This window comes from Azospirillum canadense (genome assembly GCF_025961225.1).
In the GTDB taxonomy this organism is placed as follows: domain Bacteria; phylum Pseudomonadota; class Alphaproteobacteria; order Azospirillales; family Azospirillaceae; genus Azospirillum; species Azospirillum canadense.
The window spans coordinates 217,672-273,161 of the sequence record NZ_JAOQNG010000009.1; the positions used below are offsets into that span (position 1 = coordinate 217,672).

Below are 55,490 nucleotides of genomic sequence, written 5' to 3' on the forward strand. Positions count from 1 at the left end.
CGTCCAGAACTCTTCCAGGTCGGCCCGTTGGGTACGTTCAACCTTGCCGTTGAGATGCGGCGAGCGCGGTTTGGTGGGGCGGAACTTGATGGCCCAATCCATGAGCTGGCGCTGGACCTTTTCCGCGAAGGACTCCAGTCCGCGGTCGGTTGGCAGGCGCTGAATGGCGAAGGGCATTTCCTCCACGACGCGCTCCAAAAAGGCCAGCGTGTACTTGGCGCTGCGGCGCGGGTAGACGGCAAGCACCTTGTAGCGGGAACCGTCGTCGATCGCGGTGTACTGCTAGACGCCCGGAGCAATCTTGCAGGTGTCCATCTGCACGCGATCGCCGGGGATCGGGCGGGTGTAGCGCTTGACGCCTTTGCGGGGCAGCTTGCGGCGTTGCAAGTGCTGCGCGCCGTGGCGCACCAGCACCCGGTGGAGCGTATCGAGGGACAAGGTCAGCCCGTGCTGCCGGATCAGTTCATGGCGCAGTTGCTTGATGCCGAGCTGGCGTGTGCGGCGCAGGTCGAGGATCAACGCCTCCTGCTCCGCAAAGACCTTCTGGCTCACTTGCCGCCGGGGACGGCGGCTCTCGTCCTCCAGCCCCGCGAGCCCAGCGGCCTGATAGCGGCGCCACCATTTGCGCAGGGTCGGCCGGGAGATGCCGCAGCGCCGACAGACGAGCCCGGCATCGCCAAGCTGCTCGTACAATCGGACCCACCCGAGCCGGGTTTTGACGTCCATCCGTCGCCTCCGCGAGATCGGTCTTCACGGCCGCCGGAGGGTGGCTTGGACGCGGTCGTCGCCGTCAAGCCCTGCGCCTGCGGCGCACCGCTGCGCGGCTATGGGGCTTGACCGCGCCGCCGCTCCAAGCCGGGGCTCAGCAGCCGCGAATGCCTTTTTGAGTGTTTCACGCCCAACGCGACAGGACTTCTGTCGGCTTACTCCGCGCGTCGGTTGTCGCCGCAACCATCGGACGAGCGGCGTTGATAACGTGGTCGGTTGCTCACGCCGGAAAGTGAATGGATGTCACCGAACTCCACAGAATTCCTGACAGACCCGATTCCGACGCCCTCTCCGCCGACACCGCCAAGCTCCTCTATCGCGCCATCCTCATCGCCGACCGCCGCGAAGCCCTCCGCGCCCAGGCCTTCGCCGCCGCGATCGACGCCGGCCCCCTGCCCGACGACGAGCACCTCCGCACCCTCGCCGATGACCCGACCTGGGGCCTCACCGACCCCATGACCGAGTGGACACTCGCCATCACCCCGGCCCACGACCATGGCCTGTCCTGTTTCATGACGGTTGATCCATTCGTGTCGAACCCGACACCACGCACTCGCGCACCCGCTCGCGCCGGCCGCGCTATTCTCTCAACGGCGGAATCGTCCCATCCTACCCATCCGGCGGCCCTCGCAGGACACCATCGTCCGCCACATCCCCATAGTGCCGCCGCTCCATAATCCGATCCCAGACGGGCCTGCCGTCCAGCCCAGGCACCACAGCCGCACCGGATGTCCCCTCATCGCCCCGCGACGCCACCACCTCCACCACCACCCTCGCGCGAGGCTTAGGCTTCGGCCCCAACGTCAGCCCCCCGCCCACGCTCCCGCCAGCTCCCGCCCCCGCCGTTCCGACACCCATACCCCCCGGCGCGCGCGCCACCTCATCCCGCTTCGCCGTGACCACGCCGCCACCATCCGCCGCCCGCCCAGCGCCGCCCGCCACCCATCCGACGCCTCCCGTACCCCCAGGGGCTCCGCCCCCGCCCCAACACCATTCCCGTCCCCCGACGCGCACGCCCGCTTGATGGCGCGCCACGTCCCCCGCCCGGCCCGCTTGTCACGCTCGGTTTTATAGAGACACATGACGGTCTTCACGGACCAAGCCGCTCCACCGGACAGCGGCACCCGCGACTGCTTCAGAAGGGCGACGATGTGCTTCCACTTCCAGCCAGCGGCCCGCATCGTCGTGATCTCATCGTACAGGCGTTGTATCCAGCGCGCCGCCCCCATCCCATCGCGAGATGGCTTCTGCGGGCTGGCGGGAGGCGTGAACTGTCGCGCCAGTGCCACGAAGCGCTCAGTGACCACCTCCGCGGCTTTCTCCTCGTCCACTCGGCTCGGACCACCAGCCACGCAACCCCTCCGCGCCTTGCACGGGCGGCGCTCGATTGCTCCGCCACCCATTTTTCCCATAACCCACTCCCCTTCGGCCTCGCAGCACATTTCACGTCGCGTGGTCGCACTCTCCACTCGCCTGCGTGGTCGTGCGTGGTCGCTCCGTTGTCGCGCCTGTGGTCGCGCGTGGTCGCGCCCGTTGTCGCTCGCGTGGTCGCACCCGTTGTCGCTCGCGTGGTCGCCTGTGTCGCGCGTGGTCGCATCGTAGTCGGCACGTGGTCGGCGCACGGTCGCCACCGTAGTCGCATCGTTGTCGCGCTCCACAGGCGCCGCCTCAGTTGGCCTCCTCCACCACGTCCATCGCCACGCCGCGCCCCATCTCCGTCCGTACTTTCTCCACCAACGCGTGCATCAACCGCCCCCCCAGAATCGCCCGCGCGCGGCGCCTTCGGCGCCGCGTTTGGTCGCCCACGCCTCGCCTCCAGCCCAGCGCCAACTGCGCCACCTCCTCACGACGCCGCGTCACGCCACACCGCCGGTGCAAGCGCGTGGACAGCCACCACACGCATTTTCACCAAGATCAACGTCTTCGCCTGAATCGGCTCGACGTCATAACGCGCATCGCTTCAGCAACGGACGGCCTCAACCTGGCTCCATCACGCCACCAACGCGGCCGCTTCTCGCCTTCTCAGCGCGCTGATCAGCACGTCGCAACGGCACAGGCGTCAGCGTCTCCAGACCGTGTCAACACGTTGATCGGCCTGCATTTTCGCGACGTCGCAAGGTCGCAGGTTCACCATCTCCAGCACGACATCATCACAGCCAACCAGCACGATCGCGCAGTCACAGATCAGCGCATCAGGGCGCCATTTATGCATCTGCAGCGCAGGTCGCACGCGGCATCAGCGCCAGGTGGCGCTGTGTCAGGTCACGGCTCATGAAAAGCACGCCACGTCTGGGCAGGCACAGCGTCGGCACCGTTCAATCAAGCGACAGCGGCACAGGTCACGCATCGTCAACGCCAGCCTCGCTCGGTCAGGTCACGTCTCGCGGGCAGCGCGCCAGCTACTCGGAGTTGTGCGGAAGCGGCGAGGAGGCGGGAGGTGGCGGCCTACGGCATTGGTCATCACACCTGTGCATCAATTTGCACGGACTTTCCGGGTAAGTTCTCTTAAGATTCCAATAATTTCAAAGCATTAACGGATTTTTGGCAGGAGCTGCGATAGCCCAGGCGCTCTGGAACATGCAAAAAAAATGGTGCAGCGCTCTGCTTGAACAACTTGTACGTAGGAGCGAGCCAAGCTTTTGAGTTTATAGGGTTTTTTCTTTGTCAGGAAAACCCCTGCATATTGATGCACAGGTGTGACGATCAAGAAGAGGACACGACCTGCACCATAGACTGCTTCCATTGCGCACAAAGCCGCCCAGCGGTGATGCGCGCCCTGCCCTGCGTTGTCGCACCGTCGTCCACCCATGGCTGCCCGCTGTCGCGACTTGGTAGCGCGTTGTCAGCCCCGTTGTCCTATTGTCTGCCCCGCCTCCCACCCCATGCAGCTCTTCGCTCAAGCCCTATCACCATCCGCCACTTCCGTGACCCGGACGCGGGACTGCCAAGAGTTTGGGGGTGTTGTGCCGGGCAGGCTATGATCGGTCGGGTCTGTCACCGTCAAGGGATCGGGAATGGGGTGGGTGTTGTGCGGTAACGTCCAGCGGCGTGGTGGAAAAAGCGCTCATGAAGGATCGGGCTGGGGCCGGGCGAAGCCCTCCCATAGCGTAGCCCGGCCCCAGCCCGATCCTCCGCCCCGCAGGCGGTGTGTTCGGTGACAGGATGTGGTCATCGCGCATCTTCGGTAAGGTCAAGTTGCGACACGCGATCACAACCAAGGACACGACGATGACCGACGACAGAATGGCACTGATCGAGCAAATCCAGAAGAGCACGGACGGCGATTTCCTGCGCGCCGTCGCCGAGCACACGCTGCACCGGCTGATGGACTTCGAGGTCGAGGCGCTGATCGGCGCCGCCCGGCACGAGCGCAGCGACACGCGCACCACCTACCGCAACGGCTCGCGCCCGCGCCAGCTCGACACCCGGCTCGGCACGCTGGACCTGAAGATCCCCAAGCTGCGCCAGGGCAGCTATTTCCCGGCCTTTCTGGAGCCGCGCAAGACCGCGGAGAAGGCGCTCACCGCGGTCATCCAGGAAGCCTGGATTCAGGGCGTCTCCACGCGCAAGGTCGATGACCTGGTGCAAGCGCTGGGCATGACCGGCATCTCCAAGTCCCAGGTCTCGGCGCTGTGCCAGGACATCGACACCCGCGTGCAGTCCTTCCTGGAGCGCCCGCTGGAGGGCGAGTGGCCGTACCTCTGGCTGGATGCCACCTACCTGAAGGTCCGCCAGGACGGCCGCATCGTCTCGATCGCCGCGATAATCGCCACCGGCGTCAATCAGGATGGCCGCCGCGAAATCCTCGGCCTCGGGCTGGGGCAGTCGGAAGCGGCCATCTTCTGGATCGCGTTCCTGCGCTCGCTGGTGCGGCGCGGGCTGCAGGGCGTGAAGCTGGTGATCTCCGATGCCCATGAGGGGCTGAAGGCGGCGATCAGTCAGGTGCTGAGCGCCACCTGGCAGAGGTGCCGTGTTCACACGATCCGAACGCAATCCACCAATCGGCTCAGCTGTCGGGTCCCGGCCGGGTGGCGGGCTGTGCAGCGGGATGACATGGCGGATCTCCAAGCTGTCGTCATGGACGATGATGCGCTCGATGACGAGTTGCAAGATGGCCTGCTTGTCAGCAAGAGAGGCGTCGTCCAGCCGTTCCCGAACACGCGCGCAGAAGGCCGTCAGCTCGCCCACGACCTCTTGCGCCTTGGCGCGTTGGCCACGTAGAACGCGCTGTTGCTGCTGTTGGTGTTCCAGCGCGCGCCGTTGGTCGGCGACCTGCTGGCGCCGCTCGGTCAACTCCTCCAAGCTGATCACCGCCGCCTGATAGGCATCAAGCAGGCGTTGGTCGGCGCGGGCAAGCCCGCCAAGGCGCCCGGCGATCCGCTGCTCGGCCCGCTGCTCCTGGGCTGCATGGTGGTCGGCCTCGTCAGCAAACTGCTGGAATTGGGCCACCAGCTGATCGGGCGCTTCGAGCAGGCCGCGGACATGCTCCCAGACCGCGCGTTCGAGATCGTCGGCGTTCACGCAGGCGCGCGGACAGGGCTGTGCACGGGCGGTTTCCAACCAGTCCTTGCCGGCGCACCGGTAGTAGCGGCGCCCGCCGGGGCGGACGGTGCCGAACATGGTGAGGCCGCAGGCGCTACACGTCAGCAAGCAGCGCAGAAGGTAAGTGTGCTTGGTGTTGTTGCGGAACGACAGGATCGCGTCCCACCGCGTGGTGTCTGAGGCGTGAGGCTGGCCCGCCGGAGCGCTCCCCCATAGCTGGCGCAGGCGGGCCGGCCGTTCGGGAGCGGCGGTCACCGTGTTCTTCGGCTAAGTTGAGGTTGCTTAACGACCATCAACCAAGACGGAGACCACGATGACCGAGGACAGGATCGCTCTTCAGGAGCTGATTGGGAAGAGCGCCGATGCCGACTTTCTGCGCGAGATGGTCGGCTTCGCCGCCCAGCGCCTGATGGAGCTGGAGGTGGAGAGCCTGTGCGGCGCCGGGTATGGCGAACGCAGCGAGGACCGCCAGACCAAGCGCAACGGCTACCGGGAGCGGACCTGGGAGACGCGCGCCGGGGCCATCGACCTGCGCATCCCCAAGCTGCGGCGCGGCTCCTACTTCCCGGCCTTCCTGGAGCCGCGCCGCACCGCGGAGAAGGCGCTAATCGCGGTGATTCAGGAGGCCTACGTGCAGGGCATCTCGACGCGCAACGTCGATGATCTGGTCAAGGCGATGGGCATGACCGGCATCTCCAAGAGCCAGGTCAGCCGCCTGTGCCAGGACATCGACGAGCGCGTGCAGGCGTTCCTGAACCGGCCGCTGGAAGGCGACTGGCCCTTTGTGTGGCTGGATGCGACCTACGTGAAAGTGCGCCAGGACGGCCGCATCGTCTCGCTCGCCGCCATACTGGCCATCGGCGTCAACAGCGATGGCCGGCGCGAGGTGCTGGGGCTCGGCCTCGGGCTGTCGGAAGCCGAGACCTTCTGGACCGATTTCCTGCGCACCCTCACCCGCCGGGGCCTACGCGGCGTAAAGCTGGTGATCGCCGATGCGCATCTCGGGCTGAAGGCCGCCGCTTCCAAGGTGCTGGGCGCCACACTTCAACGCTGTCGTGTTCATTGCATGAGGAATCTCCTCGCCTGCGTCGGCAAGGCGCACCAGACGATGGTCGCGGCCACCATTCGCACCGCCTTTGCCCAGGAGACCGCTGAGGCGGCGCATGAGCAGTGGCGCCGGGTGGCCGACAGCCTGCGGCCGCGCTTTTCCAAGCTGGCGGCGCTGATGGACGAGGCGGAGTTCGACGTGCTGGCCTACATGAAGTACCCCAAGGACCTGCGCACCAAATTGCACAGCACGAATCCTCTGGAGCGGCTGAATGGCGAGATCAAGCGGCGCACCAACGTCGTCGGCATCTTCCCTGGCGAAGGGGCGGTTGTGCGCCTCGTCGGCGCCTTGCTGCTGGAGCAGCATGATGAATGGGCGGTGGCCCGGCGCTACATGACCATGGAAAGCCTGGCCGAGCTGTGCCACCCTCACACCCCTGATCCGCTGTCCATCGCAGCGGAGTAGACCGGCGGCCTCAACCCGCCGAAGAGCACAGAGGCCCCCTCAGACACCACGCCTCGGGGCACGATCAACGACAGCGTGGCATTGCGCGCCAACTGGGCTTGCGCCCGGTCCCAGGTCTCCTGGTCGATGAGGGCCGGCACGGCGATCGGAATCCACTCCTCCTTTGGCCGGAGCCGGCGGCACCCGACGCCTGAGTAACTGGGCTTGCGCGTGCGGGGTTTCGTGGCCGGCACGTACTCATAGCGGTTCGAGTAGGCGGTGCCCGTGTAGACCGGGTCGGACAGGATGTGATGAACGGTCGAGGGCGACCAGGGACGTCGGCCGCAGCGCGGAAACCAGGGACCGAAGTTCAGGCGCTTGAGGATCTGGCGCAGGCTCATCCGCTCCTCGGTCAGCCAGCCATAGAGCAGACGGACGAGGTCCGCTTCGGCGTCATCGATGACCAGACGCCCGGGCGCCCCCTCGTGCCGCGGCAGGTAGCGGTAGCCGTAGGGGGCACGGCCCCCGACGAATTGGCCAGCCCGCGCCTTCTGGAGCTTGCCGCGGCGGAACCGCTCGCCCAGCAGGGCGCGCTCATACTCGGCCACGGCGCCCTGGATCTGCAGGAGGAGCTGATCGCCGGGATCGTCGGAGATCGCATGGTTGAGAAAGGCCACCGCGCAGCCCGCCCGGCGGAACTCTTCCAGAAGCAGTGCCTGGTAGACATAGCGCCGGGCCAGACGATCCGGGGCCAGGACGGCCACGATCTCCACCTCGCCGTCGCGCACCGCATCGCGCAGAGCATCCAGCCCCGGCCGATCGAGGCGAGAGCCGCTGTAGCCTTCGTCGCGAAAGACGTGGCGGTCGCTCAAGTCATGATCGTTGGCGCCGGCCCAGGCGCGCAGGGCGGTGAGCTGGCTGTCGATGGTCTGCTGGCGTTCCTGACGCTCGGTGGAGACGCGGGCATAGATGGCGGCGCGCATGATGCTTCTCCCTCGGTCAAGCCGGCGGTCGCCGCTGGCCGTGATTCCGCAACGGGGACGAGAAGGCGGCGGTAGGTGTCGGCCAACCGATCCGGCCCGTCGCGGGTCCGGACGAAGACGGAGTGGATGGTCCAAATCGCTGGCGTCGGGGGCTGTCGATGATGCGGCATGGGCAGACATCTCCGTAGTGGAGGTGTCCGCCAAACAGTCGGCCCCGGTGGTCACTGGCGACGGTGTCGCGATTTGGCCAGGTGCGGCCAAGCAAACGCCAGCGTGACCGTGAAGTGGATTCGGTCGATTGCGTTCGGATCGTGCATTTCCTTCGCTCGCTGCTCTGTCACGTGCCCAAGGGGCAGCAGACCGTGGTGTCGGCCGCCGTGCGCCAAGTCTTCGTGCAGCCCGACCGCAAGAGCGCCGGGGAGGTCTGGCGCCATGTCGCCGATCAGCTGCGGGCGCGCTTTCCCAAGCTGGCAGCACTACTCGACGACGCTGAGCACGACGTCCTCGCTTACATGGACTATCCCGAGGCGCACCGCACCAAGCTACACTCGACGAATCCTCTTGAACGTCTCAACAAGGAAGTCAAACGCCGCACCGATGTTGTTGGTATATTCCCAAATGAGGAAAGCGTTCGAAGGCTGGTCGGTGCAATTCTGCTGGAACAGAACGATGACTGGCAGCTCCAGCACCGTTACCTGACACTCGAAACCATGGCGGGGATCGCCGCATCCGACGAGCCCGTCATCACACCGCTCCCCTCAACAAAGGCGGCCTGAGCGACGACGCACCTGACCACCTTCCAATTTCCACCACCTTGACGGACGTGACCGTTGTGGTTGTGTGCTGATAGAGAGCGGGGTCGATGGTCCGTCGCGCGGTGTTGAAGTGCTGGCGATCGAGCGCCCCGGTGATCTAAGCAATCTGGTGGACCTCGGCCTGACGCACGCCTAGGGCAAGCGGCTCCTGACCCGGGTTCAGCAGGCAATCGTCGCGGCGCAAAGCCGCGCCCATGCCACCCGCCGGCCGCCCTGCTGGAGGTGTGGAACGGCGTGCCGGGTCAAGGACTACGGGCCCCACCGGATCGCCACCTTGTTCGGCAAGATCACGGTCCGGCTGCCGCGCTTTCGCTGTGCTCGTTGCGGTGAGGCGCAAGCCGGTGTTGGTTGGCCAACGTATAGCCGCTCGACGCCGGGATGGACGTCGAGACCTTGCGCGCCCACACCTTGAAACTCGGCAACGAACTGGTCGACACCGCGGCGACCGCGCCGGCACCTTCAGCTGCGGCGATCACGCTCACCGGGATTCGACCTTCATCCGCAGCTGTGAGGATGACCAGCGGTATCTCGAAGTCCGCCTCGGCAATGCCGAAACCTCCGAGGGAACCCGACGGGTGTTCGCCGCAGTCGCCAAGACGGACACGGCGATCGAAACGCTGATCCGGTGCACTCTCACCGAGATCGGCTAAGGCGAGGACACTGAACTGACTGCCTTCACCGACGGCTGCCCGGGGCTGCGCGCCCTACTGGTCGAGGCCGGCGTCACGGCCCCGCCGTTGCTCGACTGGTTCCACGTCGGCATGCGCCTGCAGCATGCGGAAAAGGCCGCGGGCAGCTTGCTAGGCGACACCCCGGAACGGGAGCAGGCCAAGGAACTGATCATCACGGAAGTCGAGCGCCTGCACTGGCGGATTTGGCACGGCAAGGTGGCTGACGCCCAGCTCACCCTCGAGCACATCCAGGCCGTCCTGCCAGCTTTTTACGGCGAGCGCGGGCCTGGATCCAACCGTCCCGCGTCGCGCCGGCTGTGGACCGCGTTGCACGAGATCGACCGCTTTCTCACCAGCCAGAGCGCGTGGCTGACCAACTATGCCGAGCGCCATCGCGCCGGCCTGCGGGGTGGCACCGCGCTCACCGAAGGCGCCGCCAACTTTCTGGTCAACCGCCGCATGGCCAAATCGCAGCAGATGCGCTGGTCCCGCCGGGGAGCCGATCGTCTGCTCCAGGTCCGCTGTGCCGTCATCAACGGCAAGCTCGGCTCCGGGCTCGGCCACCTCTTCAAGGCCGAAGCCGATCTCGCGTCCGAGATGGCCGTGGCGGCCTGCCCCCAATTCCTCGGCAGTCCCCTTGGGCCTCATACGGAATCTATCTGCCAACCCATTTGAGCCCAGCGGCGCTCATCCGGTCCCAAAACGACCGCTTTTGCCGGTGCTTCGCCGCGAGATGCTGGCGGTACAGCTCCTGAGACGGATGCCCTATCCAGTCCTTGATGTTGGCCGCAAGGTGCTCGGCAGCAACCAGGTCCCGGACCGCATGCTCATAGTAGGTCGATTGCGCGCGGGCGAGGACGGCGTCCGTCATCCTCCGGTACAGCAGGATTGCCGCCACCGGATGACGGCCGGACAGGGCCTTCGCCACCGGACGGAGAGTCGTATACAGGTCGCCGTTAATCGACTCGATCCGTGTCAGCACCAGACCTGCGGCGGCATCTAAGTCGAGACCGGCCAGCAGGGACATGGCGGCGTAGAGCTCGGCATGGTCGGTTGCGATATCCACGGCCTTCCGCCGGGCCTGCCCGCGCTCCTCTTGGGGCAGCCGGGACAGGTAGGCGTCGAGCGTGGGTTTCGCCAGGGTGCGACGGAACGCCGCCCAACGTGCCGCCTGCGCCTCGTCCGCGCGCCCCAGAAGGTCGAGGACCTGCACACGGAGGTCCTCGAGCTCACGCAGCTTGTGCGCCGGAACCACCGCCCGCTCGAGCCGCCCCAGCGTCTCCTCCAGACGCCCGGCCGCGATCAGGCGCTCGCAGATGGCCGCGATGGCGGCGTCCTCGGTCCCGGCAACCCGCTGCGCGGCGATGAAGGCGTCGACGTCGCCGCGCGCATCGGCGATGTCCTTGAGGCCTCGCCCCAACGCCCAGTCCTTTGAGCCGTCATGAGCCTCCGCCCGGTGCGCCAGATCGCGCCGCAGCAGGCGCTCCAGCGCATCAAGGCCGACGGAGCCGAGGGCGTCCTTGAAGGCACGGATGATGCCGCCATGGACCCCGTAGCTGTCCTTCAGGAAGATCGCAGCCACCTCATGCGCCAGCTGCACCGGATCACGGTCAGGAACCGCCGCCCAGGCACGCCCGAAATCCCCAACGGCTTGCTGCATCACACCCCCGATCTGACCGTCGGAGTCGTCGGCGCGCTCAAACACATTCCGGTCCAAACGGATAAAGCGGTCGAGCAGGGATGCCGCCGCCTTCGGGTCCCGGGGCTGCACGTTGTGGACGATGGCGTCCCGAATGCGGTCCAACTCCGAGGCCAGCGTGCGGCTGGTTCGCCAATCGAAGAAGCGGTCATCGGACCGAATACGATCAATCTCCAGAGCGAGACTCTGGACCAGGCGGTCGCCGGTCGCCCGGGACGCGACCGCCAAGCGCAGAGTCTGCCGCAGACCGGCGTCCTGCCAGGAGTGCTCGACCAGGATCTCGGCCAGCCGCCGCGCGCCGAGGGCCTCGACGTCTTCGACCGAAACCTCCGGCTCAGGCACACTCGGCGTGCATCTTGTTCTGCGTCCCACGGCTCGTCATTTCCCTGTTTCCGGCTGCTGAACGGTTCTTCGGTGTCATCATCGATTGACCAACCGCGAATGCCCATGCTCGAGGAGGGAGGCCAAGGCCTGCCTCATGGGCTCTCTGCCGGGCGAGCACGGCCCCGCCGCCAGCGTTGCGGCCTGCTCCCTGGCCCAGCCTTCGGCGCCGATCCGGGACGCCGCCACCAGGAGGTGATCGTAGGCGGCGTTCACCTCGGCGGCGCTCGGGTCGTAGCCAGCGCCGTTGAGCAGCCCCCAGAGGGCGTGCAGTGCTACCTGGGCGGCAAAGGTCGGGTCCTTCTCCCCGAAGTCCCGTGCGGCGCGGACCAGCGTGGCGGGCTCGGCATCCAACGCACCCGCGCAGTCCAGGGCGATGTCGAAAAAGCTCGCGTCCTTGGCGGCGGCAAACCACTTCCCCTTCTCGCCGCGCGCCGCGATCAGGTCGAGCAGAACCTGGCGCGGCTCCTTTCCCGGATACCGGCGAAGGGTGTCACGGTAGGTGGCGAGGTAGGTCACCCCTGCGCCCGCCCGCAGGCCGAAGCGGCGGTAGGCCTCCTCCTCGCGCCCGGCCTTCAGCAGGACGCTTTCGCAGAACCGGTCAATCCGGCGTTCGTCGTAGCCACCCAACTTGGAGTCGCGGCACGCCTCGGCGTAGGCAAGCGCGGCCTCGTAAAGACCTTGGCGCGCCAGCGCCTCCGCACCATACCGATGGTCCGACCAGAACCTGTGATCTCGGAGCCTCAGCAGTTCGAGAAGGTCTCCGTAGCGGCCAACCTCCAGCAGACAGGAAAGGCAGATCGTGCCACCGACGACGTAGCCGCCGGGCACCTCCCCGGACCAGACCCGCCGCAACAGTGGCAGCAGCCGGTCGGCGTACTCGTTCATCAGTTCCGGATAGACCGCAATCTCGCCCCACCGCTCCTCGATCGGCCAGAGGTATTGCACGCCGTCGTCCTGGATCGCCTCGTACAGACGTTCCAACCATGCCGCCCGCATCTTCGGGCTGGTGGGTGCGGCGATCAAAATCGGGATGACGGCCTCGAGCGCGTCGTGGACGGCACGCCCGAGCGCCCCCGAGGAGGTGTCGATGTCCTGAAAGGCGGGCCAGACCCGTTCCGCGAGGACCACGGCCCCCTCCCCCGCCGTCAACGGATCGGACTTGGCGGCCGTCTTGATCTCCGACACAGCCTCCTTCAGCCGCGTGACGGCGGTTTTCGACCCGCGCCATCCGAAGCCGCTGGTCCGAAGTTTGGACCGGAACGCCCATTTGTGCCGGCTCGCCATTTTCAGTCGCCTCCGTCAGCCGACCTTCCGTGCGAGGCGTGCCGCAACCTCTCCCGAAACGCCTGGATAGATGGCGAGCTTTCGTCCGGCGGTCTGCCCGGCCTCGAAGGCATTCTTCGTCACCGACCGCCCGGACGAGCGAGATTTCCGGAGATTTAAGTTGAGCTTGGCCAGTTCCTCCTCGACGACGGCTGTCTTGACGACCACCAGGTCACGGCCGGTGGTGGCGTTCGCGGCGTCGCGCTGGCTCTTCATGTCCGCGAGTTTCTCCGCGACGGATGCCGCCATGCCGTGCAGGAACGCGGTGCGGACCGTGCGTCGGTCGTCGGGATGGTAGCGCAAATAGTCCTTGGTCCTCTTGAACCGCTCAACCTCGGTGTGCATGGCCGTCGACACCAGGTCCGTGATGTACTGCGCGACCGTGGCGTCCGGCGACAGGCCGAAGAAAACATAGCGGAACTCGCCACATCCATTTTTCTCGCGCCACACCCGGCAGTCGCAGAATACCGCGATGGCATTCACGCAGCCATCCAGCGGGACCCGCTGCTTGCGGTGGGTCTCGACGACGGCGCGCTCGCAGGCCTCCTCGCGGATTTCGATGTCGCTGAGCGACAGGTCGTGCTGGTCGAGCAGTTCGGCGACTTTCGCCGCGGCCGCCCACGCCTCCTGCTCGGTGCAGCCGTTCTCTACGGTTTTGGCACGCAAGGCCTGGGTGCGCGCCTTCAGACGGCCAAGGTCACCGGCGCGTGCTGAGATGTCGGTCATCACGGAGATCCGCTTCGGTCGGGTCCGACAGCTTCCACAGATTCCGTCCCGAAGCAAGGCAGCAATGGCTCCCCGAACATGCCGGTTGACGGCCGTGTTCAGCGGTCGGCATGGCTGCCGCTTTCTGCCCCATGGAATACCGCGGTTTTAGCAGGCGCGTCTCGTCACGCCTTCTTGTGGAGCTTGCACCATCTTGCCCTGCCCCGCCTCTCTACGCCACGCAGGGCGCCACACCGGTCGCCCGCTCCACCGGCGCCGCCGCGGCGGCGGCCGTTCCACCACCGCCCGAGCTGAATCCCTACACACCGTTGGGCGACACGCACGACGCCTGGCGCCAGCCGGTCGCCGCACCGGGCCAGGTCGCGCCGGGCGTGCGCCTGCTGCGCATGCGCGACAACATGGTGGGCGTCATTCACACCCGCGCCTTCAAGCAGACGCTGATCCGGTTGTCGCCGTGCGAGGAGATCACTCTGGCCAGCGTCGGGGAGTCGCGCGGCTTCACCGCGACGGTGGAAGCGATCAAGGCGGGCGGCGCGGCGCAAGCCAAGGCGCGCGGCATCCCGCTCAACGAGGCGGAGCTCTCGACCATCGTCGCGGGCTCCGACACCAGCCTGCACATCCGCACCCGCTCCGGCCGCCTCTACGCCTTCCAGGTGTTCGCCGAGACGCTCGACTACGACAAGGTCTCCGACCTCTCGGTGATCGTCGAGCACGACGCGGCCTGCCAGGCCGAGGCCGTGGTCACCTCCGCGGCCGCCCCTGGCGACTTCGTCCGCCGCATTCCCTTCGACGCGGCGAAGATGCGCTTCGACGCCTACCGGGCGTTCGGCGCCGACCCCTCGGTCGCCTGGCTGGCCCCCGACCACCTCGCCTTCGACGGGCTGTGGCTGTTCATCGACTACGGCCGCCGCGCCGACCAAATCGCCAAACCGATCGCGCTCAACGTCGTGGAGGGCGTGCCCTCGCCGGCGCAGCAGGAGTGGATCGGCCCGGACAGCGCCATGCTGGTGGTCAAGTCGCCGGCCGACACGGTGATGCTGCAGTCCGGCGGCACGTGGCTGTGCGTCCGGCGGGTAACCCCGGACGGCCCGCCGCCGCCACTCAGCGTCTTCGCCATCGACCCGGCGCTCGGCAAGCCGTGACGGAGCAATCATGCGTGTGACCGCGAAAGGCGCCTGGATCGGCGGCGGCGCCCTCATCCTGGTGGTGATCGCCGCCTCGGCCTTCTGGGACGACAAGGCGCCCCCTCCCCCGCCCCCTCCCCCGCCGATGCTGGCGACCGGGCCGGCGAGCGTGCCCGCGTTCCAGACAAGCGCGCCGCCCACGCCCTCCTCGCCCCCAGCGGCCACGCCGGCGCCGGCGGCCGAGCCCGGGCGTCTGCAGGTCGAGCCGCCGACACTGCGCCTGGAAGGCCTGGTGGGCGGGGCGACCCGCGCCACGGTGCGCGTGACCAACACCGGCGGCGCGCGCCTGGCGCTGACCGCCGGGCTCAACGGCGACGGCGCCTACGCGCTCGACGGCGGCTGCCCCGAGGCGCTCGACAGAGCCCAGAGCTGCCTGCTCGGCCTGGTGTTCCGGCCGCTCGTCGCGGGCGCCGCGGCCGGCCAGCTGCTGGTGCAGCCGGCGGTCGGCGATCCGCTCGCCGTGGCCCTCGACGGCGTGGCGGCGGCGCCCGCCGCCATCGCCACCGCGCCGCCGGCGCCCGACACCAGCCTGCGCGACCGGATGCGCGAGCAGCGCCTGGCCGGCGTTCCGCACCTCGGACCACCGCCGCCGCGCGACGCGCCACGCGCCGTGCAGGAGGAGTACCAGGCGCGCCAGCAGCAGGTGCGCGCCGTCAACGCGGCGCCGGAACCGGCGACGACGCAGCCGGACTACGGCGGCTATCCGTCCTACAAATCGAGCCTGCCCGTGGACAGCTGCCGCGTCGTCGGCGCCGACAGCGTCATCGAAGCGCACCTTCTGACCTACATCGACAGCGCGCAGTGCGGCGAGGTGCGCGCCATCGTCGACCGCCACGTCTACAACTCGGGCGGCGACGGCCGCTGCCGCACCGTGCTCATCCCGGCGGGCAGCTCGATCATCGGCGAGTGCACGGCGGTCGGCGGCAGCCAGGAGCGCGTCGACGTCCGGTGGCGGCGCATCATCCGCGCCGGCGACCGCGCACACATCCTCATCGAGGAAGCGGCGAGCGACGCGCTCGGCCGCAAGGGCCTGCCGGGCCACATCGACCGCGGCACCGACCGGGCGCTGCTGGCCACCGTCCTCGGCGCGGCGGTGAACGCGGCGACCGGCGGGCTGATCGGCGCCCTCGACCGCTCGACCATCACCTCGGCGATCGACATCACGACCGGGCTGGCGACGAGCACGCAGTCCAAGCGCAGCGCCGCCGGCGAGGCGGCGGTGGCCTTCGGGCGGACGATGGCCGACGGCGTCAACGGCCTGGTCGAGCGCGAGCTGGAGCGGTTGCGCGCGCAGAGCCAGGTGATCGTGCCGCCGGGCACCAAGGTGCTGATCGTGCCGACGACCGACCTGTGGATCCGCTCACCAGCGGAAGGGCCGATGGTGATGGGGGAAACCGGCCGCGGCGTCGGGGAGCGCCTCAACCCGCAATTCCAGCCGAACGTCCAGCCGAACGGGGCGTCGCGGACGCCGCCGTCCAACGTCGTCCCGACCTACCCGCCCTCCCCGTACCCATCGCCCGGCGGCGCGTCCTCCGGCTACGAACCGTCGCGCACGGGCACCGTGCAGCAAAGCGGCGCCGTGCTGGCGCCGGGCCAGAGCAGCACCTTCGGCTCGGCCAATTCCGGCGTGACGGTGCAGCGGGTCAAGCCGGGAGGGACGTGGTAAGTGGAACACTGGACGCTGGAGAACCACCCGTCGATCAAGGAGCTCGTGCGGCCGCTGACGCCGTATATCAAGGATCAGCGGATCACCGAGATCAGCATCAACGCGTTCGGCGAGGTCTGGATCGAGCGGGTCGGCCAGGGCTACCGCGCCGAGGCGGCGCCGTGGTGCACGCCCGAGTGGGCCTGGATGCTGTGCCTCGGGCTGGCCAACGTGTCGGGCCACGCCTTCCCGCGCACGCGGGAACACCTCAGCGCCAAGCCGATCCTGTCGCTCGTCCTGCCCGGCCGGCATCGCCTGCACGCCATCCTCGGCAACGCGGTGCCGAGCGGCGTTTCGCTGTCGATCCGCCTGTACCGCGTCGACGACACGCGCACCTTGCGCGACTTCGGGCTGAGCGACGCCGTCGCGGCGCGCCTGCGCACGACCATCGCGGACGGCGCCACCGTTCTGGTGTCGGGCGCGGTCGGTTCGGGCAAGTCGTCGCTGCTGCGCCTCCTGGCCCGCGACATCCGCATGGACCGCCGCCTCGTGGTGATCGGCGACCTCGACGAGCTCGACCTGCCCCACCGCAACCAGACCCGCCTGATGCGCAACCGCTTCGCCCAGGCGGCCACCGCGCTCGACTTCGGCGACCTGATCGACAGCGTGCTGCGGCTCAACGGCTCGGTCACCGTGCTCAACGAGCTGTCCTACGACAACGCCGTGCCGGCGTTGCGGCTGCTCAACACCGGGGCCCTCGGCGGCTTTCTCACCACCTTGCATTCGAACTCGCCGCTCGACGCCCTCGAGGCGTGGCGGCGCAACGTCGCCATGCGCGAGGGCAGCCAGGGCAGCGCGGAGATCGTCGCGTTCCTGGCACGGACCGTCGATGTGGTGGTGCACGTCGCCAAGACCGGGATCGACCGCCGCGAGGTGACCGGGATTGCCTGGAAGGATCCGGCGACCGGCGATCTGGACGTTCCGTGGCGCCGGATGATCAACGGAGCGCTCTGAGGGAGCCCGTGGGTCCGGTGGACCCGCGGGCCAAGCGGGAGGAACGGCGCGATGCGCGAATGGCTCGAGGACGAGCCCGGCCGACGGAAATGGCTGTGGTGGCAGATCGGGGCGCTGTGCGCCGGCCTCGCCGTCGGCGGCCTTCTCATGGTGCTGAGCTGGCCGGTGGCGCAGCTCTACGACCCGTGGATCGCCACGCCCCAGGGCTGGGTGCGCGACGGACGCTACTGGCCACCAGGGCTCGGAATCCGCTGGGTCGAGGCGACCGGCTCCTTCCTCGTCGGCGTGTGGGGGGCGCTCGACGGCTGGTGGCCGCACTTGGTCGAGCGCTTCTGGGAGCAGCCGCTGGAGGGGCGCGGCGCCTGGCCCTGGCTCTTCCATCGGTGGACGGGGGCGGTGTGGAGCGGTCCGGCGCCGGAGTGGCTGGTCAGCTGGACGGCCGCCCTGGTCACCTTCCTGGTGCTGGCGCGCGTCTGTCCGCACGATCCGCGCTACGTCTCCAAGGGCGCGGCGAAGTGGGCGACGCTGCGCGACCTGCGGCTCGACCGCCTGTTCTGCCGCACCGGTCTGGTGCTGACGCTGTACGCCGGCTCGCCGGTCAGCCCGACGATGCGCGGCGGCGCGGTCCGGAACTGGGAGTGGCTGTCCGCGCTTGTCGTGGCGCCGCCCGGAACGGGCAAGTCGGTGCTCCTCACGACGAACCTGCTGGCGGATTGGCCGGACGACGCCGAGCTGCCGGGACCGTCGATCGTCGTTAACGACCCCAAGGGCGAGCTGTTCGAAACCACCGGCGCCTGGCGCGCGCAGCTCGGCCCAGTGTTCCGCCTGGCCTGGGGCAACAACCAGGGCCACCGCTACAATTTCCTGTCGGTGCGCGCCATGCCCTTCGGCATGACCCTGGCGCGGCTGCGCCGGGAGCTGCTGACCGCGCTCGACCAGCACTATGAGGACGCGCGCACGGTGTTCAACCGCGTGCTGCGCGAGGTGGAGCGCGGCGTCGGTTGGCACGAGCGGCTCGTCGCCGAGCCGGAGCGCGTCGGCACCCTGCGCGAGAACGCCAAGGCGGACACCGGCCGGCTCTTCGCAACGCGGGCCGGCGACTTTGAAGAGGCGCAGGGCCTGGTCGGCAAGCTGGAGACCTTCGTCGACCGCACCTGCGCGACGCTGATTCCGGAGACGATCGAAGCGCACTGGCGCAACACCGGGCGGGCGGCGCTCGCCGGCTTCATTCTCTACGAGCTGCACCGCGCCGAGCTGGAGGCCCGTGAGGCGACCTTCTCCGACCTGCTGTTCTGGCTGGAGGGCGCCCTGGATGAGGGCAAGGACAGTTTCAGCGACTTGCAGGTTACGCGTCCGGTCACCGACGAGCAGGGCGTCCACCACCCGGGCACGGCGGCCCTGCCCGACATCATCGGGACGCAGCAGAACCCGACGGGCGGCGATGCCGCCGACGGCGACCGCACCGCCACGCTGCTGGAGGACGCCATCGCGTTCGGCAAGCGCAACGGCTTCAGCCCGCGCTGCCTGCAGGAGCCAACGGCCTGCTCATGAAGCCCGACCGCGAACGCGGGTCGGTGATCTCGACGGCCGGGTCGGCGATCGCGGTGTTCAAGAAAGCGGTGGTGCGCTCGCGCACCCGGACCTCGGATTTCGGGCTATCCGACCTGCGCGGCATGCTGCGCACGCGCTCGGACGCGCTCGGCAAGCCGATCACCGTCTACATCACGGTGTCCATCGAAGACGCCGAGTATTATGGCCGGCTGACCGGCCTGTTCTTCGATCAGGCCGCCGACTTCCTGCTGTCCACACCGGTCAAGGAGGTGAAGGAGCGGCGCCCGGTGCTGTTCCTTGCCGACGAGTTCTGGACGATGCCGCCGCTCGCCAGCCTGCCAAAGATTCCAGCATTCGGCCGCGGTCAGCGGGTCGCTTTGGTGCTGGTCGGGCAGAACACGGCGCAGATCGTCACCCGCTATGGCAACCAGGGGGAAAGCATCAAGCGCTCGCTGGTCGGGTCGATGTCCTATTTCGTGTGGTTCACGCAGACCGACCGCCAGGCCGCCGATGAGGTGCAGAAGTCAATCGGCGATACGACCTTCATCGAGAATTCCGGTTCGCAGCAGGTCGGCTTCGGGCAGGGCGTGAACCTGTTCTCCTACAACCAGCAGCGCAAGCTGGCGGGCAAACCGCTGTTCCGCGCCGACGACATCATGTCGATGCAGAAGCTCGACCCGCAGAAGAAGCGCTGGGGCCGCATGCTCATCCAGGTCTCGGGTGCGATGAACCGGCCGATTTACGGCCGGCCGCCCGTGTGGTTCCGGGACAGCAAGATGGAGAAGCGGGCGGGCATGGCCAAACACGTGAAGAACGTCCTGTATGTGCCCCGCCCGAAGGCCCCGGCGGCGCCCGCCCCTGCCCCGCGCCGCCGCTTTGTGGCGGCTCTTCGCGGGCGGTTTGCGGGCTTCCTGCGCCGGATAGGCTGAGAGGGTGAGAGCAACAAAGGGCGCCTCATTCAGCGCCAATGCACCGGCTTCATGATTCGAATCATGAAGCAGGACGAAGGGTTCCGCTACAGTCTTGGCCGTGGTGTGGGGCTGATCTGCGACCTATTGGAGCGCCGCCGACAGAGCCCTCACCGCACCTCCCACGCCACGCGATGCCATGGCTGGTGCAGCTCCAGACCCTCCGCCGGACACTAACTTAGTGTCAATGCCCACCAACGAACTTGGCGACACGGGCGAGAGAAGGAGGGAGCATGACAGCGACACGACGAACAGTCCTGAAAGGCGTTCTGGCGGCGGGTGTTGCGATGCCAACGATGCGCGCCTGGGCACAGCCCGGCGCGCCGACCGCCCGGCTTATTCCCTCCACCGGAGAGGCCATTCCTTCTGTGGGCCTGGGCACCTGGATCACCTTCAACGTCGGTGACGACGTTGAACTGCGCGAGGAATGCGCGGCGGTCATGCAGGCCTTTTTTCAGGCGGGGGGGCGGATGATCGACTCCTCGCCCATGTATGGTTCCTCTCAGGAGGTGATCGGGTACGGCCTCCGAAAATTTGGGCGCCCAACGGGTTTGTTCGCCGCGGACAAAGTCTGGATCTCCTCGGGCCCGCGCGGACCGTCGCAGATCGAACATTCCCGCAGCTTGTGGGGCGTCCCGCACTTCGATCTGCTGCAGGTGCACAACCTACTGTCCTGGGAGGAACATCTGAGGACGCTGCATGCGATGAAGGCCGCGGGGCAGCTGCGCTACGTCGGGATCACGACGTCGGAGGGGCGACGCCATGAGCAGTTCGAAGTGATCATGCGCCGGCAGCCACTCGATTTTGTTCAAGTCACCTACAACATCGTCGACCGCGAGGTGGAGAACCGCATTCTGCCTCTGGCGGCCGATCGCGGGATGGGGGTCATCATCAATCGCCCGTTTCAGCAAGGCGCACTGCTCCGCCGGCTGTCCGGTCGGCGCCTACCCGCCTGGGCCGGTGACATCGGCGCTTCCAGCTGGGCGCAGTTCATCCTGAAATTCATCATCTCCCATCCCGCGGTCATGGTGGCCATCCCGGCAACCAGCCAAGTCGCGCATGTGCGCGAGAATATGGCCTCAATGGCCACACCGTTGCCCGATGCCGCGATGCGGCAGCGCATGGCCGTGTATGTGAGGGACCTCTGATGTCGGAGTGGTGGACTTATTCGGCTGAGGATTTCCTGCTCTTCAGCCCCCGCACCTACTGGCGGATGATCGAACGGCACAATGAGGCGCTTTGGCCGGCACAACTCCTGACATTTCTGCTCGGCGCCGCAATTCTGCTGTGGCTGATCCGCCCCCGCCCATGGTCACATCGGGTGATCGCGGGGACCCTTGCCGTCCTGTGGGCTTGGCTGGCGTGGAGCTTCCTATGGGAACGCTACGCCACCATCAATTGGGCGGCCCCCTATGTGGCGCCGCTATTCGCGCTTCAGGCATTCCTGCTGTTGTTGATCGGAGGGCGGCTTCGCTGGGAGGTCGGGCGCGCGGGACAGGGACCGGTCGGGCTTACTCTGTTCCTCTCTGCGCTTGTCCTGCATCCACTCGTGGCGCCGCTCATGGGTCGGTCATTGCGGGGAGCGGAGACCTTCGGCATCACACCGGATCCGACCGCTATCGCAACCATCGGACTGGTCCTGATGGCGGCCGGGCGGCGGTCGTGGTTGTTGCTCGTTGTGCCGTTGGCGTGGTGCATCGGCAGTTGGGCAACACTGTATACCTTGGGAGCGCCGGAGAGTTGGTTGCTGTTGGTAGCGGTTCTGCTTGCCATCATTCCCGTCACACGTCGGCACGCGGACTGATTGACGCCGGGGCGCCGCGCCGTTTCGGGTGGTGTTGATCGCGTCGGCAACGCTCGATCGCCAGTGGGGTTCTACCAATTGAAAAGAGTCGCCCGCATCGTGCTCCTGGCAGCAGGCTCGTAAAGCGTCGGCATTTCGGTCCGCGAACCGAGTCGTAAAGCGCTCATCAGGGTAGGGTAGGGCCACATTATACGGATGTGAACATTGGCAAGACACTTACGACGTCGTAGGAAGCGCCCCGCGCCGGATGCCTGAGCTCAGCTCGGCGCCCCCAAGGCGGCATCTCGCAACGATGTGAGATGACTTACGACGTCGTAAGAAGCGCCCTCCACACTCCAATCATAGCGTTGATGCGGTCCCGCACGGCGCGTAGATGTGACCGATGATCGTCGCTAAATGCCCCTAACAATACCTACGCCTTTAAAACAGTGTCCCCATAATTGAGGTTCTTGCGCCTGATCAGAAAGTCTCTTTAGGAGCAGTTGCCGGCATCTCTGGCCGGGTCCATCCTGGGCGTACAGTCCAATGAGCGGCCGCCCCTCAATGGAGGAACATCATGAACCACCTTGGCACGATCACTTTGGCCGCCATGGCACTTCCGTTCCTGGGGATTACGCTGCCCTCGGGCGACGCGCTCGGCCAGGAAAAGAGCCATAAAGAGCAACTCGTTGGGTCGTGGGAGTACGTCTCGATTGACACCATCCGCCCGGACGGCACCCGAGTACCGAGTTACGGTCCCAACCCACGGGGCTTGGCGACCTTTGGCAGCGACGGTCGTTACGTGCTGCTGATCGCACGGGCTGACCTGCCCAAGTTCGCATCCGGCAAGCGCATCGAGGGCACGCCGGAGGAGTACAAAGCGGTCGTGCAAGGTTCGAACGCCCACTTCGGCCGCTACACGGTGGACGAGGCAGGCAAGACCCTCACCTTCCACATCGACACCAGCACCTTCCCGAATTGGAACGGGATTGAGCAGAATCGCCCCTTTACCCTTGCCGGAGATGAAATGCGGTGGTCGAACCCAGCATCATCCGGCACGGGCAGTCCGTCCGAGGTTGTCTTGAGGCGAGCTAAGACGCCCTAACAGAACCTCTGGAGGAATCGGAAGCAGAGCTGCGCGCAGGCGAGCGTGAGAAATCCGAAATTGATGTCGGGGCGGTGCTCATACCGGACAACGAGTCGGCGACGGCTGCGGGATTGGAAGGCGTCCCAAACCCCGGCCCTCTGCCAATCCCGCAGCCGTCGCAAGCAGGTCATGCCCGAGCCGCAGCCCAGCTCCTGCGGCGCATCTCCCAAGGGGTGCCGCTCGTCAGCATATACCTGCATCCATCGCACTTACGACGTCGTAAGTGCAATGCCCAAGACGGCACCAACTTACGACGTCGTAAGCGGCTTCATTATTCGCCGAGAAGAGCGTTGATGCGGTCCCGCACGGCGCGCAGATGTGACCGATGGTCCTCGCCCAACAAGGCACGCCCTTGGTCCAGCCGGTCGATCTCCCCAACGATCTTCGTCACGCTTTGACCCAAGGCGCGCACGGTGACTGGGCGAGTACGGGCCGCAGTGGCGGTCTTCCCTGCGGCCTGAGCCTGCTTCTTCTCGGCCCGCAGATCACGCACGGTCAGACCGGCTTTGGCCCGATCCCACAAGGCACGCACCAGATCCGGATCGTCCAGGGTCGCGAGTTCGACCAGGACGGAACGGCTGACCGCGGAAGGGTCCGCTCGGTACTCGGCCACGATAGCGTCCGGCAGGCGCAGCACCGACAGGCGACGTGAGACTTCCGCTTCAGCGCAGCCAAGCATCGCGCCGACATCGCTCATGCGGTAGCCATGCTGTTCCATCAAACGCTCCAGCCCGCGCGCCAGATCGATGGCATCAAGGTCCACGCGCTGCAGGTTTTCAATGAGCGCGATTTCCTCGGAGCGGCCTTGCGTGATGATCGCCGCGATCGTCGGGCGGCCAAGCAGTATGTGCGCTCGCCAACGCCGCTCACCGGCGACGAGGGTGTAGTGGCCCGGCGTGCCGGTCGTTTTGACAAGGATGGGCTGCTGCAGGCCGTGCTTATCGATGGAGTCTGCAAGCGAACGCAACGCATCATCATCGAACACGGTCCGCGGCTGGTCGGGGTTCGGGACGATCCGTTCGACGTCCGCCTCGATGAGGCGGGGCAGGGTACCGGACAGGCCGAACAGCTTATTTGTCTCGGCAGCATCCTCCCCTTCACGGGCAGCGGCCCCAGCCGTGATCTGCGCGCGCGTGGCGCGCTGGAACTTAGGCGCCATGCGTCACCTCCGGTGCCGGAGAGGTCTGTGCGAGTTGACCACCGCTCTGCATGAGGCTGCGGGCGATTTCCACGAACGTTTCGACGCCAGGAGCTCCAGGATCGCCGGCCAGCGTGATGGAGTTTGCGGCCGCTGCTTGGCTGTAGACGGTCGAGCGAGGTATTGGCTCGAACATGCGCGCCTGCTGCCCCCAGAGTGCTTGCAGATCATCGAGTGAAGCCCGGTCTTGCGACTGCCGCGCGGAATACATCGTTGGCACGATGCCGAGGATTTGCAGATCCGGATTGGAGCGTCGCCGGATCTTCGCGATTGTCTCGGAAAGATGTTCCAGACCAAGGATGGCGTGGGCCTCGGTTTGGCAGGGAATCAGCAGGTATTGGGCCGCGACGAGCGCATTCGACGTGATCATGCCAAGCGTTGGTGCGCAATCGATGATGATGAAGTCGTAAACCTCCCTCATCGGTGCCAGCATATCGGCCATTGCGTTGATCCCCGTCGGCTCGTGATAGAGCTCCGCTTCGGCAGCGGCTAGGGCAATGCTCGCCGGAATGAGGTCAAGGCTTGGCACATCAGTCGACAGAATGACGTCGGCGAGGGGCGACTTGCCAACCAATGCATGGTAATGCGTCTTGCCCTGTTTTGAGAGCTCGACAACGCGCGTCTGAGGAATGCCGACGTGGACAGTGGCGTTGCCCTGTGAATCCGCATCAACGAGCAGGACACGGTTGCCGGCTCGCGCCAGAACATAGCACAGATTGATGGCAGTGGCCGTTTTCGCCGTGCCACCCTTCTGCAAAGCGACGGCGACGGTTATGCCAAGGCCTCGACGCGGGGAACGATCAACACCGAGGGCGGCGACCGACAGGGCTCCGAGAACCTCACGCGGCAGGCGTTCACGGTCGGTTTCCCACCGTGAAATCTTCTGCTTATCGTAACGACGCCCCATCAGCTCGTTGAGCCAAGTGGCGAACTCGAGCTGTGTCATGTGCAGGCGTTCACGCAGTGCGCGAAGATCTTCCCCCGTCACCGATGCCTCCTATTTGGTAGCGTTGCCTCAAGCTATACAGTAGATTCGACACCGTCAAGAGGGTCTACCGGCCAAGCGCTATCAACCCGTCCTCCTGCGTCTCCCAAGAGGCAATGTGACGGGAACCTCAGGGCATTGACTTCTGGAATGCCATGTTAGGAATAGGGCGCCCCAATCGCCTGTCCGCATGGCCCTCTTACGACGTCGTAAGTCGCGTCGTTATCCCTTAGCCCGGCGTCGACTTACGACATCGTAAGTCGGCATTCCACGTCCCGACCGTACAGCCCACCGGACGACTGAGCGCGGATCGGGGATGTTGATGGAGCCAACGATCCGGCGACTGTTGGAAATTACAAAGAATAAATGAGGAAGCCAGCCTCACAAAATCTATCAAGGATCTGTGCCGTCGAAAGGCACGTTCCACCCACTTGAGCATCTTCTCTTCCGCACACTGGCGGGCTACACCTCGGCGCCACTTTGGCCATTCCGTGAGACGCGATGATCGACACACCCGAGTTTTTGCCCAAGGAGCGCGATCTGATCCGGCGCGAGTTCATGGTCCGGTTCAGCAGCGCCCGTTCCATCCATGATGGCATCCTCGTGAAGCGCTGGGCGACCGGCCCGCACAAGGGTCAGCCGAAGCCGGCGGCCGCGGTGCAGAGCATGATCGAGCGTGGCCTGTTGTCTCTGGTGGACGACGGCGCGCACTGGTTGAAGGCGACTTTCACGCCGGCGGGCATCCAGGCGCTCCGCCGTATGGCCGCCGACCAGCGGGCGCTGCCGCCCAGCCAGTACCAGCAGCTGCTCGATGAGCTCGCCGGGCTGCCATGAGGGGAGGGGAGATGGCTCGCACTTCGGTACAGGACTCCCCACCGGTTTGCAAGCGGATTTATTGAGTGAATAGCGGCCCCATCAGCCAGTTTGGATTATTCCCGTCGGGAAGGGCCGCGTCAAGCCCGCCACAGGCGGTGGCGGGCTTGACCCGCCCCTTCCCGACGGGCGGGAGCTCCACCATTGGCTTGATGGGCGGGTGTCGCTGTTCATGCCGTGGCGGCCCGAGCCGGGTCAAAGGGCTGCCGGTGGGTCAGCATGGCGCAGGCCACCGCGAGCAGGCGGTCGGCCACCGAGCGGAGAGCGCGGGCATGACCATGACCACGGTGACGTAAGGCGGAGTATTTCGCCCGGCTCTTGGGATCGGGCTGCACGGCGACCCGAGCCCAATGGTAGACGGCATTGGCCAGACGGTTATGGGCCGCCTGCCTCCTCCGGACGATCGTCGACTTCCCCGAACGTTTGGTCACCGGCGCGACGCCACACAGGCAGCGCAGAGCATGGTAATCTCACCGTTGCAGGGCATTCCAGGCTTCTGCCAGCAGCGTGGCGAGGACGATCCTGCCGACTCCCGGCAAGGATCTCAGGATCGTCACGTCACGCTGCCCCGGGCTCGGCCCCAACGCGTCGGTCTCCTGTCCGGCGGCGGGTTCGGCCAGGCGCTCGGTCAGCCGATCGAGCTGGTGTTCAGCCTCGGCAATTTGCCGGTTCACCAAGTCAAGCCGTTTGGAGACCGCTTTCACGTGGGCAACGGCTGCTTCGGTGGTGCCGGGCGCCACCCGGATCGCCGGCTGCCGCAAGCGATCAAGAACCTGGGCCGCGTCAAGGCGGCGGATCCGGTGCCGTTTCAGGAAACGGGCCAGCGTGTCTTCGCGGACCCGCCGCGCTTTGTCGGGCGTCGGAGCCAAGTTCCAAAGGTCCAGGAACCAATCAGCCGCGACATCCTCGGTCAGTTCGAGGATCTGTGGATAGTAGCGCCAGAGCTGGTCTCGGATACGATTGCTCAGCCGGTTCCGTTCGTCGCGCAGATCTTCGGCAATTCGCGACCATTCCCGAAGTTCAACGACCGTTGGATCAAGCGGTGCCAGCGGGCGGAAGCACCGCGGATCGGTCCGCAGCGCGTCGGCCAGGGCCTCGGCATCGCGGCTGTCGTCCTTAGCGCCAGCGGGCGAGAAGCGGTCGCGGAAGCGATCAAGCTGCTTCGGGTTGATGGAATGGACACGGAAGCCGCGTTCCATCAGGCTCTCGACAACGGGACCATGCGGGACCTCGATCGCGACAAAGACTTGGTCGGCCGAGGTTCTCGTCAGCGCCAAAATCCACGCCGCCATGTCGGCCAGGCCGGCGCCACCGTGCGGAAACGTCTTCTCACCGACGGTCCGGCCCTTGGCATCCGACACGCGAACCTGATGCGCTTCGGATGCCCAGTCGATACCGACGAACCAGTGTCGTTCTTCCTCGTCCATGCGCGTCATCTCCTTCCTGCCGGAGCCACCGCGATGCAAACCGGTCCCTGTACTGGTGCTCGAAGGCACGGACTCCCCACGGGGCTTCCATCACGGCGACCAGCCGGGGCACGTGTCCCCCCCAGGTGCTCGAAGCACAAGGGGCGCTTGGTGGCTCCCGGCTGGCTGGCCCAATCCGAAGAACCCGGCCAAGGCCACTTCGGACCACCGTGAAGGGTACAGGGGGCGGGGCGGCCCAGGATCTGACCGCCGCCGGCTTCGGCCTGCCGGCCATCCAGCAGGCGGGGCGCTGGAAAAGTCCCAACATGCCGGCCCGCTACGCCGAAAGGATCGTCCCCAAGCAAGGTGCCATGGCCCAACTCGGCTGCAAGCAGGGCAGGGGACGACGCGGCCGACCTCGACCGAAGGCCCCCCTCCTTATTAACCGCAATCCGCTGCAGTGCGCTTGGAGCTCAGCCAAGCAACAGGGAGCCCTGGCGCGGCGCGGCGATTTCACGCTCGGGAATCGGCGGCTTCGACGGATACAGAACCACACCCTGGTCGTCGATGGTGACCTGAGCGTCCGGATAGACGACCATGGCCATCTTCAGAACATCGGGGAACTTGTACTTGAACTGGGCGCGGGTGCGATAGGCCGCCCCGAATTGCGCGTGCAGCGCTGCCCAGCTGACTGGCGTCGGGCCGGTCAGGACGTGCAGTCGGTAGGCGAGCCACACATAGACGTCGATCGCCATGGACTGGTTGATGATGTGGCGCAGAGCCGGTTCCCAGATCGGGACCGGATGTTCGCGTAGTGCCTTGTAAAAGCTCGGCGACAGACGGACCTTGTCGGTCCACAGCCGCGGCTGGCTCGGGTCATCGGTGTGCAGCTGGATGCCGCCGCCCTTGATGATGCTGTCCTTCTCGAACTCGCCGCGGCCGCCGGCGTTGTTCCACATGAAGGTCAGGTTGCAGGCCGATAGGCGGTTGGCCTGCTCACGAACGTCTTTGTAGGCTTGGCCGCCATTGCTGAGGCCCATTCGGTCCAGCCAATCGTTCATCGAGCGGCCCAGTTCCACCTCGGGCGAGTTGTTCTGCACGGCTTGGGTCTGCAGGTAAAGGAGGATAAGGCGTGCCCGGCTGCCGTATGGCACACCAAATTGTTTGCGTCCGCCGTTGCCGTCGGGCAGCCAGCCCGGTTGGACCACGAGCGTGACGTTGTGCCCCTTGCGCTCCCATTCCTGTTCGTCTGGCAGCTTCTTGTGGGGCAGGGCGGTCAGGCAGAAGCCGGAGTAGGTGATGCCGAGTGCGGTCGACTCCTCGGCCAGCACTGCCGCGGCGATGTCCACAAGGTTGCGATCCTTCACGTCGACCAGACGGCGAGCTTCGTCACGGCCGTGGGTTCGCACAAGCTGGTGGATCGAAGCCATGATCATCCTTCCTGAACAGCACTGTCCGAAGGGTGGCCTGATTGCGGCGTCCTGTCCATTCGCGGTCTGGTGATGGGAGCTACTTGGAAGGCTAGTAGGATCTTCTAGTTGCTTAGTATCACCAGACAGCGGAGGAAAAGCCGAGTCGCGCCGATTCGTTCATCACAAGACCGCGAAGACGCATCACCAGACCGCGAGGGAAAAAGTGCTAGCGCGTGGGAGCCATTCACCGCCTGCGTCCGACTCGGGAATGCCATCACCAGACCGCGAACATGCCCATCACCAGACAGCGATCCCGCCTTGAACAGGTCCAAGACCCCTGATTGGTGGTCCTTTTGATCGTCCACACACCACATCGGCATCACCAGACCGCGATCCAACCCATCACCAGACCGCGACTATCACCAGACCGCGAACACGCTGATCACCAGACAGCGATCTCGACGATCACCAGACAGCGATCTCGACGATCACCAGACAGCGAGTCTGTGGCGCGATGCATGTTGAGCAGAATGCCCCTACCGACAGGGACTCAGTGCTGACCATTTACATCAACGTCTCGTTCACAGCACCAACCAGCGATGGCCGTCCGACCTCCGCGATGCGGCTCTGCTGGCGGTCGGGCTAGAAATCCCGAAACGTGAGATTGGCGGCACTCTCCACGCAAACCTTTCGCATGATTCCCGGTCGGTCTTCTGTCAGCGGGCAAACTGTGAAATTACCGAAGGCAGCCTTGGAGCAGGGCGGCATCACGGAAATCCCGCGGTCGAGCCGGTCCGGAAGGAGGTGCTCGCCAGCAGGATCGCCTTCGGGATTTACGACCCCCAGAATGCGTTTCGTACCGATTATCCAGATTCTGACGCTGGGCACGGCCGTGCATGATGTCATCCTCCCATGAACGGTGAAGCACTCTCCGACGCGCAGGGAACTTGCCGCACATGTGAGTAGATGATCGTCTGCCTCAACGTGCGAAGCAAAGAGAACCAGTCCGGTGAGGGCCGCGACGGTGAATCGTCTCATCAGTCTTTCTCACGACGGTGTCGGGGCGGTTGAGGAAACCTCCCTTCCGCGACAGCTTCTTCACCGGCCGGTTACAGGGCCTGTTCCAGTATTGCCCTCGCGGGCGCGTATTTCTCAGCGACCATCCGAGGCCCTGCGGCGATTGCCGCGACACGGGCTGGATCGCTGTTGTCCAAGTTGTCGGCCAGCTTGACCCGGATTGCCGTGGTGTTGCCGCTGACGGCGATCCGGGCAATCCAATCCAGGTAACTCCCTTCCGGACTCAGGTTCCGACTCACGAGTTGGATGGCGGCGATGGCTTCCTCTTCGATACCCAGCTCCCGGAGCTGGTCGGGTGTCACGCCAGCGTCTTCAATGGCATCGTGCAGCAAAGCCGCTTGGACCTGAACCTTGGTTGCGTCTGGCAACCGCTCGACCAACCGCTGGGCAACTCGCTCAAGGTGAAGCCAATAGGGCGCACCAGCTTTGTCAACCTGACCGGCATGCAGAGCCTTGGCCAGTTCCAGCGTTTCCCGGTACCAGTTCGTACTCTGCATGGCACTCACCCCCTTATTGCTCCCTTTTACGACAGGTCGCCGGCGGCCTCCGCGGCCTCGGCGTGAGGTATACAGCTCTGGAACTCGTCGGCGTTATGAAGCACGCTGGCGGCACCGAAATGGTGCTTCCACAACTTTGCACCCAAGGAGGCTGATCGGTCCAGAGACGAACCAACGGTCAGCCACTTGAGCAGTGTTGGAAAAAATCCGGCATCGAAAAGCATGAAACCGGCGGCAAGGCAGCAGGTATCGGCCTGGATGCCGCAGACCAGGACACGCTCAAAGCTCATGGATTTGAGATAGTCAATCAGTTCGGGGGGTGGGAGATACCCGTGCTTGACGAACACCTTGTCGGTTAGAACCAGTGGCTCGTCGGCGGCAGCGGGCTTCCATCCAAGCTGCCGCTCAAAGGGTGTCACTGCCTCATCATGCCTCTCAACGGTCGCCACTGAGTGCATAGTTAGGGCAAGCTGTGAAATCTTTTCGACCTGCCACGCGGGTGGGTTGAAGCAGGGTTGGACGTCGATGATGAGGAGTGCTTGTTTCATGGGGCATGTTAGTGGGGATTTTGCCCCTGCGCCACCGCATGATCGAGCGTGGCCTGTTGTCTCTGGTGGACGACGGCGCGCACTGGCTCAAGGCGACCTTCACACCGGCGGGCATCGAGGCGCTGTGAACCGCCCCGGGTTTGTCGGAGTCCCCTTTTCCTGAGAAGATGGGGTCATCATGACGGAACCGGCATCATTCAAATACGCCCCTGAAGTCCGCGAGCGCGCGGTTCGAATGGTCTTTGAGCACGAAGGGGAACACGCCTCGCAGTGGGCCGGCGATAAGCTCGATCGCGGCGAAGATCGGCTGCACTCCGGAGACGCTGCGAGGCTGGGTCCGTCAGGCCGAGCGCGACCAGGGCAAGCGGCCCGGTCCGACGACGGACGAGCCGGAGCGGATCAAGGTGCTGGAGCGTGAGGTCCGGGAACTGCGCCAAGTGAACGAGATTCTGCGCAAGGCGTCGGCGTATTTTGCTCAGGCGGAGCTCGACCGCCCGGTCAAGACATGATCGCCTTCATCGACGCGCACCGCGCCGTCCACGGGGGCGAGCCGATCGGCAGAGTGCTGCCGATCGCCCCGTCAACCGACTACGCCCAGGCCGCCCGGAAAGGCGGCCCGGAAAGCCGATCCGGCCAAGGCGCCGGCCCGCCAGCACAGCGACGCGGAGCTGAGTTCGGTTATCCGACGGGTCTGGGAGGAAAACTTCCAGGTCTATGGGGTGCGCAAAGTCTGGCGGCCGTTGCGGCGGGAGGGCCTTGACGTGGCGCGCTGCACGGTGGCTCGCCTGATGCGACGCATGGGCCTGCGGGGCGTCACGCGCGGCAAGACGGTGCGCACTACGATCAGCGACCGGGCGGCACCCGCCCGCAGCGTCAGTGCCGTCTCGATTGCCACGGCTGAAGAGCGTGGCTGTCCGCCACGGGTGGTGCGTGGGGCGGCGCGCCAGGCCTGGATGGCTTCCTCACGGACCCAGATCGTCAGGCTGCCACGCTGGCGCAGACTGGCTTCAGAGGCCGACCAATGCGTCACACGGTATTGGGCGCGAGGGAACTGGTGGCGATGCGCAGCGTGGTGCCCGATCGGCATCGGGCGGCGGTGGTGAGAGGCATCAACGGAGACATGGCTTCAATTCCCCATCCATGCACCACGCTGGCGACGGGGGGAGTGGCCAGCGGGGAAATGACGCGACCAACCACTGAACACGCTGGGTGTCACCAACCGGCGGCAGCACAGGTTGGGGAATTCCCTTCGCCCAGCCTGCCGGAGATTGCTCGGCTCGGTTTCATGGCGTTGCCGAGCCCGAGCATCACAGGGCGCGCCCAGAACGCCCTAAGGCCGTGCCCACGGCGTTCTGGTCGATGGCCATCAATGCACGCTCGGCGCGGCGTGGCGTTTTCCGCGTCCGCGGCGTGCGGCGGGCGCAGGCGTCGCCGAAGAGGATGTGCCGTTTTCCTTGACCGCACCGGTCGCCGCTGCTTTCTTCCGTTTCGAGGCCGGCTCACCGTTGGGCGGAGTGGCCGCCGCCTTCTTCGCGACGTCGGTTGGGGACCACACCGCCTTGCGACCCTTGGCTGGCGTGTCGGTCTTCTTCGCAGCCGCCGTTGTCTTCGCAGCCGCCGTTGTCCGTCGTGTTTTCTTTTTGGGCTGAGCGATCGCCTCCACGGCGTCCGACACGGTTTCCACGCCGGCGGTGGCGGCGTCGCTCACCGTCTCCGCGACCATCCGCCCCATCTGGAGAGCGGCGTCCGTGAGCGTGTTCTCCGAAGTCTTCGTCTTGCGTGAACGCCGCGGCGTGTCGGGCGGAGCGGCGGTCAAGGCCGGCGCTGCCGCCTTGCGGCGGCGCTTCGCCACCGGGGCGGTTCGCGCCGCGTCGGCGGCTTGTTCCTCCGCCTCGATCTCCCGGCACGCCTGAATCCAATGAACTTCCGCCATGCCCTCCGGGCGGCCGTCGCGTTCCCAAATACTGTGCGCCCGCTCCCGAATGCGCGCGTCGCGGTCTTCTGTCATGTCTGCCTCGGTCCTGTCAGCGCCATTTCACTGCCTGACATGTGGAACGCGACATGAAAAAGAAAGATCCCCTTTGTACTTACCTTCACGGGCGGGAGGCCTGGACCACGAAGAATGCGTCCGGCGGCAGCTTTGTTCACTCCGTCAGGGCCGTTGTTGTGATGCGATCGGGTGCGAAATGCGGGCGGTGGCTGGTCTTCTGGGGCGCATCATCTCAAGTTATTAGGCCTTTGATGATCCGGTGTCGTCGCACCATTCCAAGTGCGGACAGCAGTGGGGTTGTTTGGCTACACGAAAGCCCATATGAAAGGCATTGAGTTCTGCCGAATGGAACCACGACCCCGCAGCAAAAAGGGTCTGTCACTCAACATTGGGAGCGTTTGGATGGAACGTGAAAAGCTGGTCGCGTTGACCGCCGAGATCGTCGCGTCTTATGTCAGCGCCAACCGGGTCGCTTCCAGCGACATTCCGCTTGTGGTGAACGAGGTGTTCAACGCTTTGGCTGGCACCGGCCAGCCGAAGGTCGAGGCGGTGAAGCCGGATCCGGCGGTGCCGGTCAAGAGGTCGGTGACGCCGGACTACATCGTCTGCCTGGAGGACGGCAAGAAGCTGAAGATGCTCAAGCGGCACCTGCGCACCGCCTACAACATGTCGCCCGCGGAGTATCGGGCCAAGTGGAACCTGCCGCCCGACTACCCGATGACCGCGCCCAACTACGCCGCCACACGCAGCGAATTCGCCAAGCGGATCGGTCTGGGAAACAAAGGCCGCTCCGAGCCCGTGGCTGTGGCGCCGAGTGAACCCGCGCCCGCGAAAGGCCGGCGCAAGAAGGCCGCCTGACATCAGGCTTCCGGCATGGCGGCTGGCTGGAACGGGCGGTCTGCGAGCGCGCAAGAGGCACGTGCCCGGCATGGCGCTTGGCGCGCTCCTTGGATCCGAGCGGCACCACTTCATCCGTCTGGAGGAATGGTCGGGGATTCCCCTGGGACTCGAGCTGCGCTAAACTCGGGGCCGGTTTCGCCGTCACCCACCATATCTGGCCCGCATGGTCCCCAGCCCTCAGCCACACACCACGCCGATCGCGCCATCCAACACCCGGGTCTGCGAGCACTGCGGGCGTCCCCATGGCCACGCGCTGCGCTGCTGCCCGACGGGCGCTGGCTCTCGCCCGACGGCCTGTGGGTCGGCCCCGACGGCGCGCCGGCGCCCTGGCCGGATGTGGTCGACTACGCCGGCGTGAAGACGTCGCGGATCGTCGTCGGCCTGTATCGGCGCCGCTCCGAGGCGGCGGTGGCAGCGATGACCGCACCGGAACGGCATCGGCTGTGCCGGCGTTGTCACCTGGTCACCGGGCGCGAGGAGCACCGGCGCGTCGCGCGCAGCGGGCACTGATGCGCTTCGCCTTGGGTGATCTGTTCGAAGGCACCTACCGTCTCTGAGAATCCGACTGGCCCCCTCGAGAAAGAGCCACCAACCTCATGCACCATCGACAGGACCAGCGCCGCTGGGACGCCCAGCCACGCGCGATCAAAGACCCTCGGCCCCAGAACGCGACGGCCACGGATCCACTGGTCCTGGCCACCAGCCTGCTGGATGGCGCGCGCACGCGGGCGGCTTTGCTTAAGGCCGTCGAGGCACGTGTGAAAGCCGACGCCGAGGAACGCCGACACTTCGCCGCGGCGGCCGGCCGCGTCCGCGGGCTGTCCGGCGACCAAGCGTTGGTCCAGGCGGTGCGCAACTATCTCCAGGATCTGGCTCGGTCTGCGGCGAATGACCGGACGGCAACCGTCGTGTGGCTCGCCCAAACGGTGGCAACGCTCACCGGCACGGGCGTTCCCAACGGTGCACACTCGGGCGTAACGGTCGCACGCGATCTCCGGGCTGCGGCCGAAGCGCTGTTCCGACCGCGAGGCCGGGACGACGTCTCGGTGTCCGGGTAGGGGAGGGCGCGACGGGGCATGTGCAGGCAACGTGATAGAGAACAGCGCTTCGAGCCCCCGCGGCCATGCTGACCGACCCGGCCTTTTACGCCCTGGCCGTTCCCGCCGTGCTGCTGGCGGGCATCAGCAAGGGCGGGTTGTCCGGTTTGGGCGCTCTGTCGGTGCCAATCCTGACCTTGGTCATTCCACCAGGGCAGGCCGCCGGGCTGATGCTGCCGGTCCTGTGCCTGATGGATGTGTTTGGTCTGTGGGCGTATCGCCGCCAATGGAGCCACTCCGAGATGGCCGTGCTGCTGTCCGGGGCGGTGCTGGGGATTGGCCTCGGCGTGCTGGCCTTTGGGCGTCTGAACGACGACGCGGTGCGGGCGCTCATCGGCGTGATCGCCGTCGTCTTTTCCATCCACCAATGGCTGAAACCCATCCTGCAGCGCCGGATGGCGGACAAGCCCCCGACGTCACGGTGGAAGGGGCTGTTCTGGTCCGGCATGTCCGGCTTCACCAGCTTCCTCGCCCACGCCGGCGGCCCCCCACTGATGGTCTATCTGCTCCCGCAGCGCTTGGAGAAGATGCGGTTGGCCGGCACGACCGTCGTGTTCTTCGGCGTGGTGAACTACGTGAAGTTGGTGCCTTATGTCTGGCTGGGGCAGATCGACACCGCGAACCTGACGACCGCCCTCGCGCTGTCGCCACTCGCGCCGCTCGGCATCTGGCTGGGGGTGTGGTTGACCCGGTGGGTGTCGGAACGCCTGTTTTACCAGGCCAGCTATGCCTTGCTGTTCCTGGCCGGGCTGAAACTCCTCCACGACGGGCTGGGGGCCTGGGCACCGTAGACGCAACGGAGGCTGGCGGAGCCCGCCAGCCTTTCGTTCCCGTCGCTCGCGTGGGAGCACCACGTCGTCGTGTGTTTCCGTTTCCGAAGCAAGTGGGTGCCAACCCGGCGCCGTCAGCCAGCGAACCAGGCGGCCGGGACGGTGACCAGAGACGGGAACAGGATGAGCAGCAACAGGACGAGCAGCTGCGCCACCATGAAGGGCCAGACGCCCTTGATGATGTCCTCCATGCTGATCCGCGAGACGCCGCACACCACGTTCAGCACCGTGCCGACCGGCGGCGTGATCAGCCCGATCGCGTTGTTGATGATGAACAGCACGCCGAAATAGACTGGGTCGATGCCCGCCTGCTTGATGACCGGCATCAGCACGGGGGTGAGGATCAGGATGGTCGGCGTCATGTCCATGGCCGTGCCGATGACCACGACCAGCGCCATGATCGCGAACATCAGCAGCATCGGGCTGCCCATCAGCGGCTCCAGCAGGTCGGTCAGCTCACCGGGCAGGTCGGCGACCGTGATGAGCCAAGACGACACCATGGCCGCGGCGACCAGGAACATCACCACCGCCGTCGTCTTGGCCGCGGTGGCGAAGACGGCGTAGAGGTCGGCGACGGTCATCTCGCGGTACACGAAAAGCGCGACGACCAGCGAGTAAACCGCGGCGACCACCGCCGCCTCGGTCGGCGTGAAGACGCCGAGCTTCAGCCCGAAGATGATGATGCCCGGCAGCACCAGCGCCCAGAAGGCGTCGAAGAACGCACGCACCATCTCTTTCAGCGGCCGCCGGGGTGGCGGAGCGATGGTCTCCTGCCGCACCACATACCACCAGGCGACGCACAGGCCGAGCGCCAGAAGGACGCCCGGAACGATGCCGGCCAGAAACAGCTTGGTGATGGAGACGTTGGCGGCGACACCGAAGATGATGAAGCCGATGGAGGGCGGAATGATCGGGGCGATGATGCCGGCCGCGGCGATCAGGCCGCCCGAGCGCGCCTTGTCGTGCCCGGCCGCCACCATCATCGGCACCAGCAGCGCGGCCAAGGCGGCCGCGTCCGCCACGGCGGAGCCGGACAGGCTGGCGAGGATGGTCGCCGCCAGAATGGCGACGTAGCCGAGCCCGCCCTTGACGTGCCCGACCAGGGTGAGGGCGAAGGTCACGATGCGCCGGGACAGGCCGCCGGTGTTCATGATCTCGCCGGCCAGCATGAAGAACGGCACCGCCATCAGCGGGAAGCTGTCGGCGCCGTTGATGACGTTCTGCGCGATCACCTGCGCGTCGAACAGGTCGAGGTGCACCATCAGCGCCGCGCCGCACAGCAGCAGCGCGTAGGCGATGGGCATGCCGATGGCCATGGCCCCGAGCAGAGGCACCAGAAAGACGGCGATGGTCATAAGGGCCTCCTCAGCTCTTGTGGCCCGGGGCCGCGGCGGCGCCGGCCGGCGGCACCGGGGTGCCCAAATCCTTGTGCAGGTCGTCGAACTCCGCCTGCTCTTCGGAGTCGACGACCATGACCAACTCATGCTCGGTCAGCCGACCGGTCAGGACCCGGTACAGCTCCACCAGGAGGATGCCGCCGGTCGTGAGGCTGAAGACGACGCCGATGCCGTAGAACAGCCCCATCGAGAGGCCGGTCGCCGGCGCTTGGACATCGCGGTTGATGAGGGTCTGCACCCAGCTTCCCTTCAGCATCAGGAACGTGATGTACAGCATCAGGAGGTGGCCAATGACCAGAAGGCTCTTCTTCCCCGCCGCGGGCAGCCGCCGGACCAGCGTGTCAACCCCGAGATGAGCATGCTCCCGCAGGCCGATGGCGGCGCCCAGGAAGGTCATCCAGATGAAGAAGAACCGCGACAACTCCTCGGACACGGTGATGCCGCTGTTGAAGGCGTAGCGGAGCACCACATTGCCGAACACGAGGACCACCATGGCCGCCAGGCACAGCACGGTCAGCAGCTTCAACACGCGGAAATAGGCGTCCACAAGGACCTGCATGTCCTCCTCCCTTCATCCGGGTTCCCGCCCCGAGGGGTGGATCGGGCCCGTCGCTGTTCACGGGAACGGGCGCTCGCGCGTGCCTCCGTCACCGCGCGCTCAAAAGGCCGTGCAGGGCTTGCAGCGCCAGACCATAGCCCTGGGCCCCGACCCCCATGATCACACCCGTCGCTGCCAAGCTGACGTAGGAATGGTGCCGGAAGGGCTCGCGGCGATGGATGTTGCTGAGGTGAACCTCCATGATCGGGCCCTCAAAGGTTTTCAGGGCATCCAGGATGGCGATCGACGTCGAGGTGAAGCCGGCCGGGTTGATGATCAGGCCGGATGCGGTGCCGCGCGCCTCCTGAATCCAATCGATGATTTGCCCTTCATGGTTTGACTGGCGGAAGAACAGCACGTCGACGCCAAGCTGTTTGGCCCGCTCGCGGCACAGCGTCTCGATCTCGGGCAGCGTGGTCGTGCCATAGATGTGCGGCTCGCGCACGCCCAGGAGGTTCAACGAAGGGCCGTTCAAAACGGCGATGGACTGGGTCACGGAAGCACCCTTTCGGCTGGCGTCACACCAAGCCGCGCGCGTCCTCAACCCCTATGGCTAGGGGTGCCGCGGCTTGGCATGACGGCGTTTGGTGGAGACGGGGTCAGTTGGCGGCGTGGATGCGTTGCAGCTCGGATTGGAAGAGCTTCGCCAAAGCCGGATCGTATTCGGCGGTGAACCGGTCGAGGATGGGCTTGGTCAGCTGGCGCATGCGGTCCAACTCGGCCGGCGCGATGTCATTGACCTGCATGCCTTTTTCCTTGAGTTCCAGCACCGCCTTCTGCGCCTGCGCACGGCTGACCTGCCGTTGGTAGTCCTGCGTCTCGGCCGCGGCCTCCTGCATGATCTTTTTTTCCGTCGCGGAGAGCTTGTCCCAGAACGCCTTGCTGACGAGCACAATGTTCGTGCTGTAGGTGTGGTTCGTCGAGGACAAATATTTCTGCACTTCATACATCTTGTTGGACAGAATGACGGAATAGGGATTCTCCTGCCCGTCCACCCCACGCGTTTCCAGCGCGCCGTAGAGTTCGCCGAAGTTCATCGGCACCGGGTTGGCCTTCAAGGTCTTGAAGGTTTCGATGTAAACCGGATTTTGAATGACGCGCAGCTTGAGCCCCTCCAGATCCTCGACCCTGGTGATTGGATGCCGGCTGTTGGTCACGTTGCGGAAGCCCAGGTCCCAATAGCCGAGACCAACCAGGCCTTTTTCGGGCAGCTTCTTCAAAAGCTCTGCCCCCACCGGGCCGTCGAGCAAGGCGTCGGCCTGTTGCGGCGTGCTGACGATGAACGGCAGGTCGAGCACGCCGAATTCCTTGACGATGCCGGCCAGAGACGTGGTCGCGGGCGAGGTCATCTCCTGAGTGCTGCCCCGCAACGCCGACTGCTGTTGCATCTCGTTGCCAAGCTGCGACGCCGGATACTCCCGGATCTTGAGCTTGCCGCCGCTCTTGGCCGCGACGAGTTCCGTGAACTTCTTGACGCCGAAGCTCACCGGGTGGTCGGTGTTGTTGAGGTGCCCCCAACGGATGGTGCGGTCCTGAATGTCCTGGGCGAACCCAGGGGCCGCGACGAAGCCGATGGTGACCGCCAAGGCGGCGGTCAGCACTCCACGCATGATCATGGCGTCTCTCCTCCCTATTGTCCGTGGTTAAGAGCGAGGTCTGCTTATGAGGGTGTTGTTGGGGCGCCAGAGCCCAGTCCCGGGCGGTCCGCCGCCGTCCGGGTGTGTGGCGACGCCAAACCCCCGAGGGTGCGTCGCTGTTGACCTATGCTTGACCGTCAGCCGGTACGATCGCCGACAGGTTTAGCGCGATGAGACCTCGTCGGTGCTTCCTGAGGTGGCGGACGACGGCCTCACTCCGCCGCTTCCATCGCCGATCCAGAGGTGTGACGCCGCCCCCCGAACCACCGGGATGCGTGGCTGGCCAGCGCCATCTCCTCGGTGGCGGCGAGCAGTTCCGGCGCCAAGGCGAGCAGGCGCTTTTCGTCGAGCCGGTGGATTGGGCCGGCGATGCTGATGACGCCGATCGCGGCGCCGCTCTCCGAATCCCGCACCGGCGCGGCAACCGTGGACATGCCCGGAGCGAAGCTCTCGAGGTTGAGAGCGTATCCTCGCTCGCGCGCCGCATGCAGCCGGTCCAGCACCTCGCGCACGGTTCTTGGAGCGTTGGGGCCGAATTGCCCGGACTCGCCGAGGCCCTGCCGGTAGATCAGGCTGAGGGCCGCTTCGTCGTCGATCGTGGACAACCAGGCGAGCCCGCTCGCCGTGGAGGCGAGATGCACGTCCATGCCCATGTCCGGATCATAGCGCAGGCCGAACCGGGCGCCCTGGGCCTTGGCGACGAAGGTTAACTCCTCGTTCTCGATCACGCTGAGGCGCACGAGTTCGCCGCTGCTCACGGCGAGGCGGTCGAGGATTGGCTGCGCGACGTCGAGAATGCCGTTGCGCGCCAGATAGCTGAGGCCGAGCGCAACCAGACGGATGGTCAAGAAATACGGCGCGCCTTCGCGCTCCTGCCGCACGTAGCGCTGCTGGATCATGTCGGCGAGCAGCCGATGAGCGGCGCTCTTCGGCAGCGTCAACTGGTCGGCGATCGCTTGCAGCGGCAAACCGTCCGGATGCGCGGCGAGGAGTTCCAGAATTTTGAAGGCCCGATCAAGAGCAGCGGTCACGGAGCAATCTCCGCCTCGGCGAGTGGGGGAGCAAGGGTGGGCAGCCGGTCCATTGGGTCGCCTCCAAAGCCATCCGCATCGGGATAATTGGCATCACAACATACTTGGAATCCGGATGCAATGGGAATGTCGTTCAGATTGGAACTAAGTTCCAAAATTGGAGTTTGTGCGATGCGGATAGCGCAGATCGCGGTGCAGACCTCAACGGTTCGACGGGGGCGCCCCGCGGTGTGGATCGGCGGCGATCGTGAACGCCGATGGCGTACCATCCCGCCGGTTTCCCATGTGTCTTCAGGTCGGCCTTGCACGCCGCTGAACATTCGGCTGCTGGACGAAACGTGGGTGCCGATCCCTATGTCCGCCCACTCGACCCGCGACGGCGCCGCTCAGGGCTTACCGCCTCCAAGAGCGGCGAGCTTGCTGCCGCCAATCATGACGAACGGCCCCGCCAAAAGCAGGACGACGCCCAGGAGGTACAGCCAGAGCCTGATTGGAGGTGACGGGAACTCGGTCGTTTCATGCACCTTGGGTGCTCCAACGGTCGCGGTGGCTGCTCGGACCGGTCCTTTCGCTGAGTGGGAGCACGTCTGCTCCGCAATGCCGTGCCGCAACGTGAATGCGGCGATACGGCAGGGAGAGTGTGCATGCTGCCGAACCATACCCGCCACCGGTCGTGGACGGCGTCATGGTCGCCGCCTCAGGGAATCAGGCGGTCGGCGCGGAGCCTTGCGAAGAGGTCGAAGAACGCGTCATCGGTGGGCTGGTAGCGGGTGAAGCCGAGGCGTCGGCTTTTGCTCATGTCGGTGACGACCTCGATCGGCCGTCCGAGGTCGGCGTCCGTGTGCCAGGGCGATGCCAGACGGTCGAGATCGGTTTCCGCCAGCCCCTTACTCTCGGCGAGGCGCCGCCAGACGGGAGCATCGTTCTTCATGATCTGCTCCAACGGCTGGACGGTGCCGTCGAAGGGCGCCGGGGCAAGGCCAAACCAGTCCGCGATGCGGCTCCACATCCAGTTCCAGCGGAAGACGTCGCCGTTCACGACGTTGAAGTCCTCGTTCGCCGCCTGAGCGGTGGTCACCGCCCAAAGGAGATGGTGGGCGAGCAGGCGGGCGTCGGTCATGTCGGTCAGGCCGTTCCACTGTGCGGCCGATCCCGGAAACCGGAAGGGCCGTTCTGTCTCCCGGCAGATGGTCGCGTAGGTGGCGAGTGTCGTTCCCATGTTCATCGTATTGCCGACCGCCTTGCCGATCACCGTATGGGGTCGGTGCACGCTCCAGGAAAAGCCGTCGCGCTTCGCCGCCGCGAAGAGTTCGTCCTCCTGCGCATAGTAGAAGTTCGGCACATCCAGGCGGCCTTGGCTTTCGCGGAACGGCGTCAGTGGCAATGTGCCTTTGCCGTAGGCTTCGAAGGGGCCGAGATAGTGCTTCAAGCCCGTGACCAGTGCGACATGGCGCACGCTTCCCGCTGGGCGAAGCCCGTCGAGCAGGTTGCGGACCATGGCCGAGTTGACCCGGATGTTCTCCGCCTCACTGTTCTGGCGAAGCCAAGTAGTGATGAAGACCACGTCCGGCCTCAGATCCTTCAGGGCATCCGCCGTGGCCGGCGCATCTTGAAGATCCGCGACGACCGGCTGCACGCCGGGCTGTTCGGTTGCGCGACGGGCAAGGCCCTGAACCTCCCAGCCTTCCTTGACCAGCAGAGTCGCCGTCGCACTGCCGACGATGCCGCTCGCGCCAACAATCAGTGCCGATCCCGCCATTCCAATGTCCTTCGTTGCTGCACGGGAGCGAGTTAGAAGGGGCGCTGGTGCCGTCAAGGCACCATCGAGAGGCCTGCGATCGGATGGAGTTCGGCTTCCGGGCGGACAGTCCTTTTGGCCAGTGTCGCCCGGTTGCGGGCACCGCGCCAAGCGTACACAAGCAACGTGATGGACAAACGTTGTGAGGATGCCCCTGGCCTTGCTTCAACGGGCGGCGTTGGTGGAAGGAAAGGGATTTGAACGTCCATTGATCGCCTGCGTTGATCGGAGCTGCGTTGAAACAGAGAGACCCGTTCTGTTGGATATGTCCGAAGTGTCGGCTGTGTATTGGCGTTCGCCTTTGACACCGACCGGCATGCGATCACGCTGATTTCCCTTACCGCTCTGGCCGGATTTGCGCGCCGACGCGCAAATCGGTGGCGCTGCTCAGACGGCCCTGCGGGTCTTTGCCCCACGCTTGGCACATTCCCGGACGACATATGCCTCCTGAGCCGCATCAGGCGCCGTTCGAGCAGGAAGGCGAAGGCGATCTCGGTCCGCCTCCGCCAAGCTCCGCGGTGATGCTCGATTGAGGTGACGCGCGCCGCATCGCATGATCGGGCGGCCGGCTGCCCGGACAGGTTGGCGTCGACGACATCCTATCCAGCGATGGCTGCTGCGAGCGTCGCGGCGTCCAGAACGTCGCCTTCGACGACTGTGATCCGATCGGCCGGGCCGGGTTCCTTCAAGCGGCGGGCATCGCGCAGGTAAAGCGAAAGGCGCGCGTCGGGCTGGACCAGGAAGAGCCGGGTGGCCACGCGCGCACTCTGCCCGTTCCCTCCGAGGGTCAGAATTTTGGCCGTGGGGCACTCCAGTGGCCGCACCGGGCCTCCGGCGCCGCTGTGCGGCCGCCGAAGGCGCGGTGCGGCCTGGACCGTTCAGCCGTAGTGCTCGTGGCCGGTGCCACGGGCGCCCTGCACCTCAATCGTGGAGGCGGCGTCGGCGATCTCACGGAGGTCATCGGCGGTGAGCTCGAGATCGGCCGCGGCCATGTTCTCGTCCAGCCGATGCAGCTTGCGCGTGCCCGGGATCGGTACGATCCACGGCTTTTGGGCGAGCAGCCAAGCGAGCGCGATCTGCGCCGGCGTTGCCCGCTTGGTTGTGGCGATGCGGACGAGGAGGGCGACCAGCGCCTGGTTGGCCTTCATCGCTTCCGGCGTGAAGCGCGGAAACCACGAGCGCACGTCCGACTGGTCGAAGGCCTGGTTGGGATCGACCTTGCCGGTCAGGAAGCCTTGACCGAGCGGGCTCCACGGCACGAAGCCGATGCCGAGTTCCTCGCAGGCGGGCAGCACCTCCGGCTCCGCGTCGCGGGCCCAGAGGGAATATTCGTTCTGGACCGCGGCCACAGGCTGCACCGCATGGGCACGGCGGATGGTCGCGGCGCCCGTCTCGGACAGACCGAAGTGACGGACCTTGCCCTCCGCGATCAGGTCCTTGACGGTGCCCGCGACGTCCTCGATCGGCACGTCGGGGTCGACGCGGTGCTGATACAGCAAGTCGATGTGATCGGTCCTGAGCCGTTTCAGCGACGCCTCCGTCACCTGACGGATGTGTTCGGGACGGCTGTTGAAGCCTCGCCGCGCCCTGGTCACCGGGTCGATGTCGAAGCCGAACTTCGTCGCGATCACCACCTGATCCCGGACCGGCGCCAAGCCTTCGCCGACGAGTTCCTCGTTGGCGAACGGGCCGTAGACCTCGGCGGTGTCGAAGAAGGTGATCCCGCGGTCCACGGCGGCGCGCAGCAGGGTGATCATCGCGCCCCGGTCACCAGCCGGGCCGTAGTTCGTGCTCATCCCCATGCAGCCGAGGCCGAGCGCGGAGACGGTCAGGCCGCTGCGGCCCAGTTCACGTGTCTTCATCGTCTGGTCCTTTCGCGTGTCGGGCGTCAACGCCGCCCATCAGCGATACGAGAATTGCAGAATGGCTTCGGGCAGCCGCGCCCCCCGCACCTCGATGTCTTGGCCGGATCTTGGCAAGGAGGACGCCATGCGGCGCCCGCATGGCTCCCCGCCGTCAAGCGAACCTGGCGTTTGTGCAGTGCAGCAATAAAATGAGGGCGTCAAAGGCGGCCTGTGACGTTGCCGGCCGGCTCCGGCAGCATTTGTCCCGTCGTTCCAGGTGAGCACTCCGGAGTGGATCCGGTGCGAAGGATTGTTATGCGCAAGATATTGGACGGATGGACCGAGCTTGATCGCGGCTTGAGCTTTCTGGCCGCGATGGCGGCGGCTGGCGCTATCCTGTCCGGACTGGTGATCGGCGCTTGGGGGCCGGTTGCCGGGGGATCGCTTGTGGCAGCAGACGTGGCCGACCAAGGAATGCATAACCTTCCTCCGGCGGTCTGTCGCGCGACGGTGACGACACTCATGGACCTGTATCGCAGCGATCCGCGAGTGCTTTGGGTGTGGGTGGAGGAAAGTGCGCCCACGCTCTCCAGCCTCACCGTCATCACACAAGACACCGGAGTCCGGCATGACGCTCCGCGTCCTTACGCATTCCGCCCCGACGTGGAGGAGACGCCTGCCGGCGTCTGCCGGTTTGCCATGAACTCGGTACACGCGTTGTCCCTGGGGGGCGTTGCCGGCGCGGTGCTTGCCCCCGAAACGGACCCCTTGATCGTCGGCGTTGGCATTTGACCTCCGGTCCATTCATCTCGATCGCGTGTGAACAGTTCCAGGAGAGCATCGGGAAATCTATGGTCCAGGGCCGGGGAAGCAAGATTCATTTGGTCCGCACCTCCGCGAAGCGGAATTGTATCGGCTCGGTCGGGACGCGAAGCACGGGACGCAACGCTCGCGTCTGTGGATCATCTGGCTGCTGACGTCGGGGCGCTCGGCGACGTTTGTCCCCGAAGTGACGGGCTACGCGCAACGCTGGATCAGCGACGTCACCGGACGGTATGACGTGGCCGGGGTGAATTGGCTGGGGGATCTGCGCCGTTTGGACCCTGGCTCCCAGGAGAAACAAACCAAGCGGCCAACTCGTTTATGGCCTACGGTGATCCCGTCGACGATCTGACTCTTGCGATCACACGGGGCTGCGACGCGGCTGCCCCGGAGATTGGTGCTGGGTGGTGCCCGATTCCTTTTTCGCCACGTGATCGACGGGAGCAAACGCGACCACGCGGATTGGCCCGTGTGGCCAGTCTCTTTGGGCGATTATCGAACGATGTGCGCGAAAATCGCCCTTGACAGCAACAGTCCGCCGTGCGCATTGTGTTCGAACACTGATTATCTGTGCGTTAAACGCACATTGTTCACGGCATTTTCGCCGATCCGTGGGACGCGCGACGTCGGTTCGCTGCGTCGGCCATGGCGCGCTGCTGGCATTGTCCGTCGCTTTGTGCAGGCGACACGTCGTGCCCGGCGCTCGATCACAAGGAAGGGAGGACACGATGCAGCCCACCATCATCACTGTCGCGGTGAACGGGTCCGTGCCGCGCAAGAAGGACAATCCGGCGGTTCCGATCACGCCGCCCGAGGTGGTGGAGTCCACCCACGCCGCCTTCGCGGCCGGCGCCACGGTGGTGCATGTGCACGCCCGGAACGCGGACGAGACCTCCTCCTCCGACCCGGCGTACTTCGCGGCGGTGCAGGCGGGCGTGCGCAAGCACTGCCCAGGCATGATCGTGCAGTTTTCCACCGGGGGGCGCGGGCGCAGCCATGAACAACGGGGCAGTTCGCTGTCTCTAAAGCCGGACATGGCGTCGCTGTCCACCGGTTCGGTCAACTTTCCCGGCATGATCTACGAGAACCATCCGGAGCTGATCGAAAACCTCGCCCGCCTCATGCTGGAAAGCGGGATCAAGCCGGAAATCGAGGTCTTCGACCTGTCCATGCTCTACAGCGCTCGCTCGCTCGCCGACCGCGGCCTGCTGAAGACACCCATGCACGTCCAGTTCGTCATGGGCCTGCGCAACGCCATGCCGGCCCGGCGCAAGGCGCTGGACTTCATGGTGTCGGAACTGCGCGAGCTGCTGCCCGGCTCCACCTGGACCTTGGCCGGTGTCGGGCGGCATCAGGCGGAGGTGCAGGACTGGGCGCTGGAACTCGGCGGGCACATCCGCACGGGGTTGGAGGACAACCTGCGCATCGCTCCGGACCGGCTCGCCTCCGGCAACGCCGAACTGGTGACGCTCGCCGCCGAGACCTGCGCCCGGCACGGTTCCCGCCCCGCCACCCCGGCGGAGGCGCGCGCCCTGCTCGGCCTGCCCGCCGCGCAGTGACGTCGTCCGACAAAAGGACACTCATCAAAAATGCGTTTCAAGGAGAGGAAACATGCACCCGGGGAGCGAATTTCATCAGCGTGACCGCAGCCTCCATCCACCGGCGCTGACGCCGCACTACAAGTCGACCGTGCTGCGCTCGCCCCGTCTGCCGCTCTGGTCCTTGCAGAATTCCCTGTCGGAAGTGACCGGGCCGCTGTTCCGCCCCGAAGAGATCGGCCTTCTGGACAACGACCTGATCCGCAACTACGCCCACGACGGCGAGCCGATTGGGGAACGCATCATCGTCCATGGCCGGGTTCTCGACGAGAATGGGCGGGGCGTGCCCAACACACTGGTGGAGTTCTGGCAAGCCAACGCCGGCGGGCGCTATCGCCACCAGAACGACACCTACCTTGCCCCCATCGACCCCAACTTCGGCGGTTGCGGGCGGGCGCTGACGGACGAGAATGGCGGCTACGCCTTCCGCACCATCAAGCCAGGCGCCTATCCCTTCCGCAATTTCGTGAACAGTTGGCGGCCCGCCCACATCCATTTCTCGGTCTTCGGCACCGGCTTCGCGCAGCGCCTGATCACCCAGATGTATTTCGAGGGCGATCCGCTGATCCCCCACGATCAGATCCTCGGCACCATCCCGGATCCAGCCGCGATCCAGCGCCTGATCGCACCGCTCGACATGAACGCGGCCATCCCGCTCGACAGCTTGGCTTACCGCTTCGACATCGTGCTGCGGGGCCGCCGCCAGACCTATTTCGAAAACAAGCTCCAGGGGGCCTGAGCCATGATCGCGTCCCGTCCACCCTTCACGGAAACCGCCTCGCAGACGGCGGGCCCCTACGTGCACATCGGGCTGATCCCGCACCAGGCTGGGTTCGACATCTTCGAAACCAATTTCAGCAACATCCTCGTCGGCCCGGCGACGAAGGGCACACGCATCCGCATTGAAGGGCGCGTCTTCGACGGGCTTGGCGCCGTCACGAAGGACATACTGGTGGAGATTTGGCAGGCCAACGCCGCCGGCCGCTACAACCACCCCGCCGACCGCCAGGAGGACAAGCCCATCGACCCCAGCTTCCGGGGCTGGGGCCGGGCCGGGACCGACTTCAAGACCGGCATCTACACGTTCGAGACGATCAAGCCGGGCCGGGTCGTCGGCCGGCACGGGCATAGGCCGATGGCGCCGCACGTCAATGTCTGGCTGGCGGCGCGGGGCATCAACATGGGCCTCTCGACCCGCCTGTATTTCTCCGACGAGGCGGTGGCCAACGCGGAGGATCCGGTGTTGAACATGATCGACCCGCCGCTGCGGCGCGACACGTTGATCGCCCAGCGCGAGGACCGGGATGGCGAGGCGGTCTACGTCTTCGACATCCATCTTCAGGGCGAACGCGAAACCGTCTTCTTCGACATCTGACGCGGTGGAGTGACGCCGCGCGTGACGCCGGCGTCCCATGGAGACTTGCCGTGGTTCACGACACTTCCAAACGCTCGGTCCTGCTTGGCCTGATCGGCCAGGACATCCAGGGCTCCCGCACGCCCGAACTGCACATGCGCGAGGGGGAGGCGCAGGGGCTGCGCCTCGTCTACCGCCTGATCGACCTCACCCAGCTCGGCCTTGGCGTCGCAGCCCTGCCGGACCTGCTCACCGCGGCCCAGCGCATGGGCTTTGACGGGCTGAACATCACGCACCCGTGCAAGCAGGCGATCATCCCGCATTTGGACGCGCTGTCCGAAAACGCCCGCGCGCTCGGGGCCGTGAACACGGTCCTCTTCAAGGACGGCAAGCGAATCGGCGAGAACACGGACTGGTCCGGGTTCGCCGAACCCTTCCGCCGCGCGATGAGCGACGTGGCGCTGGACCGTGTGGTGCAGATCGGCGCGGGCGGGGCCGGGGCCGCCGTGGCGCACGCGGCGCTGATGCTCGGCGTGCGGGAACTCACCCTGTTCGACATCGATCCCGGACGCGCCGAACGCGTGGCGCAAAACCTGTCGCGGCATTTCGGGGTCGGGCGCGCCAAAGTTGGCGGCGACCTCTCGGAGGCCATCGCCCAGGCGAACGGCTTGATCAACGCCACCCCGATCGGTATGGAGGCCCATCCCGGCATGCCCCTGCCGGCGGCCCTGCTGCGACCCGACCTCTGGGTGGCCGAGATCATCTACTTCCCCCTGGAGACCGAGCTTCTGCATCGTGCGCGCGCCATCGGCGCCCGCACCATCGACGGCGGTGGCATGGCGGTGTTCCAGGCCGTCGCCGCCTTCCGGCACTTCACCGGCCTCGAGCCCGACAGCGACCGGATGCTCGCCCACTTCAGGGCGATGACGGATACCAAGCGTCCATAAGTTCCAATCAAGAATCCCGGAGGAAACCACTCATGACAGGCTCTCCGATGGCCAATCTCGCAAGCAACGGCCTGGCCGGGGCGGCGGTCCACGAGCCGCTAGGCGCGCACCAGCCCAAGCTCGCCGCCGCCAGCGGGTGGATCGGCTCGGCGTTGGAGTACTACGACTTCTTCATCTACGCCACCGCGGCGTCCCTGGTGTTCCCGCAGCTCTTCTTCCCGTCGGGAAACCCAACGGCCGCGATCGTCGCGTCGCTGGCCACCTATGGCGTCGGGTACGTCAGCCGGCCCATCGGTGCCTTCGTGCTCGGCCACTGGGGCGACACCCACGGGCGCAAGAACGTGCTGATCCTGTGTATGTTCCTGATGGGCTTCGCCACCATGGGCGTCGGTCTGCTGCCGACCTACCAGCAGATCGGCATCTGGGCTCCGGTGCTTCTGGTCGTCCTGCGCCTCCTCCAGGGCTTTGCGGTGGCGGGGGAGATCTCGGGCGCGAGTTCGATGGTGGTGGAGCACGCGCCGTTCGGCCGGCGCGGCTTTTACGGCAGCTTCACCCTGCAAGGCGTGCAGGCCGGCCAGATCCTGGCCGCGGCCGTCTTCCTGCCGCTCGCCGCCTACATGCCCGCCGACGCGTTCAATTCCTGGGGCTGGAGGATCCCGTTCCTTCTCAGCGTTGTGGTCGTCATCGCGGGCTACATCATCCGCCGCGAGGTGCACGAGACGCCGGCCTTCGCGGAAGAGGGCAAGCACGGGGACGTTCCGAAGGCGCCGATCGTCGAAGCGATGCGGACCAGCGGGAAGGACATGCTGCGGGTAATCTGCATGTCCCTGATGAACGTCATCCCCGTCGTCACCGCGATCTTCGGCGCGGCCTACGCGGTGCAGCCGGCCTATGGAATCGGCTTCTCCAAGGATCTCTATCTGTGGATTCCGGTGCTGGGCAACATCCTGGCGGTGCTGGTCATTCCCTTCGTCGGCAACCTGTCGGACCGGATCGGCCGCAGGCCCCCGATCATCGTCGGCGCGCTCGGGTCCGGGCTGATGTCCTTCGGCTATCTCTACGCCATCAGCATCCACAGCGTGCCGCTGGCGATCACCATGTCGCTTCTGATGTGGGGCATTGTCTACCAGGGCTACAACGCCGTCTTCTCAAGCTTCTATCCGGAGCTTTTCACCACGCGGACCCGGGTGTCGGCGATGGCCGTGTCGCAGAACATCGGGACGGCGATCACCGCGTTGCTGCCGGCGCTCTTCACGGCCGTGGCGCCTCCCGGCTCGCAGAACATCCCGCTCACCGTCGGAGGCATCACCTTCGGCATCACCGTCCTCGTGGCGGTGGCGGCCGCGACCGCCCGCGAAACCTACCGCATCCACATGAACGACCTCGGCAAACCGGGTGCGGTTCCGGTGGATAAAGACGATTATGACCGCCTGCGCGCGCAGAGCATCAGCGACGCCCGGCTGACGCGGTCGTGACGTCGGGCAAAGCCCGGCTTCGGAAACGAGGCCGGGCTTTGCCCTCCGGGCACGGGGTGCGGGCGCCGGTCAGCATGCGTCGCATGCGGCATCGATGCGAAGCGCCGGGACGAGCGACGGGCGCGACCGCCTCGGGATGAATCGAGTCGTCGAGCTGGCGCTACGCCACACAGAAAGGTTGGTGATCAGGCGCTTGTCAGCGGCCCATGGAGGCGAAATGGCGCAGCATGCGGGCAGCGTCGGGCGCGACCCCGGTGAAGAGGCGGAACGCCTCCACCGCTTGAAAAACGGCCATGCCGCCGCCGTCCATCGTGCGACAGCCCAGCGAGCGGGCCACGCGCAGCAATTCCGTTTCCAACGGAAAATAGACGATCTCCGCGACCCACAGGGCCGGACGCAGCAGATCGCGCGGCAGGGGCAGTCCAGGATATTTCGCCATGCCCGTCGGCGTCGCATGGATCAGTCCGTCCGCTGCGCCCATGGCCCTGGCGAGGTCGCCGCCGGCCACCGCGCGCCCGTTGCCGAAGCGAGCGGACAGCTCCGCGGCCAGAGACTCAGCGCGCGTGCGGTCGACATCAAACAGGGTCAGCTGGCCCGTGCCCAACGTCAGGGCGGCGTGTGCCACCGCGGCCCCGGCCCCGCCCGCACCGAGTTGCACCACCCGGTCACGCCGGACGTCCGGCAGGCCGCGCCGGAAACTCTCGGCGAAGCCCCACCAGTCGGTGTTGTGGCCGACTTTGCGGCCGTCCTTCAACACCACGGTGTTGACCGCGCCCAGCGCGCGGGCGTCGTCGGACAACGCATCGAGCAGCGGAATGATCGCCTGCTTGCAGGGGTGCGTGATGTTCAGCCCGTCAAAGCCGAGGCGTTCGGCCGCAGCCAGCAACTCCGGCAGGGCCTCCGCAGGCAGGCGGAGCGCCTCCAAATCGATCAGCTTGTAGATGTAGCGGAGTCCCTGTTCCGCGCCTTCGCGCTCGTGCATGGACGGCGTGCGGGACGCCTGGATGCCCGAGCCGATCAGGCCGGCGAGAACGGCGGGTTTGGCGGCGTCGGTCATGGATACGGTGTCCCCGAAACGGCACGAAATAGGGCGGGTCACCGGAATTCGTTCCGGCAACCGATGTTGAGCAGAGTTGAGCACAAGGGGAGCGCAGCCAGCGCAGAGCGTTGGTCGGACCAAAGGTCCGGAAGGTCCACGGGTCACGTATTCACGGCGCCGACCACCCGAAAGCATCGGCTGGCCCCCTCCCCGGTTGCCCGTTATTGTTGTTGCACCAAAATGTACGAACCGGTACGTTCAGTCAAGCGGATCCGACAACGCTCATCAGAAGTTTCCGGGTCCTTAAAAAAACAACCGACACGTCAGGCTCCGAACCCTGGAGGGAACGATGACCGAAGGCACCGCCCTGGATGCTGAGCTCAGCGCCGCTTCGGCGCTGCCGAAATCGATCGCGACGGTGTCGCTCAGCGGCACGCTGCCGGAAAAATTGGAGGCCGCCGCGGCCGTTGGGTTCGACGGCGTGGAGATCTTCGAGAACGATCTGCTGACCTTCGACGGCTCACCCGACGATGTGCGCCGGATCGCCGAGGGGTTGGGCCTTGCCATAACCATCTTCCAGCCCTTCCGCGACTTTGAGGCGATGCCGGAGCCGCAGCGCACCCGCAACTTGGACCGGGCCGAGCGCAAATTCGATATTATGCAGGCGCTGGGCACCGATCTCGTGCTGGTGTGCAGCAACGTCCAGCCGCACGCCCTCGACGACCCGGCGCGCGCCGCCGCCGACCTCGCCGAGATGGCGGAGCGCGCGGCGCGGCGCGGCTTGCGCGTCGGCTACGAGGCGCTGGCCTGGGGCCGGCACGTCAACCGCTGGCGCCAGGCCTGGGACATCGTGCGCCACGCCGACCACCCGGCGCTGGGCCTGATCGTGGACAGCTTCCACACGCTGTCGCTGGGCGACGACCCGTCCGGCATCGCCGAGGTGCCGGCCGACAAGCTGTTCTTCGTGCAGCTGGCCGACGCTCCGAAGCTGAGCATGGACGTGCTGTCCTGGAGTCGCCATTTCCGCAACTTCCCCGGCCAGGGTCAATTGCCGGTCGGCAGCTTCCTGCGCGCGGTGCTCGCCAGCGGCTACCGCGGCCCGCTGTCGCTGGAGGTGTTCAATGACGAGTTCCGCGCCGCCCCGGCCCGCCTCACCGCGGCGGACGGCCTGCGTTCCCTGATCCTGGCGGAGGATGAGGCCGGGCACGGCCCCGGCCTGCCGGCCCCGCCGGTCTTCGACGGCTTCGAATTCCTGGAATTCGCGGTGGACGAACCGACCAAGCGGACGCTGGCCGACCTGCTGGGCACGCTGGGCTTCCGCCACGCCGGCCGCCACAAGTCGAAGGCGGTGGACTTCTACCGGCAGGGCCGCGCCAACCTGGTCCTCAACAGCGAACCGGACAGCGCCGCGTCGGAGCACTTCCAAATGCACGGGCCGTCGGTCTGCGCCATGGCGCTGCGCGTGGACGACGCTGGCCGCGCCGTGGAGCGCGCGCGGGCCCTGCACTACTCCACCTACCAGGAACGCATCGGCGCGGGCGAGCGGCCGATCCCGGCGGTGCGCGCGCCGGACGGCACGCTGGTGTATCTGGTCCAGCCCACCGCGTCCGTCCACAGCATCTGGGAGGACGACTTCCACCTCGTTCCTGACACCGGCGGGGGGCCGAGCGCGATCGACGGCATCGACCATGTGGCGCTGGCTCTGCCGCAGGGGCGCATGGACAGCTTCGTCCTGTTCTACCGCGCCGTCTTCGGTTTGGTGCCGGAGCAGCTGTGGGAGCTTCCCGACCCCTACGGCCTGATCCGCAGCCGCGCCATGGTCAGCCCCGACCGCAGCGTGCGCCTGCCGCTGAACTATTCGGAAAGCCGCATGACCGCGACCGGCCGCTTCGTCACCGCCACGGCGGGGGCCGGCGTGCACCACGTCGCCTTCGGCGCCCGCGACATCGGCCGGGCCGTGTCGCAGGCCCACGCCGCCGGCGCGCCGATGCTGCCGGTGCCGGCGAACTATTACGACGACCTCGCCGCCCGCCACCTGCTGGACGACGCCCATGTGGCGGTGCTGAAGGCGGACGACCTGCTGTTCGACCGCGACGACCAGGGCGACTTCACCCACGCTTACACGGACAGCTTCGAGGAACGCTTCTTCTTCGAATTCGTGCAACGGCGCGGCTATCAGCAGTTCGGTGCGGTCAACGCCCCGGTGCGCATGGCGATGCAGGCGCAGTTGCGCGAGGAGGCGCAACTGACCGGCCTCTCGCCCAGTTGACCGGGTGCGGCGCGTCGTCGCCGGGCTCGCTGCGCGTCGCCGATGGCCGCCACGCTCGGACCGGCGGCGCGACAGGGGGCCGTGCGGCGGGCACACGGGGCCAAAGCGCACAAGGACGATCCTAGCTCCGGCGCTCGGCTACCCCCGTGGGTGTCCAGCCAGCGGCTTGCGACAGGGCCCGGGCCGCAGTCAACTGAGAAGGGACGCTGCGGCGGACACGATCAGCACGGCAAAGAAAGAGCCGGGCGGAGGCCCGGCGCAAGGTGCGCGCCCGATGGGGAGAAGGGCAGGGGCGGAGACACGGCGGAGGATCACACGGGGCATGACGGCCGGTGCCGGCCAGCGGTAGACGCCTAGCGGTAAACGAGGACCGGTACCTTAGATTGCCGCAGCACCTGGGCGGTCTGGCTGCCGACCAGCAGAGTGGCGAGCGCCGGCCGCGTGTGTGAGGCCATGACGATCAGGTCGCACCGGCGGTTCTCCGCCACCTGGACGATCTCCGCGGCGGGGCTGTCCCCCACCACGTAGAAATAGGTGTGCGGCACACCGAGGCGGCTGGCGTCGTGACCGATCCGGTTCAGGTACTCCTGCGCCGCGTGGATCCCGGCGGTCTCGTCCCGCATCGCTTTGCCGATTCCGGCCGCAACCCCCGTATCGACCACGACGTGGAGGACGGTGACCGTGGCCCCGAGGGACTTCGCCAACCGCAACCCCGATCGAACCGCCGTTTCGCAGAGCTCCGACCCGTCGGTCGGCAACAGCATGTGCGTGTACATGGTCGCTCCTGTGCAGGCGTCGTGCGCTGCGTCGCCGGAACCCGCCGGCGACGCTGCCCGGGGCTCATTTGCCGGCGCGGACCTTCGCGATCTCGGCGTACATCTGCTCAACCAGCGCGGGGCCGACCTCCGCCTTGTACTTCTCGACCACCGGCTTCACCTTCTCGCGGAACTGGTTCAGCTCCGCCGCGGGAAGCTCGACCACCTGGACGCCTTTGGCCCTGAGGGCATTCAGCGCCTCAGCATCCTGCTCGCGGGAGACCTTGCGCTGGTAGGCGGTGGCCTCCGCCGCCGCGTCGCGGAACAGCGTCTGCTCGTCCGGGGTCAGCTTGTCCCAGAAGGCCTTGCTGATCAGCAGGGATTGCGGGTTGTAGATGTGGCGGGTGACGGTCAGGTGCTTCTGCACCTCGTAGAGCTTGGACAGCTCAATGGTCTTGGACGGGTTCTCCTGGCCGTCCACGGTGCGGGTTTCCAACGCCGTGTACAGCTCGGTGAAGGGCAGGGGAACCGGATTGGCGCCCAGCGCTTTGAAGGTGTCGATGTAGATCGGCGTCTGGATCACGCGGATCTTCAGCCCCGCGACGTCGTCCACCTTGGTGACCGGCCGCCGGTTGTTGGTCAGGTTGCGGAAGCCGAGGTCCCAGTAGCCGAGCGCGAGCACGCCTTTTTCCGGCAACTTGTCGTGCAGCGTCTTTCCGAAAGGACCGTCCAGCAGCGCGTCGGCCTCAGCGGCGCTGTTGAACAGGAACGGCATGTCGACGGCCGCGAATTCCTTGGCGAGACCGACCAGAATGCCGCTGTTCATCACCGTCATCTCGACCGTGCCGCCCTGCAGGGCTGACAGGGTCTGCAGGTCACCGCCCAGCGTACCACCCGGGAAGGTCCGGACCTTGATCTTGCCGCCGCTCTTCTCGGCGACGAGGTCCGCGAACTTCTGGGCGCCAAGGCCTTGCGGATGCTCCTTGGCGTTGAGATAGGAGAACTTGAGCGTCCGCTCCTTGTAGTCGGCGGCCATGGTGGTGCCGGCGACCAGCATGAGCCCCGGAACCAGCAGGCCAAGACCGAACGATTTCAGACGTTTGTTCACGGCGTTTCCTCCTTCGCGCATTCTTTGTTTATGGAAGGTCAGTGGGCGAACCAGGCGGCGGGGACGGTGACCAGAGACGGGAACAGGATGAGCAGCAGCAGGACGAGCAGCTGCGCCACCATGAAGGGCCAGACGCCCTTGATGATGTCCTCCATGCTGATCCGCGAGACGCCGCACACCACGTTCAGCACCGTGCCGACCGGCGGCGTGATCAGCCCGATCGCGTTGTTGATGATGAACAGCACGCCGAAATAGACCGGGTCGATGCCCGCCTGCTTGATGCACGGGGGGGGGGGGCGGCGTCCCATGG

General features: G+C 66.2%; 51 protein-coding genes, 8 pseudogenes and 1 other annotated feature (1 of these 60 running past the window's edge). Of the genes and pseudogenes, 27 read left to right on the top strand and 32 right to left on the bottom strand.

Translation table 11 applies throughout. The features are described from left to right. A pseudogene (locus M2351_RS35450) lies at window positions 1-726 on the bottom strand (IS481 family transposase); it reaches 234 nt to the left of the window's first position. A gap of 278 nt (window positions 727-1,004) precedes the next feature. Here M2351_RS35450 and M2351_RS35455 point away from each other — a divergent pair. After that, on the top strand, window positions 1,005-1,445 hold the full coding sequence (locus M2351_RS35455) for a hypothetical protein (protein WP_264660689.1): 441 nt from the start codon (window positions 1,005-1,007) through the stop codon (window positions 1,443-1,445). Window positions 1,446-1,571: 126 nt separating this feature from the next. On the opposite strand, the gene M2351_RS35460 is transcribed toward M2351_RS35455, so the two are convergent. After that, entirely contained in the window at window positions 1,572-2,120 is a 549-nt protein-coding gene (locus M2351_RS35460; protein WP_264660690.1) for a hypothetical protein, read from the bottom strand. A 316-nt stretch (window positions 2,121-2,436) separates the two neighbouring features. Continuing rightward, window positions 2,437-2,628 (bottom strand): hypothetical protein, encoded by a 192-nt coding sequence (locus M2351_RS35465; RefSeq protein ID WP_264660691.1) that lies wholly within the window; start codon window positions 2,626-2,628, stop codon window positions 2,437-2,439. A gap of 1,368 nt (window positions 2,629-3,996) precedes the next feature. Here M2351_RS35465 and M2351_RS35470 point away from each other — a divergent pair. Next, a pseudogene (locus tag M2351_RS35470) lies at window positions 3,997-4,758 on the top strand (IS256 family transposase); the annotation flags it as partial. Window positions 4,759-5,304: 546 nt separating this feature from the next. Here M2351_RS35470 and M2351_RS45390 read toward each other — a convergent pair. Continuing rightward, window positions 5,305-5,388: pseudogene (locus tag M2351_RS45390) on the bottom strand (hypothetical protein); the annotation flags it as partial. Window positions 5,389-5,623: 235 nt separating this feature from the next. Between M2351_RS45390 and M2351_RS35480 the strand changes: the two are divergent. Further along, window positions 5,624-6,823 (top strand): IS256 family transposase, encoded by a 1,200-nt coding sequence (locus M2351_RS35480; RefSeq protein WP_264654291.1) that lies wholly within the window; start codon window positions 5,624-5,626, stop codon window positions 6,821-6,823. On the opposite strand, the gene M2351_RS35485 is transcribed toward M2351_RS35480, so the two are convergent. Further along, window positions 6,787-7,785 (bottom strand): recombinase family protein, encoded by a 999-nt coding sequence (locus M2351_RS35485; RefSeq protein ID WP_264660693.1) that lies wholly within the window; start codon window positions 7,783-7,785, stop codon window positions 6,787-6,789. The two genes, M2351_RS35480 and M2351_RS35485, sit on opposite strands and share 37 nt — an antisense overlap. A gap of 311 nt (window positions 7,786-8,096) precedes the next feature. Here M2351_RS35485 and M2351_RS35490 point away from each other — a divergent pair. After that, window positions 8,097-8,561: pseudogene (locus M2351_RS35490) on the top strand (transposase); the annotation flags it as partial. Window positions 8,562-8,887: 326 nt separating this feature from the next. Here M2351_RS35490 and M2351_RS35495 read toward each other — a convergent pair. Then, window positions 8,888-9,082 (bottom strand): hypothetical protein, encoded by a 195-nt coding sequence (locus tag M2351_RS35495; protein ID WP_264660694.1) that lies wholly within the window; start codon window positions 9,080-9,082, stop codon window positions 8,888-8,890. A 255-nt stretch (window positions 9,083-9,337) separates the two neighbouring features. Between M2351_RS35495 and M2351_RS35500 the strand changes: the two genes are divergently transcribed. Further along, window positions 9,338-9,946, top strand: coding sequence for a hypothetical protein (locus M2351_RS35500; RefSeq protein ID WP_264660695.1), 609 nt, complete (start codon window positions 9,338-9,340; stop codon window positions 9,944-9,946). On the opposite strand, the gene M2351_RS35505 is transcribed toward M2351_RS35500, so the two are convergent. From M2351_RS35505 to M2351_RS35515, 3 genes are all read right to left on the bottom strand, one after another. After that, entirely contained in the window at window positions 9,927-11,312 is a 1,386-nt protein-coding gene (locus M2351_RS35505) for a DUF6880 family protein (RefSeq protein WP_264660696.1), read from the bottom strand. The genes M2351_RS35500 and M2351_RS35505 overlap by 20 nt on opposite strands. A gap of 78 nt (window positions 11,313-11,390) precedes the next feature. Beyond that, the gene (locus tag M2351_RS35510; protein WP_264660697.1) at window positions 11,391-12,638 is read right to left on the bottom strand and encodes a hypothetical protein; all 1,248 of its coding nucleotides are present in this window, start codon (window positions 12,636-12,638) and stop codon (window positions 11,391-11,393) included. A 15-nt stretch (window positions 12,639-12,653) separates the two neighbouring features. Continuing rightward, the gene (locus M2351_RS35515; RefSeq protein WP_264660698.1) at window positions 12,654-13,403 is read right to left on the bottom strand and encodes a DUF7168 domain-containing protein; all 750 of its coding nucleotides are present in this window, start codon (window positions 13,401-13,403) and stop codon (window positions 12,654-12,656) included. Between the two features lie 176 nt (window positions 13,404-13,579). Between M2351_RS35515 and M2351_RS35520 the strand changes: the two genes are divergently transcribed. The 8 genes from M2351_RS35520 (at window position 13,580) to M2351_RS35555 (ending at window position 22,653) form a co-directional block, all read left to right on the top strand. Next, window positions 13,580-14,545 carry a hypothetical protein gene (locus tag M2351_RS35520; RefSeq protein ID WP_264660699.1) on the top strand — a complete coding sequence of 322 codons (966 nt, stop codon included), beginning with the start codon at window positions 13,580-13,582 and terminating at the stop codon, window positions 14,543-14,545. A 10-nt stretch (window positions 14,546-14,555) separates the two neighbouring features. Next, the gene (locus tag M2351_RS35525; RefSeq protein ID WP_264660700.1) at window positions 14,556-16,253 is read left to right on the top strand and encodes a TrbI/VirB10 family protein; all 1,698 of its coding nucleotides are present in this window, start codon (window positions 14,556-14,558) and stop codon (window positions 16,251-16,253) included. Continuing rightward, window positions 16,254-17,246: an ATPase, T2SS/T4P/T4SS family gene (locus M2351_RS35530; RefSeq protein WP_264660701.1), complete on the top strand. Its 993-nt coding sequence runs from the start codon at window positions 16,254-16,256 to the stop codon at window positions 17,244-17,246. Window positions 17,247-17,297: 51 nt separating this feature from the next. Next, the gene (locus M2351_RS35535; RefSeq protein ID WP_264660702.1) at window positions 17,298-18,797 is read left to right on the top strand and encodes a type IV secretory system conjugative DNA transfer family protein; all 1,500 of its coding nucleotides are present in this window, start codon (window positions 17,298-17,300) and stop codon (window positions 18,795-18,797) included. Next, on the top strand, window positions 18,794-19,726 hold the full coding sequence (locus tag M2351_RS35540; protein WP_264660703.1) for a type IV secretory system conjugative DNA transfer family protein: 933 nt from the start codon (window positions 18,794-18,796) through the stop codon (window positions 19,724-19,726). Before M2351_RS35535 ends, M2351_RS35540 begins: the two co-directional genes overlap by 4 nt. A gap of 272 nt (window positions 19,727-19,998) precedes the next feature. Further along, entirely contained in the window at window positions 19,999-20,913 is a 915-nt protein-coding gene (locus M2351_RS35545) for an aldo/keto reductase (RefSeq protein ID WP_264660704.1), read from the top strand. Further along, window positions 20,913-21,569 (top strand): DUF6064 family protein, encoded by a 657-nt coding sequence (locus tag M2351_RS35550; RefSeq protein ID WP_264660705.1) that lies wholly within the window; start codon window positions 20,913-20,915, stop codon window positions 21,567-21,569. The genes M2351_RS35545 and M2351_RS35550 overlap by 1 nt, the downstream gene beginning before the upstream one ends. A 556-nt stretch (window positions 21,570-22,125) precedes the next feature. After that, complete coding sequence (locus tag M2351_RS35555; protein ID WP_264660706.1) at window positions 22,126-22,653, top strand: lipocalin-like domain-containing protein; 528 nt, start codon at window positions 22,126-22,128, stop codon at window positions 22,651-22,653. Between the two features lie 122 nt (window positions 22,654-22,775). On the opposite strand, the pseudogene M2351_RS35560 reads toward M2351_RS35555, so the two are convergent. The 3 genes and pseudogenes from M2351_RS35560 to M2351_RS35570 form a co-directional block, all read right to left on the bottom strand. After that, window positions 22,776-22,882 (bottom strand): annotated as a pseudogene (locus tag M2351_RS35560) (transposase); the annotation flags it as partial. An 84-nt stretch (window positions 22,883-22,966) separates the two neighbouring features. Next, entirely contained in the window at window positions 22,967-23,854 is an 888-nt protein-coding gene (locus M2351_RS35565) for a ParB/RepB/Spo0J family partition protein (protein WP_264660707.1), read from the bottom strand. Further along, a complete protein-coding gene (locus tag M2351_RS35570) occupies window positions 23,844-24,881 on the bottom strand; it encodes an AAA family ATPase (protein WP_264660708.1) in 1,038 nt (345 codons plus the stop codon). Before M2351_RS35570 ends, M2351_RS35565 begins: the two co-directional genes overlap by 11 nt. A 498-nt stretch (window positions 24,882-25,379) precedes the next feature. Here M2351_RS35570 and M2351_RS35575 point away from each other — a divergent pair, with 498 nt between their 5' ends. Next, window positions 25,380-25,712, top strand: coding sequence for a hypothetical protein (locus M2351_RS35575; protein WP_264660709.1), 333 nt, complete (start codon window positions 25,380-25,382; stop codon window positions 25,710-25,712). 209 nt (window positions 25,713-25,921) lie between these two features. Here M2351_RS35575 and M2351_RS45395 read toward each other — a convergent pair whose 3' ends face one another. The 5 genes from M2351_RS45395 to M2351_RS35595 form a co-directional block, all read right to left on the bottom strand. Next, the gene (locus tag M2351_RS45395; protein WP_406567483.1) at window positions 25,922-26,209 is read right to left on the bottom strand and encodes a transposase; all 288 of its coding nucleotides are present in this window, start codon (window positions 26,207-26,209) and stop codon (window positions 25,922-25,924) included. A 12-nt stretch (window positions 26,210-26,221) separates the two neighbouring features. Continuing rightward, window positions 26,222-27,178 carry an IS110 family transposase gene (locus tag M2351_RS35580; RefSeq protein ID WP_264660710.1) on the bottom strand — a complete coding sequence of 319 codons (957 nt, stop codon included), beginning with the start codon at window positions 27,176-27,178 and terminating at the stop codon, window positions 26,222-26,224. A 452-nt stretch (window positions 27,179-27,630) separates the two neighbouring features. Next, window positions 27,631-28,587, bottom strand: coding sequence for a replication protein RepA (locus tag M2351_RS35585; RefSeq protein WP_264660711.1), 957 nt, complete (start codon window positions 28,585-28,587; stop codon window positions 27,631-27,633). 1,091 nt (window positions 28,588-29,678) lie between these two features. Further along, on the bottom strand, window positions 29,679-30,143 hold the full coding sequence (locus M2351_RS35590) for an HD domain-containing protein (RefSeq protein WP_264660712.1): 465 nt from the start codon (window positions 30,141-30,143) through the stop codon (window positions 29,679-29,681). Between the two features lie 26 nt (window positions 30,144-30,169). Further along, a complete protein-coding gene (locus M2351_RS35595; protein WP_264660713.1) occupies window positions 30,170-30,691 on the bottom strand; it encodes a cysteine hydrolase family protein in 522 nt (173 codons plus the stop codon). A gap of 178 nt (window positions 30,692-30,869) precedes the next feature. Here M2351_RS35595 and M2351_RS35600 point away from each other — a divergent pair. After that, window positions 30,870-31,554 (top strand): annotated as a pseudogene (locus M2351_RS35600) (IS3 family transposase); the annotation flags it as partial. Beyond that, window positions 31,155-31,271, top strand: a sequence feature (AL1L pseudoknot). (Overlaps the previous pseudogene by 117 nt.) 5 nt (window positions 31,555-31,559) lie before the next feature. Here M2351_RS35600 and M2351_RS35605 read toward each other — a convergent pair. Both M2351_RS35605 and M2351_RS35610 read right to left on the bottom strand, forming a co-directional pair. Next, window positions 31,560-31,778 (bottom strand): annotated as a pseudogene (locus tag M2351_RS35605) (IS5/IS1182 family transposase); the annotation flags it as partial. 279 nt (window positions 31,779-32,057) lie between these two features. Next, window positions 32,058-32,414, bottom strand: a complete 357-nt coding sequence (locus M2351_RS35610; RefSeq protein WP_264660714.1) for a hypothetical protein — start codon at window positions 32,412-32,414, stop codon at window positions 32,058-32,060. Between the two features lie 25 nt (window positions 32,415-32,439). On the opposite strand from M2351_RS35610, the gene M2351_RS35615 reads away from it, so the two are divergent. Continuing rightward, entirely contained in the window at window positions 32,440-32,604 is a 165-nt protein-coding gene (locus M2351_RS35615; RefSeq protein ID WP_264660715.1) for a hypothetical protein, read from the top strand. Window positions 32,605-32,630: 26 nt separating this feature from the next. On the opposite strand, the pseudogene M2351_RS45400 reads toward M2351_RS35615, so the two are convergent. Continuing rightward, a pseudogene (locus M2351_RS45400) lies at window positions 32,631-32,699 on the bottom strand (DUF2934 domain-containing protein); the annotation flags it as partial. A 384-nt stretch (window positions 32,700-33,083) separates the two neighbouring features. Here M2351_RS45400 and M2351_RS35620 point away from each other — a divergent pair. From M2351_RS35620 to M2351_RS35635, 4 genes are all read left to right on the top strand, one after another. Beyond that, entirely contained in the window at window positions 33,084-33,539 is a 456-nt protein-coding gene (locus M2351_RS35620) for a MucR family transcriptional regulator (protein WP_264660716.1), read from the top strand. A gap of 396 nt (window positions 33,540-33,935) precedes the next feature. After that, window positions 33,936-34,091 (top strand): hypothetical protein, encoded by a 156-nt coding sequence (locus M2351_RS35625; RefSeq protein WP_264660717.1) that lies wholly within the window; start codon window positions 33,936-33,938, stop codon window positions 34,089-34,091. 86 nt (window positions 34,092-34,177) lie between these two features. Further along, window positions 34,178-34,639, top strand: coding sequence for a hypothetical protein (locus M2351_RS35630; protein ID WP_264660718.1), 462 nt, complete (start codon window positions 34,178-34,180; stop codon window positions 34,637-34,639). A gap of 65 nt (window positions 34,640-34,704) precedes the next feature. Further along, window positions 34,705-35,469 carry a sulfite exporter TauE/SafE family protein gene (locus tag M2351_RS35635; protein WP_264660719.1) on the top strand — a complete coding sequence of 255 codons (765 nt, stop codon included), beginning with the start codon at window positions 34,705-34,707 and terminating at the stop codon, window positions 35,467-35,469. Between the two features lie 113 nt (window positions 35,470-35,582). Here the strand turns inward: M2351_RS35635 and M2351_RS35640 are convergent, their stop codons facing one another. The 8 genes from M2351_RS35640 to M2351_RS35675 form a co-directional block, all read right to left on the bottom strand. Then, window positions 35,583-36,863, bottom strand: coding sequence for a TRAP transporter large permease subunit (locus M2351_RS35640; protein ID WP_264660720.1), 1,281 nt, complete (start codon window positions 36,861-36,863; stop codon window positions 35,583-35,585). A gap of 10 nt (window positions 36,864-36,873) precedes the next feature. Then, the gene (locus M2351_RS35645; RefSeq protein ID WP_264660523.1) at window positions 36,874-37,464 is read right to left on the bottom strand and encodes a TRAP transporter small permease; all 591 of its coding nucleotides are present in this window, start codon (window positions 37,462-37,464) and stop codon (window positions 36,874-36,876) included. 88 nt (window positions 37,465-37,552) lie between these two features. Continuing rightward, a complete protein-coding gene (aroQ, locus tag M2351_RS35650; protein WP_264660721.1) occupies window positions 37,553-37,999 on the bottom strand; it encodes a type II 3-dehydroquinate dehydratase in 447 nt (148 codons plus the stop codon). Between the two features lie 103 nt (window positions 38,000-38,102). Further along, entirely contained in the window at window positions 38,103-39,119 is a 1,017-nt protein-coding gene (locus M2351_RS35655; protein ID WP_264660722.1) for a TRAP transporter substrate-binding protein, read from the bottom strand. A 233-nt stretch (window positions 39,120-39,352) separates the two neighbouring features. Next, window positions 39,353-40,171, bottom strand: coding sequence for an IclR family transcriptional regulator (locus tag M2351_RS35660; protein ID WP_264660723.1), 819 nt, complete (start codon window positions 40,169-40,171; stop codon window positions 39,353-39,355). 697 nt (window positions 40,172-40,868) lie between these two features. Further along, entirely contained in the window at window positions 40,869-41,930 is a 1,062-nt protein-coding gene (locus tag M2351_RS35665) for an SDR family oxidoreductase (RefSeq protein WP_264660724.1), read from the bottom strand. Between the two features lie 638 nt (window positions 41,931-42,568). Then, the gene (locus M2351_RS35670) at window positions 42,569-42,793 is read right to left on the bottom strand and encodes an NAD(P)H-binding protein (protein WP_264660725.1); all 225 of its coding nucleotides are present in this window, start codon (window positions 42,791-42,793) and stop codon (window positions 42,569-42,571) included. 54 nt (window positions 42,794-42,847) lie between these two features. Then, entirely contained in the window at window positions 42,848-43,861 is a 1,014-nt protein-coding gene (locus tag M2351_RS35675) for an aldo/keto reductase (protein ID WP_454464603.1), read from the bottom strand. 267 nt (window positions 43,862-44,128) lie between these two features. Between M2351_RS35675 and M2351_RS35680 the strand changes: the two genes are divergently transcribed. The 6 genes from M2351_RS35680 to M2351_RS35705 all read left to right on the top strand — a co-directional run bounded on the left by M2351_RS35680 (window position 44,129) and on the right by M2351_RS35705 (window position 50,009). Beyond that, on the top strand, window positions 44,129-44,605 hold the full coding sequence (locus M2351_RS35680; protein ID WP_264660726.1) for a hypothetical protein: 477 nt from the start codon (window positions 44,129-44,131) through the stop codon (window positions 44,603-44,605). Window positions 44,606-45,363: 758 nt separating this feature from the next. Beyond that, entirely contained in the window at window positions 45,364-46,194 is an 831-nt protein-coding gene (locus M2351_RS35685; RefSeq protein ID WP_264660727.1) for a BKACE family enzyme, read from the top strand. A gap of 52 nt (window positions 46,195-46,246) precedes the next feature. Then, complete coding sequence (gene pcaH, locus M2351_RS35690; RefSeq protein WP_264660728.1) at window positions 46,247-46,972, top strand: protocatechuate 3,4-dioxygenase subunit beta; 726 nt, start codon at window positions 46,247-46,249, stop codon at window positions 46,970-46,972. 3 nt (window positions 46,973-46,975) lie between these two features. Beyond that, on the top strand, window positions 46,976-47,608 hold the full coding sequence (gene pcaG, locus M2351_RS35695; protein WP_264660729.1) for a protocatechuate 3,4-dioxygenase subunit alpha: 633 nt from the start codon (window positions 46,976-46,978) through the stop codon (window positions 47,606-47,608). A 50-nt stretch (window positions 47,609-47,658) separates the two neighbouring features. Continuing rightward, on the top strand, window positions 47,659-48,534 hold the full coding sequence (locus M2351_RS35700; RefSeq protein ID WP_264660730.1) for a shikimate dehydrogenase: 876 nt from the start codon (window positions 47,659-47,661) through the stop codon (window positions 48,532-48,534). 32 nt (window positions 48,535-48,566) lie between these two features. Continuing rightward, complete coding sequence (locus M2351_RS35705) at window positions 48,567-50,009, top strand: MFS transporter (protein WP_264660731.1); 1,443 nt, start codon at window positions 48,567-48,569, stop codon at window positions 50,007-50,009. A 196-nt stretch (window positions 50,010-50,205) separates the two neighbouring features. On the opposite strand, the gene M2351_RS35710 is transcribed toward M2351_RS35705, so the two are convergent. After that, window positions 50,206-51,066: a shikimate dehydrogenase gene (locus tag M2351_RS35710; protein ID WP_264660732.1), complete on the bottom strand. Its 861-nt coding sequence runs from the start codon at window positions 51,064-51,066 to the stop codon at window positions 50,206-50,208. 331 nt (window positions 51,067-51,397) lie between these two features. Here M2351_RS35710 and M2351_RS35715 point away from each other — a divergent pair, with 331 nt between their 5' ends. Next, on the top strand, window positions 51,398-53,317 hold the full coding sequence (locus M2351_RS35715) for a bifunctional sugar phosphate isomerase/epimerase/4-hydroxyphenylpyruvate dioxygenase family protein (RefSeq protein WP_319801962.1): 1,920 nt from the start codon (window positions 51,398-51,400) through the stop codon (window positions 53,315-53,317). Window positions 53,318-53,670: 353 nt separating this feature from the next. On the opposite strand, the gene M2351_RS35720 is transcribed toward M2351_RS35715, so the two are convergent. The 3 genes from M2351_RS35720 to M2351_RS35730 form a co-directional block, all read right to left on the bottom strand. After that, window positions 53,671-54,093 (bottom strand): universal stress protein, encoded by a 423-nt coding sequence (locus M2351_RS35720; protein ID WP_264660733.1) that lies wholly within the window; start codon window positions 54,091-54,093, stop codon window positions 53,671-53,673. 64 nt (window positions 54,094-54,157) lie between these two features. Next, complete coding sequence (locus M2351_RS35725) at window positions 54,158-55,180, bottom strand: TRAP transporter substrate-binding protein (protein WP_264660734.1); 1,023 nt, start codon at window positions 55,178-55,180, stop codon at window positions 54,158-54,160. A 38-nt stretch (window positions 55,181-55,218) separates the two neighbouring features. After that, window positions 55,219-55,490: TRAP transporter large permease subunit (locus M2351_RS35730; RefSeq protein ID WP_264660735.1), on the bottom strand; the 272-nt coding region annotated here is incomplete at its 5' end.

Coding starts and splice junctions, on each gene's coding strand:
- M2351_RS35455 (WP_264660689.1), top strand. CDS start 1,005: ATGGATGTCACCGAACTCCACAGAATTCCTGACAGACCCGATTCCGAC.
- M2351_RS35480 (WP_264654291.1), top strand. CDS start 5,624: ATGACCGAGGACAGGATCGCTCTTCAGGAGCTGATTGGGAAGAGCGCC.
- M2351_RS35485 (WP_264660693.1), bottom strand. CDS start 7,785: ATGCGCGCCGCCATCTATGCCCGCGTCTCCACCGAGCGTCAGGAACGC.
- M2351_RS35510 (WP_264660697.1), bottom strand. CDS start 12,638: ATGGCGAGCCGGCACAAATGGGCGTTCCGGTCCAAACTTCGGACCAGC.
- M2351_RS35515 (WP_264660698.1), bottom strand. CDS start 13,403: ATGACCGACATCTCAGCACGCGCCGGTGACCTTGGCCGTCTGAAGGCG.
- M2351_RS35525 (WP_264660700.1), top strand. CDS start 14,556: ATGCGTGTGACCGCGAAAGGCGCCTGGATCGGCGGCGGCGCCCTCATC.
- M2351_RS35535 (WP_264660702.1), top strand. CDS start 17,298: ATGCGCGAATGGCTCGAGGACGAGCCCGGCCGACGGAAATGGCTGTGG.
- M2351_RS35540 (WP_264660703.1), top strand. CDS start 18,794: ATGAAGCCCGACCGCGAACGCGGGTCGGTGATCTCGACGGCCGGGTCG.
- M2351_RS35545 (WP_264660704.1), top strand. CDS start 19,999: ATGACAGCGACACGACGAACAGTCCTGAAAGGCGTTCTGGCGGCGGGT.
- M2351_RS35550 (WP_264660705.1), top strand. CDS start 20,913: ATGTCGGAGTGGTGGACTTATTCGGCTGAGGATTTCCTGCTCTTCAGC.
- M2351_RS35555 (WP_264660706.1), top strand. CDS start 22,126: ATGAACCACCTTGGCACGATCACTTTGGCCGCCATGGCACTTCCGTTC.
- M2351_RS35565 (WP_264660707.1), bottom strand. CDS start 23,854: ATGGCGCCTAAGTTCCAGCGCGCCACGCGCGCGCAGATCACGGCTGGG.
- M2351_RS35575 (WP_264660709.1), top strand. CDS start 25,380: ATGATCGACACACCCGAGTTTTTGCCCAAGGAGCGCGATCTGATCCGG.
- M2351_RS35580 (WP_264660710.1), bottom strand. CDS start 27,178: ATGGACGAGGAAGAACGACACTGGTTCGTCGGTATCGACTGGGCATCC.
- M2351_RS35585 (WP_264660711.1), bottom strand. CDS start 28,587: ATGGCTTCGATCCACCAGCTTGTGCGAACCCACGGCCGTGACGAAGCT.
- M2351_RS35590 (WP_264660712.1), bottom strand. CDS start 30,143: ATGCAGAGTACGAACTGGTACCGGGAAACGCTGGAACTGGCCAAGGCT.
- M2351_RS35595 (WP_264660713.1), bottom strand. CDS start 30,691: ATGAAACAAGCACTCCTCATCATCGACGTCCAACCCTGCTTCAACCCA.
- M2351_RS35610 (WP_264660714.1), bottom strand. CDS start 32,414: ATGGTCGCGGAGACGGTGAGCGACGCCGCCACCGCCGGCGTGGAAACC.
- M2351_RS35620 (WP_264660716.1), top strand. CDS start 33,084: ATGGAACGTGAAAAGCTGGTCGCGTTGACCGCCGAGATCGTCGCGTCT.
- M2351_RS35630 (WP_264660718.1), top strand. CDS start 34,178: ATGCACCATCGACAGGACCAGCGCCGCTGGGACGCCCAGCCACGCGCG.
- M2351_RS35635 (WP_264660719.1), top strand. CDS start 34,705: ATGCTGACCGACCCGGCCTTTTACGCCCTGGCCGTTCCCGCCGTGCTG.
- M2351_RS35640 (WP_264660720.1), bottom strand. CDS start 36,863: ATGACCATCGCCGTCTTTCTGGTGCCTCTGCTCGGGGCCATGGCCATC.
- M2351_RS35645 (WP_264660523.1), bottom strand. CDS start 37,464: ATGCAGGTCCTTGTGGACGCCTATTTCCGCGTGTTGAAGCTGCTGACC.
- M2351_RS35655 (WP_264660722.1), bottom strand. CDS start 39,119: ATGATCATGCGTGGAGTGCTGACCGCCGCCTTGGCGGTCACCATCGGC.
- M2351_RS35665 (WP_264660724.1), bottom strand. CDS start 41,930: ATGGCGGGATCGGCACTGATTGTTGGCGCGAGCGGCATCGTCGGCAGT.
- M2351_RS35680 (WP_264660726.1), top strand. CDS start 44,129: ATGCGCAAGATATTGGACGGATGGACCGAGCTTGATCGCGGCTTGAGC.
- M2351_RS35685 (WP_264660727.1), top strand. CDS start 45,364: ATGCAGCCCACCATCATCACTGTCGCGGTGAACGGGTCCGTGCCGCGC.
- pcaH (WP_264660728.1), top strand. CDS start 46,247: ATGCACCCGGGGAGCGAATTTCATCAGCGTGACCGCAGCCTCCATCCA.
- pcaG (WP_264660729.1), top strand. CDS start 46,976: ATGATCGCGTCCCGTCCACCCTTCACGGAAACCGCCTCGCAGACGGCG.
- M2351_RS35705 (WP_264660731.1), top strand. CDS start 48,567: ATGACAGGCTCTCCGATGGCCAATCTCGCAAGCAACGGCCTGGCCGGG.
- M2351_RS35710 (WP_264660732.1), bottom strand. CDS start 51,066: ATGACCGACGCCGCCAAACCCGCCGTTCTCGCCGGCCTGATCGGCTCG.
- M2351_RS35715 (WP_319801962.1), top strand. CDS start 51,398: ATGACCGAAGGCACCGCCCTGGATGCTGAGCTCAGCGCCGCTTCGGCG.
- M2351_RS35720 (WP_264660733.1), bottom strand. CDS start 54,093: ATGTACACGCACATGCTGTTGCCGACCGACGGGTCGGAGCTCTGCGAA.